Source organism: Kitasatospora sp. NPDC056800 (assembly GCF_042789775.1).
In the GTDB taxonomy this organism is placed as follows: Bacteria; Actinomycetota; Actinomycetes; order Streptomycetales; family Streptomycetaceae; genus Kitasatospora.
On sequence record NZ_JBHUAL010000002.1, the window covers coordinates 56882 to 104232 of the forward strand.

The following is a 47351-nucleotide window of genomic DNA, read 5'->3' on the forward strand; positions in this document are numbered from 1 at the left end:
TCCAGGCCCGGGAGAGCCGGCGGCTGCTGGAGGAGGCCGTCGGCGGCCCGGTCACCGGATTCTGCTACCCGTACGGCGCCGTCGACCTGCCCGCCGCCCTGGCCGTGCGCGACGCCGGGTACGACCACGCCTGCGCCATCGCGCACTCCCCGCTCACCGGCCGCTTCGCCCTGCCCCGCTGCTACGTCGGCGACCGCGACGGCGCCTGGCGGCTGCGCGCCAAGCAGGGCCGGCACCGGTTGCGGGACGCCGTCACCGGGCTGCGCCACGCCCGCCGGGAGCCCCGGCCATGAGGGTGCTGCACATCGTCACCGGCCTGGCCGCCGGCGGCGCCGAGCGCCAACTGCACCTGCTGCTGCGGCACCTGCCGGCGCACCAGCAGTGCGAGGTGCTCGCCCTGACCAACCCCGGCACGGTCGCCGAGGCGCTGCGCGCCGACGGCGTCACCGTCCACCACCTCGGCATGCGCGGCAACCGGGACCTCGGCGCGCTGCCCCGGCTGGTCCGGCTGGTCCGGGCCGGCCGCTACGACCTGGTGCACACCCACCTGTACCGGGCCCAGCTGTACGGCCGGACGGCCGCCCGGCTGGCCGGGGTGCGCGCGGTGGTCTCCACCGAGCACTCGCTGCACGCCGGGGTGATCGAGGGCCGCCCGGTCACCCGGGGCGTCAAGGGCCTCTACCTGGCGGCCGAACGGCTCGGCAGCACCACCGTCGCGGTCTCCCGCCAGGTCGCCCAGACGCTGCGTTCCTGGGGCGTCCCACCGGCCCGGATCGAGCTGATCCCGAACGGCATCGACACCTCCCGCTACCGCCTCCCGCCCGCCGAACGGGCCGCCGTCCGCCGCCGGCTGCGGGCCGAGCTCGGGCTGCCGTACGGGGGCTGGGTGGTCGGCGGGGTGGGCCGGCTGGTGCCCGGCAAGCGCTTCGAGGTGCTGGTCGAGGCGCTCGCCGAGCTCGACCCGGCCACCCGGCTGGTGCTGGTCGGCGAGGGTCCGGAGCGCGCCGCGCTGGAGCGCCGGGCCGCCGAACTCGGCGTGCGGGACCGGCTGGTGCTCACCGGGGAGCGCGACGACGTCCCCGAACTGCTGGCCGCCCTGGACGTGCTGGCCGCCCCCTCCACCGCGGAGACCTTCGGCCTCGGCGTCCTGGAGGGCCTCGCGGCCGGGCTGCCGGTGCGCTACAGCGCCTGCCCGGCGCTCGACGAACTGCCGCCCAGGGCCGCCCCGCAGGCCCGCCGCGTCCCCTCCGAGCCCGCCGCCTACGCCGCCGCGCTGCGCGACCTGCGGCCGCTCAGCGGGCACACCGCCGACCCGCTGCCGCACCCCCCGGCCGTCGGCCACTACGACATCGTCCGGGTCGCCGCCGACCTGGGCGCCCTCTACGACCGGCTGGCCCGCGTCTGACCGCCCGCCACCGCCGGAACCGCCGTACCAGACCCAAGGAGCAACACCCATGACCACACCGCGCCGAAGCGCCCGCCGCCTGGTCCGCCGCTGGTGGCCGGTGGTGCTCGCGGTTCCGCTGGGCGCCGCGGTCGGCGCCGGGTACGCCGTCGCCGCGGACCCGTCGTACGCCGCGAACGCCTACGTCCTCGTGGTCGCGCAGAACCCCGGGGAGGCCGCGATCGCGACCAACTTCGCCCAGGCGTACGGCCGGCTGGCCGGGCAGCCGCAGGTGCTCGGGGCGGCGGCCGCCGAGACCGGCCACACCCGGTCCGAGCTGGAGGCCCTGGTGCACGGGACGACCTCCCCGGACGCCCCGATGATCGAGATCACCGGGACCGGGGAGCGCCCCCAGGAGGCTGCCCGGACGGCCGACGCGGTGGCCCGCTCGCTGGTCGCCTTCGCCAACACCAGCAGCAAGGACACCAACGTCCGGCTGGTGACGCTCTCCCCGGCCGCCGCGCCGGACAGGCCGACCACGCCGTCCGGGAAGCTGGACGTCGCGGTCGGCGGCGCGACCGGGCTGCTGCTGGGCGCGCTGGTGATGATGACCCGCCGCCGGGGTGCCCCGGCGGCGCCGGAGGCCGTCGGGAGCCCCGCGACGCCGCAGGAGCCGCAGGTGCCGCGGGCCGCGCGGGTGCCGCAGGCCCCCGCCGCGTCCGCGCCGGTGGCCGTCCCGGCGACCCCGCGCCCGCGCCGCGAGGAGCCGGCCGGGGCCGGGACCGAGCCCAAGCCCGACGCCGGCCCCAAGGCCGCGCCCAAGACCGAGGTCGAGCCCAAGGCCGAGCCCAAGGCCGGGACCAAGAGCGTGAAGGCCCCGGAGAAGGCCGAGAAGAAGCCCGCCGGGAAGCCCGCCGCGAAGGCCGACACGCAGCCCGCCGCCGAGCCCCCGGCGGCGGCGCAGCCCCCGGCCGAGGCGCCGGCCCCCGCCACCGCGGAGCAGGCCCCCGCCCGGCAGCAGGCCCCGGTCGGGGGCGGTCGATGAGCACCGAGACCCGCAGAGGCGGCCTGCCCGCCCAGGCGACGGCGCCGGCCTGGACCACCGAGCTGCGCTGCGAGGACGACGCCCTGGACGCCCTCGCCGAGGAGTGGGACGACCTGGCCGCCCGCTGCCGGACCGCCACCTTCTTCCAGGCCGCGGACTGGCAGCGCTCCTGGTGGCGCCACTACGGCCGCCCCGGCGGCCTGCTCGTGGTGCTGGTCCGCCGGGACGGCCGGCTGGTCGGCGCGGGCGCCTTCGTGCGCCGCGGCGGGCCGCTCGGCGGCCTGACCGGCCTCGGCGGTGGGCTGGTCGACTACACCGACGTCCTGCTCGACGACGAGTGCGCCGACCGGGCCGCCGCCGAGTTCGCCGCCGCGCTCCCGCTCACCCGCCCCTGGCACTGGCTGGAGCTGCGCGAGGTGCACCCCGAGGCGGCGGTGCACCGGGTGTACGGGCACTGGCGCGGCAGCCGCCGCCGCTACCAGGACTCGCTCTGCCAGTACCTGCCGGCCGTCCCGATGGACCGGCTGCTCAAGCGGGTGCCCGGCAAGACCGCCCAGCGCAGCCGGGTGAAGCTCCGCAAGATCGCCGAGGCCGGGGTGGAGGTCCGCTCGACCCCGGTGGCGGAGGTGCCGCAGGCGCTGGACGCGATGCTGCGGCTGCACTTCCTGCAGTGGCAGGCGCGCGGCGTCACGCCCGAGCACCGCACCGAGCGGTTCGCCCGGCACCTGGCCGAGTCCAGCACCGGACTGGTCGCCGCCGGCCGGGCCGCCGTCCACCAGTTCCACCTGGACGGCCAGCTGGTCGCGGTCAACCTGCTGCTGCTCTGCCCGTCCTTCGGCGGGCTGTACATGTACGGGGCGCACCCGGTGCTGCGCGAGCGGCTGGACATCGCCGGACTGCTGTTCAGCGCGGCGCTGGACGAGACGGTCGGCGCCGGCGTCCCGCTGCTCGGCCTGCTGCGCGGCCAGGAGCCGTACAAGCAGCGCTGGCGGCCGGACCAGCTGGCCAACCAGCGGCTGCTGCTCGGCCCGGCGGGGGCGGCACCGGCGGCCGCCGTCCGGGCCGGGGCGGTGCGCGCCCGGCAGGCGGCGGCGCACCAGCTGCGCACCCGCTTCCCCCGCCTCAAGGAGGCGCTGCTGGCCCGCCGCCGCAGCTGACCGCTCAGTGCCGGGCGTGCCGCGCGCCGCCCGTCGGCTTGTGCGTCGGCTTGGGGGCCGTCGGACGGGTCGACGGGCTCGCCGCCCGGCTCGGGGTGGCGCCACCTCCGGGTACGGCGGGGGCGGCGGGTACGGCGGGCGCGTCCGGCGGGTCCTCCGGAGCCGGTGCCGGGGCGGTGGGCGGCGCCGGCACCCCTTCCGGCGCCGGGGCCCCCTTCGAACCGGACATCAGCTGCTTGAACGTCGTCGCCGAGCGGGGATTGCGGTCGCACTCGAAGAAGCCGTGCGGACAGTAGTCGGTGACGGTCTGGTAGGCGGTGTCGTGGGTGCGGATCCAGTCGACCATCCGGCGCACGTACTCGGGGTTGTCGCCGTTGCGGAACAGCCCCCACTCCGGGTAGGAGACCGGCTTGCCGCGCTTGGCGGCGAACTCCACCTGGTCCTGGAGGCCGTACGGCTCGCGCACGTAGTCGTCGAAGGTGCCGCCGGCGGGCTGGTCGTAGCTGTCCATGCCGATGATGTCGACCACGTCGTCGCCGGGGTAGCACTTGGTCCACGGGACGGCGTCCAGGCCCCGGCTGGGGGCGAAGTCGAAGCGGAAGCGCTGGCCGGGCACCGAGCGCATCACCCCGACGATCCGCCGCCAGTACGCCTTCCACGCGGACGGGTCGGGCTTGCAGCGGTGGGTGTAGGTGGTGCCGTTCATCTCCCAGCCGAGGGTGAGCACGGTGTCCGCGCCGCCCAGCGCGACCAGTCGGCGCGCGAGCTTGAGGAAGTGCGCGTCGAAGTCCCCGCGCTCCCCCTGGGCGAGCAGCCTGGCGACCTCGCCGTCCGGCACGTTCGCCTCGTTGGGCACCAGCATCGGCACGCCGAGCACCAGCAGCCGGGACGGGTCGGCCTGCCGCCACTGCGACCAGAGGCCGAGCACCATCGCCTCGCCCTCGATGTCGCTCCAGTCGTTGCCCGCCAGATAGGTGTGGCCGACCTGCATGTTCGCGTCGCCGAGCCACTGCGCGTACTGGCGGATCTGCGGGATGTGGTTGTCCCAGGAGCCGACGAAGGCGCCGAACGGCGGCTCGTGGTTCGGCCGCTGGACCGGAGGGCGGGGGGCCGCGCCGCGCGGCTCGACGGCGTCCGAGGAGAGGGTGTGCCGTTCGGTCTGGCTGAACGGCGTCCCCGCCGGGACGCTGGCCGTGGCCATCAGCAGCAGGGTGGCGGCGGCCAGCGTCAGGCGGCCGATTCGCATGGTGCTCTCCTCCGGACGTCGCGTGGGCGGGGCGCACGGTCTCGGCGTGGACGGACCGTGACGCCCCGCTGGCCGACAGTAGGCCCGAAGGGGGACGAAAAAGCCGAATGTCACCCTAAAGTGGGCGCCATTCGAACGCCGTCTGCCGCAACGACCGGTGGCCGGTGCTCAGGTATCAGATCTGTAACGGTCCGGCCGGGCCCGTCCGGCCCGCTCCGGCGGACCCGTCGGAGCGGCCACGGCCCCGACGGCGCAGGTGGGCGGGCGGGCGCGCGGGGAGGGCGCGCGGGGCCCGGTGGACGCCCGGCGGGGCCCGGCGGCGGCGGAACCGGGCTGACTCGCGTACCCGGTGAAAGGTACGCTCCGGCCGTGTCCTGGAAGCCTCTGCGTGTACTGACCCCCCGCTCGATCCTGCCTGCCTCGGCGGTGGTGCTGGTCCTTGCGGCCGGGGCGGCGGCGCACGCGAACAAGCCGGTGCCGTTCGGCGACCGGGTCGCGGGACCGGGCGACGCGGGGGCGACGCCGGTGAACTCCGAGTCGCTCGGCTCGGCCGACCTCGACCTGCGGGTGGGCCCGGGCCTGGAGGCCTTCCACCAGCAGACCGGCGAGCAGGCCTGGTCCTACCGCCGCGAGGGCGTCGAGGCGCTCTACCTGGCGATGGCCGGCGACAACGCGATCGTGGTCTGGGACGACGGCATGGTCACCTCGGTGCGCCCCGGCGACCACGAGGTGCGCTGGCACCGGGTGGTGCCCGGCCTGGCCGACTGGCTGCACGGCGACGGCGAGCCCGGCGCCGACAAGCGGACCGACGCCCAGCGCAAGGCGCTCGCCAAGCAGCGGGCCGCGGCCGCGCTGCACACCGTCCAGCGGGACGGCTCGCCCTGGCTGGCCCTGGTCACCCCGAACCTCACCATGGGCCTGCGCGACGCCGACGGCGACCTGCGCTACAACGACAAGCCCTCCGGCGGCTGCGTCTACGACCCGCTGCGCGCCGTCCACACCGACTACGCCGTGCTGATCCCGCGCACCTGCACCAACAGCGCCGGGCAGGCCGTCTCCGGCGGCATCACCGGCTACCGGCTGGACAGCAACGGCTGGTCGACGAGCACCGGCCCGACGGCCACGGTCAAGGTGCTGGACCGCAGCCGGGTGGAGATCACCGACGGCCCGGTCGTCCCGCCCCGGGTGTTCGACACCAAGGCGGCCGCGCCCGAGACGGCCTGCGGCAGTGTGGGGGCGCCGTTCGCGGCGGTCCGGCCGCAGGGCGGCTGCGCGGCGGACCCGACCGGGAACCCGGCCCCGGACGCCCCGGCGGCCGCCGGAGCCCCCGCGGGGGACCAACCGACCGGGCAGCCCCAGTAGTCGGGACGGCCTCCGGTCGGTGGGCCGGCGGGCCGGTGGATACCCCTGGGCGGTACTTCCCCGGGGGTGGTACGGGGCCCGGTAGACTTGCCGCCATGGCTATCTTCTCCGGGCAATAGCGGGCGGCGGCGCCGCGAGGGCCGCGCCGACCGCCGATGAAGCCCCCCTCATGCCAACCCGGCCCCGGGTCCGTCGCACCCGGCCGCCCGCCCACGTCCCAGGAGTAGTCCCCAGCCATGATTTCCGCCAACGCCCTCGAACTGCGTGCCGGTGCCCGGATCCTGATCGAGTCCGCGAGCTTCAAGGTCGCCGCCGGTGACCGGATCGGCCTGGTCGGCCGCAACGGCGCCGGCAAGACGACGCTCACCAAGGTGCTGGCCGGCGAGGGCCTGCCGGCCGCCGGAACCGTCACCCGTTCGGGCGAGGTCGGCTACCTCCCGCAGGACCCGCGCACCGGCGACCTGGACGTCCTCGCCAAGGACCGCATCCTGTCTGCCCGCGGCCTCGACACCGTGCTGAAGAAGATGCGCGAGAACGAGGACCGGATGGCCAACGGCCAGGGCGCCACCCGGGACAACGCGATGAAGAAGTACGCCCGGCTGGAGACCGAGTTCCTCACCAAGGGCGGGTACGCCGCCGAGGCCGAGGCCGCCACCATCGCCGCCGCGCTGGGCCTGCCGGACCGCATCCTCGCCCAGCCGCTGCACACCCTCTCCGGTGGCCAGCGCCGCCGCGTCGAGCTCGCCCGGATCCTCTTCTCGGACTCCGACGTGCTGCTGCTCGACGAGCCCACCAACCACCTGGACGCGGACTCGATCGTCTGGCTGCGGGACTTCCTGAAGACGTACAAGGGCGGCTTCATCGTCATCTCGCACGATGTCGACCTGGTCGAGACGGTCGTCAACAAGGTCTTCTACCTGGACGCCAACCGCTCCGCCATCGACGTCTACAACATGGGCTGGAAGCAGTACCAGCAGCAGCGCGAGGACGACGAGAAGCGCCGCAAGCGCGAGCGCGCCAACGCCGAGAAGAAGGCCGCGACCCTGAACGCGCAGGCCGACAAGATGCGCGCCAAGGCGACCAAGACGGTGGCCGCGCAGAACATGGCCCGCCGCGCCGACAAGCTGCTCTCCGGCCTGGAGCAGGTCCGGGTGAACGACAAGGTCGCCAAGCTGCGCTTCCCCGACCCGGCCCCCTGCGGCAAGACCCCGCTGACCGCCAGCGGCCTGTCCAAGTCCTACGGCTCGCTGGAGATCTTCACCGACGTCGACCTGGCGATCGACCGGGGCTCCCGGGTCGTCGTGCTGGGCTTCAACGGCGCCGGCAAGACCACCCTGCTGCGGATGCTGGCCGGGGTGGAGGCGCCGGACACCGGCGAGGTGATCCCGGGCCACGGCCTGAAGATCGGCTACTACGCCCAGGAGCACGAGACGCTCGACCCGGACCGCAGCGTCCTGGAGAACATGCGCTCGGCCGCGCCGGACACCGACCTGGTGCAGATCCGCAAGATCCTCGGCTCCTTCCTGTTCTCCGGGGACGACGTGGACAAGCCGGCCGGGGTGCTCTTCGGTGGTGAGAAGACCCGTCTGGCGCTGGCCACCCTGGTGGTCTCCTCCGCCAACGTGCTGCTGCTCGACGAGCCCACCAACAACCTCGACCCGGCCAGCCGCGAGGAGATCCTGGGCGCGCTGCGCGAGTTCTCCGGCGCGGTCGTGCTGGTCACCCACGACGAGGGCGCGGTCGAGGCGCTCGACCCGGAGCGGATCATCCTGCTGCCGGACGGCGTGGAGGACCTGTGGAACCCGGGCTACGCCGATCTGGTCTCGCTGGCCTGACCGGAAGTAGACGCGAGATCCGCTTTTTGGATGAGAATATCTAGTCCTTTCGGCGTGTCCGGGAATGAAGTAGACCTGGATTCCGTTTAAGGACTTTCCGTCGGCCCGCCACTCGATCGTGGTCGGGCCGACGCTGCTGATCAGCTCTTTTTCGGCAAACGGCGACATCAGTCCGGGGGCGCGCACTCTGTGTGAGCGCCCTGCTGCGCTCGGATCACCACCGGTGGACCACGCAATTCCGACATCGACCTTGTCGAATGGGTGGCCAGGACGCGGTGGATGGGTGATCATGGGAATCTGACCGAGCAACGCTACGAGGAGGCACGGGTGGCCGAGACTCTGAAAAAGGGCAGCCGGGTGACCGGTGCCGCGCGTGAGAAGCTCGCGGCCGATCTCAAGAAGAAGTACGACTCCGGGGCGAGCATTCGCGCTCTCGCGGAGGAGACCGGTCGTTCGTACGGCTTCGTGCACCGGATGCTGAGCGAATCCGGAGTCATTCTCCGGGGCCGCGGCGGTGCCACGCGGGGCAAGAACAAAGCGACTGCCGGGGCCAGTTCCTGACGGTTCGTCAGCCATTGGCTGGATGACGCGGCGGCAGGACGCCGACCGAGGAGACGACGGTTGACCATTCAGCCGGGCGTCCGCCCTCGGGTCGTGTGGACCGGCCGCCGATCGTCATGTCCGGGGTGTCGTCCGTCCCCCGTTTTCCGAAGTCCGTTCATTTCTCCCGGGGCCGTCTCCTTCGTTCCCCCGCCGAGTGCCCCGGGCCCCGTCGATCCTTCCCGGTCGGGGCCCCTGCCCTTGCGCGTCGAGGTTTGTTACTCTCCGGTAGCCACGTCCCTCGCCACCGGAGGTTCCCCGCATGACCGCTCCCGCCACCGACCCGCAGGCCCCGAGCTGGGAGCGGGACGGCGTCCGCCTGGAGATCCACGGTGAACTCGCCGTCGTGACCCTGTGCCGACCCAAGCGGCGCAACGCCCAGTCGCCGGCGCTCTGGCGCGTCCTCGCCGCCGCCGGGAGCGACCTTCCCGGCAGCGTCCGGGTGGTGCTGCTGCGCGCGGAGGGGGTCTCCTTCTCCGCCGGGCTGGACCGGGCCATGTTCACCCCCGAGGGCATCCCGGGCGAGCCCACCTTCCTCCAGCTCGCCGCCTCCACCGACCAGGAGCTGGACGCCGCCATCGCCTCGTACCAGGAGGCCTTCACCTGGTGGCGCCGCCCGGACCTGGTCTCCATCGCGGCGGTCCAGGGCCACGCCGTCGGCGCGGGCTTCCAGCTGGCCCTCGGCTGCGACCTGCGGGTGGTCGCCGAGGATGTCCAGTTCGCGATGAAGGAGACCTCGCTGGGCCTCGTCCCGGACCTGGCCGGCACCAAGCCGCTCACCGAACTCGTCGGCTACGCGCGGGCGCTGGAGATCTGCGCGACCGGCCGCTGGGTGGGGGCCGAGGAGGCCGCCGCGATCGGACTGGCCAACCTGGTGGTGCCGGGCGAGGAACTGGACGCCGCCGCCCGGGACCTCGCGGCGGCGCTGCTGGCCGCTCCGCGCGGCGCGGTGATCGAGACCAAGGCGCTGCTGCAGGGCGCCGCCGGGCGCTCCTTCGACGAGCAGCGTTCGGCCGAACGGGCGGCGCAGGCCCGTCGGCTGCGGGAGCTCGCCGGGATCGGCGACTGACCGCACGGTGATGACGCGGGGCCCGGCCCGGGGAGATTCCCCCGGGCCGGGCCCTTTCCCGTGCCCCCGGCGGGCCGCCGGTGCTCGCCGGGCGGGGATCGTGGCGAAATGCCAGAGTTGGGGAGGTTTGCGATATAGCTGGTGCCGTACGACGGGAGAAGCACCCATGCCTGACACTCCGACGCCCGCGACCATGCCCAAGCACACCGGCAGCGGCAGCGCCCCGAACCCCGGTCCGCCGGGGGCCGGCGGCGGTGCCAAGCCGGTGGGGGAGCGTGGCCGCACCGCGCTGGCCGTCGGCGTGGTGGAGAAGATCGCCGGGATGGCGGCCCGCGAGGTCGCCGGGATCCACGCGCTCGGCTCCGGGCTCGCCCGCACCTTCGGCGCGATGCGGGACCGGGTGCCCGGCGGCAAACCCAGCGTCGGGCGGGGCATCAAGGCGGAGGTCGGCGAGAAGCAGACCGCGATCGACATCGCCCTGGTGGTCGAGTACGGCGTGGTCATTCCCGAACTCGCCCGCCAGGTGCGGGAGAACATCATCAACGCGGTGGAGCGGATGACCGGCCTGGAGGTCGTCGAGGTCAACATCGCGGTCAACGACGTCCACCTCCCGGACGAACCGGAGTTCGAGGAGGAAGAGGAGCCGGTGGCGCCCTCCGGGCAGCGGCCGAAGCTCAAGTAGCGCGTTCGGCGGCGGGCCGACGGCGGACCCGACGAGGCAGCGGGACACGAGGGAGTAGCGGATGAACCTGGCCATCGTCGGCCTGGTGGTGGGCATGGCCCTCGGCTTCGCCGGGTACTTCGGCGGGTTCGCGGCCTTCCTGCTGGTGGCCGCGCTCGGGCTGGTCGGATTCGTGCTCGGGCGCCTGCTGGAGGGCGACATCGAGCTGGGCGAACTCGGGGACCTGCTCCGCGGCCGCGACCGGCGCCGCTGATGGCGGGCCCCGCGTCGGCTCCGGCCGCGCTCTCCGGGTCGGGTTCCGTGCCGGGCCCCGGCCCGGGTTCTGGTTCCGGTTCCGGTTCCGTGCCGGGGCGCCGGGGGCGGCTCCGGGTCGCCGACCGGGTGTACGCGCGGATCGCGGCCCGGGCCGTCCGGGAGGTGCTGACCGAGGCCTGGCCCGCCGGGCGGGCGAAGGGGGCGCCGCCGCACGTCTCGGTGACCGTACCGGGGAGCACGGTGACGGTCCGGGTGGCGGTCGAGCTGCCGTTCCCCTCGGACATCGCGGCGCTGGCCGGCGCCGTGCGGAAGCGGATCGCGGAGCGGGTGGTGGGGCTGACCGGGACGAAGGTGTCGGAAGTCGTCGTCGTGGTCGAGAAGTTGGTGACGGGGGGCACCTCGTGACCGAGGAGGTGCCCGGAACGGCGGCGGTGCCGGGGGCCCGGCCGGAGAAGGTCAGGCGGCTGCGGGCGCCCCGTACGGCCGCGGCGGCCCTGGTGGCGACGGCGGTGCTGGTGGTGGCGGGGGCGCTGCTGTACGACGTGGTCGCCGTACGGGTGGGGCAGCCGGCGCGGCGGTGGCGGGCGCAGATCGCGGACGAGCTGGCGACCCGCCACCTCGACGACCTGGCGGTGCTGGTGGGGGCCGGAGCGGCGACCGCGCTCGGCGGGTGGCTGCTGTGGCTCGCCGTCGCGCCCGGGCTGCGGCGGTGGCTCGTGCTGCGGCCCTACGGGGGGACGACCGCGGCCGTCGACCGGGCCGGGGTCGGACACCTGCTCGCGGACCGGGCGGCGGGCCTGGACGGGATCGACCGCCTGCGGATCCGGGTCGGGCGGCGGCGGGTCCGGATCTCGCTGGAGGGGGTGGCGGACCCGGCGCTGGTGCAGCGGCAGTTGCGGGACGAGCTGGAGCGGGTGGGGCTGGGGCGGCCGCTGCGGCTGGACGTGCGGACGGGGCGGGGGGCCGGGGGCGTGGTGGGGGAGGACCCGGGGGCGGGGACCACCGGGTCCGGGACGGGGGCCGGGGCGGCCGGCGGCGAGGGGGCGGCCGGGTGAGGAGGACCGTCGTCAACCGGGTGGTGCTGGGGGCGGTGGGGGCGGTGCTGCTGGCGGCCGGGGTGCTGGTGCTGGCGGGCGGGCTCGACCTGTACCGGCGGCTGGGCGTCCACCCGCCGCAGTGGTGGCCGCTCACCTCACCCGACCAGCCGGTGGTGAGCGCGCGTTCCCGGGGGCGGTGGGTGGCGTCGTCGTGGTGGTGGCCGACGGTGATCGGCGGACTGACCGCCCTGGTGGCGGGGATGGCGTGGTGGCTGGTGGCGCAGCTGCGGCGCAGCGGGCTGTCGAGCATCGCGGTGCCGACGCCGGGGGTGAGCGGGCTGCGGCTGCGGGTCGGTGCGCGGGCGCTGGAGGAGGCGCTGGAGAACGGGACGGCGGTGCTGCCGGACGTCGAACGGGCCGGGGTGCGGCTGGTGCGGGCGCCGGGGCACCCGAGGCTGCGCGGGGCGGTGCGGCTGCGGCCGGGTGGGGATCCGGCCGCGCTGGTGGAGCACTTCGAGGACGGGCCCCGGACGGACGCGTGCGGGAGCCTGCGGCTGGCGGAGCTGCCGGCCGACCTGCGGATCCGGGTCCTCCAGGCGGCCCACGCCGAGCCGCGGCCCGGGCGGGGGCGGCGCGGTCGGCGGGGGCGCGGGCAGGCGCGGGTGGAGTAGGCGGGTCGGGCTCAGAGGCCGCGGAGGGCGCCGCCGTCGACGGGGACCATGATGCCGGTCAGGTAGGAGGCGGCGGGGGAGAGCAGGAAGGCGGCGACCTTGCCGAACTCCTCGGGGGTGCCGTAGCGGCCCAGCGGGATCGAGGCGGTGGCCTGGGCGCGGGCCGCGTCGGGGTCGGCGGCGAGGCCGTCGAGCTCGCGGACCCGGTCGGTGTCGATCCGGGCCGGGAGCAGGCCGAGCACCCGAATGCCGCGGGGGCCGAGCTCGTCGGCGAGGGCCTTGGCGGCCATGGCGAGACCCGGGCGCAGACCGTTGGAGATGCCCAGGCCGGGGATCGGCTGGCGGACCGAGCTGGAGAGCACGAAGGCGATCACCCCGCCGTCGGGGAGCGCGGCGGCGGTGGCGCGGGCGAGGCGCAGGGCGCCGAGGAAGACGGACTCGAAGGCGTCCCGCCAGGCCTCCTCGGGGGTGGTCTCCACGGGGCCGGCCTGGGGGCCGCCGACGCTGATCAGGATGCCGTCGAGCCGGCCGAAGCGGTGCCGGGCCTCGGCGATGAGGCGCTCGGGGGTGTCGGGGTCGGCGTTGTCGGCGACGAGGCCGTGGGCGGTGCCGAGGGTCTCGAGTCCGGCGACGGCGGTGTCGACGGCTTGCCGGGTGCGGCCGCTGACGAGCACGCGGGCGCCGTCGGCGACGAGTTCGCGGGCGCTCGCGAGGCCGAGGCCCCGGGTGGCGCCGGTGACGATGTAGGCCTTGTCCTTCAGTCCGAGATCCATGGGGACATAGTGCCCGGTGTGGAGGGTGGGGAGCGGGTCGAGGGGGCTGGCGTTGACGCCGGGGGGAAGGTTTACGGTCGTCGTCGGAAGTGCGGGAGGAGTGGTTCGGCATGCGGATCGGGGAGTTGGCGGAGCGGGCGGGGACGACCACGCGGGCGTTGCGGTACTACGAGCAGTTGGGGTTGTTGCCGGCCCGGCGGGCGGGCAACGGGTACCGGGCGTACGACGAGGCGGACCTCAGGCTGCTGCGCGAGATCCGGATGCTGCAGGACTTCGGGTTCGGGCTGGAGGAGACCAGGCCGTTCGTGGAGTGCCTGCGGGCGGGGCACCCGGAAGGGGACTCCTGTCCGGCCTCGTTGGAGGTGTACCGGCGGAAGCTGGGGGAGCTGGACGAGTGCATCGCCCGGCTCCAGGACGTAAGGGCGCAGGTGGCGGGGCAGTTCGACCGGGCCGTACGGGCGCGGGACGAGCTGGCCGCCGTCGAGGAACCGCCCCATTGTGAACTGGCGAAGGAGTAGACGGTGGTGGAGATCGCGGGTGTGCCGGCGGTGACGGACGAGACGTTCGCCGCGGAGGTGCTGGCGGCCGAGGGGCCGGTGCTGGTGGACTTCACGGCGGACTGGTGCCCGCCCTGCCGGATGATGGCGCCGGTGCTGGCGGACATCGCGCGGGAGGAGGCGCACCGGGTGCGGGTGGTGAGCCTGGACGTGGACCACAACTCGCGGACCCAGGCGGCGTACGGGGTGCTGTCGATGCCGACGCTGATGGTGTTCCGGGGCGGGCAGCCGGTGCGGTCGGTGGTGGGGGCGCGGGCGAAGGCGCGACTGCTGCGGGAGCTGGAGGACGTCCTCTAGGCGGGGACGGCGTCGAGCGGGATCTCGGCCTCGGCGGCCTGCTTGGCACGGTCCTTGGCCTCGCGGCGGGCGAGGACCCAGACGCCGACCGGGATCATCGCGGTGAACAGCCACCACTGGATGGCGTAGGCCATGTGCGGGCCGATGTCGGAGTGGTTGGGCTCGGGGACCAGCTGGGGCTGGTCGGCCGGGGCCGGGGTGGTGCCGGCGAGTTCGAGGTAGCCGCCGAGGAGGGGGGCGCCGGTCCGCTTGGCCTGCTCGTCGGTGTTGATCAGGTTGAACTGGCGGTCGGGCAGGCCGGTGCGGTCCTTGATGCCGCTGGCGCCGTAGGTCTCCTCGGCGCGCAGGCGGCCGGTGAGGGCGACCTCGCCGGCGGGGGTGGCCGGGACGGGCGGGTACTCGGTGGCGCCGTTGCCGGAGGCGACCCAGCCGCGGTTGACCAGGAGGGTGCCCTTGCCGTCGGCGAGCCGGAACGGGGTCACGACGAAGTAGCCGATGGTCCCGCTGGAGTCGGTCCGCTTGCGGACCACGAACTCGTGTGCCGGGTCGTACTGTCCGGTGGCGGTCACCGTGCGCCAGGTGAGGTCCTTGGGGACCGCGAAGCCGGGGGTCGGCGACAGGGTGTCGAAGGGGACCGGCGCGGCCGTGAGGGCCTGGCCGATCAGCTCGTTCCGGGCCACCCGTGCCTCGTGGCGGTGAAGCTGCCAGAAGCCCAGCTTGATCGTCGCGGGGATCAGCAGCAGCGCGACCAGCATGGTGATCAGCCACTGTCGGGTCAGCAGAAAACGGTACACATGGGAACGGTACGCCGACCTCACAACGGGCTCACGCACCGGGGTGCGGGGCGACCTCGCGCAGCAGTTGGAGGAAGGCGTCCTCGCCGACGACGGGGGTGCCGACCTCGCGGGCCTTGCGGGCCTTGCCGCTCCAGCTGTCCGGCTCGTTGGTGACCAGCAGGCTGGTGAGGCGGCTCACCGAGGTGGCGATGTGCAGGCCGGCCTCGACCGCGCGGTCCTCCAGGACCTCGCGGTCGGTGGCGGTGTCGCCGGTGATGGCCACCCGCATGCCCTGGACCAGCGGCTTGCCGTCCTGCCAGCGCCCCGGGTTGGGGTACGGGCAGGGCGGGCGCTTCTTGGCCTGGCGGTACGAGGCGCCGGTCCAGTTGCCGCGGCCGGGGGCGGCGGGCTCCTCCTCGCCGAGGTCGGTGACCGCGACGCAGTTCTGCAGCGGCAGCGGCACGCCGCCGTCGCGGGCGAGGTGCAGGCTGGGGCGGAAGGCCTCGGCGAGCACCCGGGCGTCGTCCAGGGCGTTGTGGGCGTGGCGCTGCCGGACGCCGAAGTGGGCGGCGAGCGAGGACAGCTTGCCGTTGGGCAGCGGCAGGCGCAGGTCGCGGGAGAGGACCATGGTGCACAGCCGCTGCTCGACCGGGGCGCGCAGGCCGGCCCGGGAGAACTCGCGGGAGATCATGTTCCAGTCGAAGAGCGCGTTGTGCGCGACCAGGACGCGGTCGTGCAGGCGCGCGGCGAACTCCTCGGCGATCTGCGGGAAGGTCGGGGCGGTGGCGAGCAGCTCGGCGGTGAGGCCGTGGATCCAGACCGGGCCGGGGTCCCGCTCGGGGTTGACCAGGGTGTACCAGTGGTCGACGACCTCGCCGTCCGGGTCCAGCTGGTAGACGCCCGCCGAGATGACGCGGTCCGAGCGGCCGAGACCGGTGGTCTCGACGTCGACGACCGCGAAGCCCCCGGCGGGGGCGGCGGAGCGCTGCGCGGGGACCGGGGCGGTCCGCGGCGCTCCGTACGTCTCGGGCTGGATCGGTTGCATGGTCCAACAGGATAAGGGGCCGGGCGGGGGGCTCCGGCCGGAATGTTCCGACCGACCGGCCGGAATAGAGTGGTCAGCGGGGGTGTCGTACACCTGGTCGAGACCGTTCAGCTAAGGAACAGCGCATGCGTGCCACCGTGATTCACGGCCCCAACGACATCCGGATCGAAGAAGTCCCGGACCCGGTGATCCAGTACCCGACGGACGTGGTGCTCCGGGTGGTGAACGCCTGTATCTGCGGCAGCGACCTGTGGGCGTACCGCGGGGTCGCGCAGCGGGTGGCCGGGCAGCGGATCGGGCACGAGTTCCTCGGCGTGGTCGAGGAGGTCGGCGCCGAGGTGCGCGGCTTCGCCAAGGGCGACTTCGTGGTGGCGCCGTTCGTCTGGTCGGACGGCGTGTGTGACTTCTGTCTCGAAGGCCTCCAGACCTCCTGCCCGCACGGCGGGTTCTGGGGGCAGGTCGGTTCGGACGGCGGCCAGGGCGAGGCGGTGCGGGTGCCGTTCGCGGACGGGACGCTGGTGAAGCTGCCGAAGGAGGCGGCGGGCGACGAGAAGCTGCTGCCCGGGCTGCTGGCGCTGTCCGACGTGATGTCCACCGGGCACCACGCGGCGGTCTCGGCGCGGGTGCGGCCCGGGGCGACGGTCGCGGTGGTCGGCGACGGCGCGGTGGGCCTGTGCGGCGTCCTGGCGGCGCACCGGCTGGGCGCGGGCCGGATCATCGCGCTGGGCCGGCACACGGCCCGCACCGAGCTGGCCCGCCGCTTCGGTGCGACGGACGTGGTGGCGGAGCGCGGCGAGGCCGCGGTCGAGGCGGTGAAGGAGCTGACCGGCGGGCAGGGCGCGCACGCGGTGCTGGAGGCGGTCGGCACCGAGGAGTCGATGCGGACGGCCGTCTCGATAGCCCGGGACGGCGGCGCGGTGGGCTACGTCGGGGTGCCGCACGGCGGCAGCGCGGGCGTCGACATCGGTCAGATGTTCGGCCGGAACGTTTCGCTGAACGGCGGCGTCGCCCCGGCCCGCGCGTACATCCCCGAGCTGCTGCCGGACGTCCTCTCGGGCGCCATCGAGCCGGGCCTGGTCTTCGACCGGACCGTCGGCCTGGACGGCGTTCCGGACGGCTACCGCGCGATGGACGACCGCTCGGCCCTGAAGGTGCGGATCGCCTTCTGAGGCGTCGGCCTCCCGGCTCCGGCCCGTGCCGCCCCGTTCGGGGTGCGGCACGGGCCGGAGCCGTTCTCCGGGGAGGTTCCGGGGGCCGATCGTGGGCGGTGCGGTCGCTGGGATGGGCTGTTTTTCGGCCAATCGGATGGTGCGAGGGGGTGAACGGTCGACTGATCGCGGTCAACCCCTTCCGGGGCGGGCAGGACGCTCCTAGCATTGCGCGGCGCACACCAGACATGTGACGCCCCTCACGTTCGATCGTTCCCCCCGTGTGACAAATACGCCGAAGGAGTGAGACAGCGTGGATTCGCCGCCGCTCACCACCACCGCCGCCACGGAAGCCCAACTCATCGACGACAGCGAGGAGTTCCGTACGCTGCGGCGCTCGTTCCGGAGCTTCGCCTTCCCGGTCACCATCGGCTTCGTGCTCTGGTACCTGTTCTACGTCCTGCTCTCCTGCTACGCCCCGGGACTGATGCGCACCAAGGTCCTCGGGCACGTCAACGTGGCCCTGGTCCTCGGGCTGCTGCAGTTCGTGACCACCTTCGCCATCGCCGCCTGGTACGCCCGCTACGCGGACCGGCGGATCGACCCGCCCGCCGCGGCGATCCGCGAGGCGCACGGCGCCGTCGTCCACGCTCCCCGGGAGTCCGCCGAATGAGCCTGCTCGCCAGCTCCGCCACCGAGCACCGCGGCCTGACGATGGCCCTGTTCGGCGTGTTCGTCCTCGCCACCCTCGGCATCACCGTCTGGGCCGGGCGGCAGACCAGGAGTGCCTCCGACTTCTACGCCGGCGGCCGCGGCTTCACCGGCTTCCAGAACGGCCTGGCCATCTCCGGCGACTACATGTCCGCCGCCTCCTTCCTCGGCATCGCCGGGACCATCGCGCTCAGCGGCTACGACGGCTTCCTCTACTCGATCGGCTTCCTGGTCGCCTGGCTGGTCGCCCTGCTGCTGATCGCCGAACCGCTGCGCAACTCCGGCCGCTTCACGATGGCGGACGTGCTCGCGTTCCGGATGCGCCAGCGCCCGGTGCGCACCGCGGCGGGCGTCTCCACCATCGTGGTGTCGATCTTCTACCTGCTCGCCCAGATGGTCGGCGCCGGCACCCTGGTGGCCCTGCTGCTGGGGGCCGAGGGGGGCGCCGCCAAGCGCTGGACCATCGTCGGGGTCGGCGCGCTGATGATCGTCTACGTGGTGATAGGAGGGATGAAGGGCACCACCTGGGTGCAGATCGTCAAGGCGGTGCTGCTGATCGCCGGCGCCGCGCTGATGACCGTCCTGGTGCTGGCCAAGTACCACTTCAACCCCTCCGAACTGCTCGGCGCGGCGGCGAGCGCGAGCGGCAAGGGCGAGGCCTTCCTCCAACCGGGGCAGAAGTACGGCAGCGGCACCGCCAAGCTCGACTTCATCAGCCTCGGCATCGCGCTGGTGCTCGGCACCGCGGGCCTGCCGCACATCCTGGTCCGCTTCTACACCGTGCCCACCGCCAAGGCGGCCCGGAAGTCGGTGCTCTGGGCGATCGGCATCATCGGCGTCTTCTACCTGATGACCCTGGCGCTCGGCTTCGGCGCGGCCGCGCTGGTCGGCTCCAAGGCGATCAAGGCGGCGAACGCGGCGGGCAACACCGCGGCCCCGCAGCTGGCCGAGGCGCTCGGCGGGGGCGCCGGGAGCACCGGCGGCGCGATCCTGCTCGCGGTGATCTCGGCGGTCGCCTTCGCCACCATCCTGGCCGTGGTCGCCGGGCTCACGCTCGCCTCCTCGGCCTCCTTCGCCCACGACCTCTACGCCAACGTGATCCGGCGCGGGAAGGCGAGCGAGAAGGAGGAGGTGCGGTCGGCGAAGTGGGCCGCGGTCGCGATCGGGGCGGTGGCGATCGTGCTCAGCCTCTTCGCGGACAAGCTCAACACCGCCGCCCTGGTCGCGCTGGCCTTCGCCGTCGCCGCCTCGGCGAACCTGCCCACCCTGCTCTACTCGCTGTTCTGGAAGCGCTTCACCACCGTCGGCGCGGTCAGCTCGGTCTACGCCGGACTGCTCACCTCGGTGACGCTGGTGGTCTTCTCCCCGGTGGTCTCCGGCGCGAAGACCTCGCTCTTCCCGCACTCCGACTTCCACTGGTTCCCGCTGGAGAACCCCGGCCTGGTCTCCATCCCGGTCGGCTTCCTGGCCGGCTGGCTCGGCACGCTGCTGTCCAGGGAACGCCCCGACGCGGCGAAGTACGCTGAACTGGAGGTCCGCTCGCTGACCGGGCTGGGCGCCCACTGATCGTCCCGCGATGACTATGCTGGCCCGGCCCGCCGTGACGGTGGCCGGGCCGGCCGCATCTCGGGGAAGGACGAACGTGCTGCTCGACACCTTCGGACGCCAGGCCGTCGACCTGAGGGTCTCCCTCACGGACCGCTGCAACCTGCGCTGCACCTACTGCATGCCCGAGGAGGGCCTGCGGTGGCTGGCCAAGCCCGAGCTGCTGACCGACGAGGAGATCGTCCGGCTGGTCACCGTGGCCGTGCGCGACCTGGGCGTGCGCGAGGTCCGCTTCACCGGCGGCGAGCCGCTGCTGCGTCCCGGACTGATCGCCGTCGTCGCCGCCTGTTCGGAGCTGGAGCCGCGCCCGGAGCTCTCGCTGACCACCAACGGCATCGGACTGGCCCGCACCGCGACGGCGCTGCGCGAGGCCGGCCTGGACCGGGTCAACGTCTCGCTGGACACCCTCGACCCCGAGGTGTTCCACACCCTCACCCGCCGCCACCGCCACCAGGACGTCCTGGACGGGCTGGCCGCCGCCGAGGCCGCCGGGCTGGCACCGGTGAAGCTGAACGCGGTGCTGATGCGCGGGGTCAACGACCACGAGGCGGCCGACCTGCTGGCCTGGTGCCTGGAGCGGGGCTACGAGCTGCGCTTCATCGAGCAGATGCCGCTGGACGCCCAGCACGGCTGGGACCGTACGTCGATGGTCACCGCGACGGAGATCCTGGACCTGCTGCGCACCCGCTTCACGCTCACCCCGGAGCCGTCCGCGAGCCGGGGCGCGGCACCCGCCGAGCGCTGGCTGGTGGACGGCGGCCCGGGCCGGGTGGGCGTGATCGCCTCGGTCACCCGGCCGTTCTGCCGGGCCTGCGACCGCACCCGGCTGACCGCCGACGGCCAGGTGCGCAACTGCCTGTTCGCGACCGGCGAGACCGACCTGCGCACCGCGCTGCGCTCCGGCGCGGACGACGCCGAACTGGCCGCGCTGTGGCGGGCGGCGATGTGGGGCAAGAAGGCCGGGGCCGGGATCGACGACCCGGAGTTCCTCCAGCCCGAGCGGCCGATGTCCGCGATCGGCGGCTGAGCGGGCTGAGCGGGCTGGGCCGGTCGGGCAGGCGCTAGGCCGGCTTCCCGGAGCCCTCGGCGGGCTCGGGGGTCCAGTCGGCGAAGGCGACGACCTCCTTGAGGAAGCCGCGCACCGAGAGGAACTGGGACAGGTGCTCGCGGTGCCCGTCGCAGGCGAGCCAGGTCTTGCGGCGGTCCGGGGTGTGCAGCTTGGGGTTGTTCCACACCAGCACCCAGCCGGCGTCCGTCCGGCAGCCCTTGGCGGAGCAGATCGGCGTCTGCGGGGTGTCCATCGGGCCGTCCTCAACGATTGGCGGGTGGGTCTGCACCGCCAGTCTGTCACGCCCGTCCGGGCCGACCGGATCCGGGCATGGCGACGCCGGGCAGCCACGGGGGGAGCCGCCCGGCGTCGGTCCGTCGCTCCGACGGGGGATGCGGAGCGCGTACGCAGTATGTCACGCCAAGACCCTCGGATGGGGAGGTCTTGCATGATTAATCTGAGCTTCTTTTGAGCTTTCGCTGAGCCGGACGGGGGTGAAGCGGCATGAAACGGACGGTCAGTCCACGTCCTGTGAAGGATCGGTGGGAACGGCCTTTGCCTCTCCTGTACCAGCCTTCGCACCAGCCCCACCCGTCCCACCGGGGCCGAGCATCAGCGGGGTGTCCAGCGGGATGTCGAAGGTGCTCGGCAGCCCCGGGGCCCGCTCCCGGCCCGCGTTGGCGATCAGCACCGCGAAGTACGGCAGCAGGACGGCGCCCGCCAGCGCCGCGAACGCCAGCCAGCGCTGGACGTCCCACAGCACCACCGCGAGCAGCACGCAGACCGTGCGGAGCAGCATCGAGATGACGTAGCGGCGCTGGCGTCCCCGGACGTCCTCGGTGAGGCTGCTGCGCGCCCCCGTGATCCGGAAGACCTGCCCGTCGTCGGCGCTCTTGCCCATGTGTCCTACCGCCCTCGTCGCGCACCCGCGCGCCTGGCCGCGCGGCCTCCTCACGGTACGCCCGGGCGCACCCGGCGACGAGACCGGGTGGGCCGCACCCACCCGGTCGGGTACGCGAAGGGCCTGTCCGGCGGAGCGGACAGGCCCTCGGCGGTGCGGTGCGGCTCGGCGCTAGGAGCGGCGGGAGAGGTACCGCGGGGGAACGGCGTCGGTGAGCCAGACGCCGTTCTCGCTGAGCCGGAACTCGTGGCCGGCCGCCGTCATCGCCGCCGCGTTCACGGTCAGCACCACCGGACGGCCGTGCCGGGCGCCGACCCCGGTGGCCGTCCCGGTGTCCGCCGAGAGGTGGACGTCCTGGCGGGCCATCGGGCGCAGGCCCTCGCGGAAGATCGCCGCCAGGTGCCGGTCGGCGGTGCCGTGGTAGAGCACGGGCGGCGGCACGGTGGCGGTCAGGCCGAGGTCGACCGCCACCGTGTGGCCCTGGTTGGCGCGGATCGAGAGACCGTCCGGCGAGTAGCCGAAGCGGCGCTTGTTGTTGGTCGCCACGACGTGGTCCAGCTCGGCGCGGGTGAGCGGCCGGCCCCGGGCGGCGAGCCCGGCGAGCAGCTCGTCGACCCGGACCCAGCCGGACGCGTCCAGCGCGACCCCCGCCAGCCCGGGCTCGTGCCGCAGGATCCGCGACAGCAATTTGCTCGACCTGACCAGGCGCTTCTCGTCCATCATGTCTCTCGTATCCCCCGTCGGTCAGCGGCTAAGAGGCCTGGCTGACCGAACTCATGTTGAAGTCCGTGACACGCACGGGTGGCATCGCGGTGCGGGTGACGTTGTCGCTCCACTCGCGGGGCAGGCAGCGTTCGGTGCGGCCCACCTCGGTGATCCGGTTCAGCAGGTCCACCGGGGACTCGTTGAACCGGAAGTTGTTGACCTCGCCGACGACCTCGCCGTTCTCCACCAGGTAGACGCCGTCCCGGGTGAGCCCGGTGAGCAGCAGCGTCGCCGGGTCCACCTCGCGGATGTACCAGAGGCAGGTGAGCAGCAGGCCGCGCTCGGTGCGGGCGATCATCTCGTCCAGCGTCGGCGCGGACTCCTGGTCGGCCGTCTCCAGTACGAGGTTGTCGATCGCCGGGCGCAGCGGCAGGCCGGTGAGGGCGGCCGCGTGGCGGGTGGTGACCAGGTCGTTCAGCACGCCCTCGCGGATCCACTCGGTGGCGGCGATCGGCTGGCCGTTGTCGAAGACCGAGTAGTCCCCGCCGGAGGAGTGGGTGAGCACGAACGGCGCGGCCTCCAGGCCGGGTTCGCGCGGGTCGGAGCGCAGGGTCAGCGGCAGGGCGCTGAGCTTGTCGCCGATCCGGGTGCCTCCGCCGGGCTTGGAGAAGACCGTCCGGCCCTCCTGGGCGTCCCGGCCGCCGGAGGACCAGTTGAGGACGATCAGCAGGTCGGCGACGGCCGAGGGCGGCAGCAGCGCCTCGTACCGCCCGGCGGGCAGGTCCACCTTGCGGGCGCCCCAGCCGAGCCGCCTGGTCAGCTCGGTGTGCAGGCCGGCGACGTCGACGTCGGCGAAGTCCCGGGTGGAGGCGCCCACCCAGGCGGAGCTGGAGAGGTCGGCGGTCTTGGCGTTGATCTCGACCATGCCGGTGGGCTGGTCGTGGCGCAGCCGCAGGCCGGTGGAGCTGCCCAGGTAGCTGGAGGTCATCTCGTGCCGGGCGAAGCCGTACAGGAGCTGGCCCTGGGCCGCGGCGCGGGCGAAGGCCTCGCCGAGGGCCGGGCCGAAGGCGTCGAACACCTCGATGGAGGTCAGTGCGGGCGGCTCGGTGAAGTCCGGCGAGGAGGGCCCGCCGGCGATCAGCGGCTGGGCGTCCTCGGCCGGGCCGGCCGCGCGGGCGGCCTCCTCGGCGGCCCGTACCAGGCCCTCCACCTCCGCCGCGGTGACGGCCTCGCGGGAGACCACGCCGGAGGCGGTGCCCTCGGCGCCGGCCACGGTGGCGATCACGGTGAGGCGGCGGCCGCGGGTGACGCCGTTGGTGGTCAGGGCGTTGCCGGCCCAGCGCAGGTTGGCGGTGGACTCCTCGTCGGCGATCACCACGCAGCCGTCGGCGCGGGAGAGGCCGAGCGCCAGCTCGACGAGTTCGTGGGGCTGCTTCGCGGTCATCAGTGACCCGCCTCCTGCTGGGTGTTGAGCACGTTGACGTTGCGGAACAGCGCCGACGGGCAGCCGTGGCTGACCGCCGCGATCTGACCGGGCTGCGCCTTGCCGCAGTTGAAGGCGCCGCCGAGGAAGTAGGTCTGCGGGCCGCCGACCGCCGCCATCGAGCCCCAGAAGTCGGTGGTGGTGGCCTGGTAGGCGAAGTCCTTGACCTGGCCCGCGAGTTCGCCGTCCTTGATGGCGTAGGCGCGCTGCCCGGTGAACTGGAAGTTGTACCTCTGCTGGTCGATCGACCAGGAACGGTCGCCGACGATGTAGAGGCCGTTCTCGACCTGGCCGACCAGGCCCGCGGTGTCCGGGCCGTCGGCGGCCGGCCGGAGCGAGACGTTGGCCATCCGCTGCACCGGGACGTGCGCGGGGGAGTCGGCGAAGGCGCAGCCGTTGGAGCGCTCGAAGCCCTTCAGCGCGGCGATGCGGCGGTCGAGCTGGTAGCCGACCAGGACGCCGTCCCTGACCAGGTCCCAGGACTGGGTGGCCACGCCCTCGTCGTCGTAGCCGATGGTGGACAGGCCGTGCTCGGCGGTGCGGTCGCCGGTGACGTGCATCAGCTCGGAGCCGTACTTGAGCGAGCCGAGCTGGTCGAAGGTGGCGAAGGAGGTGCCGGCGTAGGCGGCCTCGTAGCCGAGCGCGCGGTCCAGTTCGGTGGCGTGGCCGATCGACTCGTGGATGGTCAGCCAGAGGTTGGTCGGGTCGATCACCAGGTCGTAGCGGCCGGCCTCGACGCTCGGGGCCCGCATCTTCTCGGCCAGCAGGACGGGCAGTTCGGCGAGTTCGGCGTCCCAGTCCCAGCCGGTGCCGGTGACGTACTCGTAGCCGCGGCCGACCGGCGGGGCCAGGGTCGTCATCGAGTCGAAGGCGCCGGTGCGCTCGTCGACCGAGGTGGCCTCCAGGTCGGAGTGCACCCGGATCCGCTGCTGGGTGGTCACCGTGCCGGCGGTGTCCGCGTAGAACTTGTTCTCCTGGACGGTCCGCAGGGCCGCCTGGACGTGCGAGACGCCCTCGGCGGCCAGCAGCCGGGAGCTGCGCTCGGCGAGCAGCGCGGTCTTCTCGGCGTCCGGCACCTCGAAGGGGTTGACCTCGTACGCGGAGACCCAGGTGACGTCCCGGTGGACCGGCTCGTCGGCCAGCTCGACCCGCTCGGTGGAGCCGGCCGCCCGGCTGATCCCGCCGGAGAGGCGGGCCACCGCGACGGCCTGCTCGGCGACCCGGGCCGCCGCGTCGGGGGTGAGGTCGACACCGGCGGCGAAGCCCCAGGCGCCGTCCAGCACCACCCGGACGGCGAAACCGAGCTGCACGCTGTCGGAGGTGCCGGCCGGGCGCGCGTCGCGCAGCCGCCAGGAGGCGCTGCGGATCCGCTCCAGGCGGAAGTCGGCGTGGCTCGCGCCCAGTTCGCGGGCGCGGGCGAGGGCGGCGTCGGCGAGGGGCCGCAGCGGCAGGGCGAGGAACGCCGGGTCGACGGCGCGCCCGTGCGGGGCACCGGAGCGATCGGCCGGAGGGATCGGAGGCAATCGGGCTCCCAGGTCGCGGAGGGTGGCGGTGCGGCGCCACAGGGGCGCCCGCACCGCATCATTTCCCGTCCACCGGGTTTCCGGCCAGCGCATTTCGACCGGTGCGCCGCAGTGAGGGACCGTCCGGTCGGGCCTCCGGTGCCCGGCTCCGCGGCCCTCGGGCGCGGGCCGTCAGCCGACGGTCTCCCACCAGCCGTCCAGCTCCGGCGGGTTGTCGACGTCGACCCGCTCGCCGGGGCGCGGCACGGCCAGCGGGACGGCCTGCTCCTTGGCGGCCTTCACCAGTCGTTCGATCGGCTCGGCCCACGGGTGCAGGCCCAGGTTGAAGGTGCACCAGTGGACCGGCACCAGCAGGCCGGCGGTCAGGTCCCGGTGCGCGAGGACGGCGTCCTCGGGGGTCATGTGGATGTCCGCCCAGGCCGCGTCGTAGGCGCCGATCTGGACCAGCGCGGCGTCGAAGGGGCCGTGCTGCGCGCCGATCCGGGCGTAGCCCTCGAAGTAGCCGGAGTCGCCGGTGTAGAAGACCTTGCGCTTCGGGCCGGCGATCACCCAGGAGCCCCACAGGGTGGTGTTGCGGGTCAGCCCGCGGCCGGAGAAGTGGTGCGCCGCGGTCAGGGTGAGCACCAGGTCGCCCAGGGTGCAGGTCTCGTCCCAGTCCAGTTCGATGATCCGGTGCTCGGGGACGCCCCAGCGGCGCAGGTGGGCGCCGATGCCGAGCGGCACCGCGAAGGGCGCGGACTGGCTGCGCACCAGGCGCTTGACCGTCGCCATGTCCAGGTGGTCGTAGTGGTCGTGCGAGATCAGCACCGCGTCGACCTGGGGCAGCTCCTCCAGCCCGACCGGCACCGGGTGCAGCCGCTTGGGGCCGACGTGCGCGGCGGGGGAGCAGCGGTCGCTCCAGACCGGGTCGAGCAGCACCCGGAAGCCCTCGATCTCCACCAGCGCGGAGGCGTGCCCGTACCAGGTGACCTCCACGCCCTCGGCGGCCGGCCCGGGCGGGGTGGCGGGGCGGACGGTCGGCACCGGGTGGGCGGGGACGCGGCCGGCCCGCTCGAACAGCATCCGGCGGGCGGTGGCGCCGTCGAAGCCGGGGGCGCCGGTGGCGCGGGCGAGCGCGGAGGGCGCGTTGTGGAAGACGCCGTCGCGGTACTGCGGGGAGTTGCGCACCCGCTCCTCGCGCTCGCCGTCCGGCCGTCGCCCGAACGCCGCCGGCAGGTCGCGCAGCGACCAGGCGGTCGCGCCCAGGCCGGCCGCCAGGGCGGTGAGGGCCAGCAGTCGTCCGCGTCGGTGGGTGCTCCCGGGCCGTGCCTTGGTCATCCGCTCTGCCTTCGTCGCTCGCCGGGATGGTCGGGGATCGGTACGGCCGGTCCCGGGCCGGCCCTGCACCACGGGGGCAACGGGTGCGCCCGCCCGTGTTGTTCCCGTACAGTCGCCCCGATCCGGGCAGCGCCCGGGCCTGGGCGGTCTCCGTCGCCGGGACGGCACGGACGGGTACGGATTGTCGGATTGCGACAGATCCGCCGGGGCGGCGCTGTGGGAGACCGATGCGCCGCCGTCGCCGACCGCCCGATAGCGTCACACTGCGTACGCATTCCGACGTACGCGCTCACTCACGGAGAGAGGTGGATCGTTGAGCCGCTCGGTTCTCGTCACCGGAGGAAACCGGGGCATCGGCCTCGCGATCGCCCAGGCCTTCGCCGAAGCGGGCGACAAGGTGGCCATCACCAGCCGCTCGGGCGAGGTGCCCGAGGCGCTGGCCAAGTACGACGTCCTCGCGGTGCGCTGCGACATCACGGACGCTGGGCAGGTCGACGCCGCCTTCACCGAGATCGAGCAGAAGCACGGTGCGGTCGAGGTGCTGGTCGCCAACGCGGGCATCACCAAGGACACGCTGATGCTGCGCATGTCCGAGGAGGACTTCACCTCCGTCGTGGACACCAACCTGACCGGCACCTTCCGGGTGGTCAAGCGCGCGTCCAAGCTGATGATGCGCGCCAGGAAGGGCCGCGTCGTGCTGATCTCGTCCGTGGTGGGCCTGTCCGGCTCCCCGGGCCAGGCCAACTACGCCGCCTCCAAGGCCGGCCTGGTCGGCTTCGCCCGGTCGCTGGCGCGCGAGCTCGGCCCGCGCAACATCACCGTCAACGTGGTCGCCCCCGGCTTCGTCGACACCGACATGACCGCCGTGCTCAGTGACGAGCGCCGCGCGGAGATCGTCGCGGGCGTGCCGCTGGGCCGCTACGCGGCGCCCGCAGAGGTCGCCTCCACCGTGCGGTTCCTCGGGTCGGACGAGGCCGCGTACATCACTGGAGCCGTCATTCCCGTCGACGGCGGATTGGGCATGGGTCACTGATCATGAGTGGAATCCTCGAAGGCAAGCGGATCCTGATCACCGGTGTGCTGATGGAGTCCTCCATCGCCTTCCACACCGCCAAGCTCGCGCAGGAGCAGGGCGCGGAGATCATCCTCACCGCCTTCCCGCGCCCGAGCCTGACCGAGCGGATCGCCCGGAAGCTGCCGAAGCCGGTCAAGGTGCTGGAGCTGGACGTCTCCAACCCGGAGCAGCTGGCCGGCATCGCCGACCAGGTCCGCGAGCACCTGCCGACCCTGGACGGCATCGTCCACTCGATCGGCTTCGCCCCGCAGGACGCGCTGGGCGGCAACTTCCTGGACACCCCGTGGGAGTCCGTGGCCACCGCGATGCACGTCTCGGCGTACTCGCTGAAGTCGCTGACCACGGCGCTGCTGCCGCTGATGCAGGACGGCGGTTCGGTGGTCGGCCTGACCTTCGACGCGCAGTACGCCTGGCCGCAGTACGACTGGATGGGCCCGGCCAAGGCCGCCCTGGAGTCGACCAACCGCTACCTGGCGCGCTACCTGGGCGACCGGGACATCCGCTGCAACCTGATCTCGGCCGGTCCGATCGGCTCGATGGCCGCCAAGTCCATCCCGGGCTTCGGCGACCTGGCCGACACCTGGAACCACCGCTCCCCGCTGAAGTGGGACCTGAGCGACCCGGAGCCGGCCGGCCGCGGCATCGTCGCGCTGCTGTCGGACTGGTTCCCGAAGACCACCGGCGAGATCATCCACGTCGACGGCGGGCTGCACGCCATCGGCGCCTGACGCTCCGCCCGTACGCCGCTGCCCGGCCCTCCCTCGCGGGGGTGCCGGGCAGCGGCGTTCCGGGTGGACGCCGGCGCGGTCAGACGTCCGCGGTGCCGCAGGCGCCGATGGCGCGGCCGGCCTCGACGGAGGCGCGCTGGGCGTCGCCGTCCCGGATGGCCTCCAGGATGGTGTGGTGGCCGATGTAGCGCTCGGCGATCAGCTCGGGGCCGACGTCGTGCCGCAGGTGCTCGCGGGTGACCTCGCCGAGGTCGGCGTAGACGGCGAGCAGGACGTCGTTGTGGGCGGCGGCCACCACGGCCTGGTGGAAGGCGGCGTCGGCCTGGACGAAGTCCTCGGCGTCGCCGGAGTGCCAGGCGGCCTCCCGGCGGGCCAGGGCGCCGTCCAGGAGCTCCAGGTCGCGCGGGGTGCGGCGGTGGGCGGCGAGGCCGGCGGCCGAGGTCTCCAGGGCCGCCCGCAGCTCGGCGACCTGGTCCTGGCCGGCGTCGGCGAAGCGGCGGTGCATCACGCCGGCCAGCTCGCTGGTGGCCAGCACGTACGTGCCGGAGCCCTGGCGGATGTCGAGCAGCCCGTTGTGGGCGAGGGCGCGGACGGCCTCGCGGACGGTGTTGCGGGCGACGCCGAGCTGTTCGACCAGGGCGGCCTCGGTGGGGATGCGCGAGCCGACCGGCCACTCCCCGGAAGTGATCTGGGCACGCAGCTGTGCGATCACCTGGTCGGACAGCGGGGTGCGCCTCGGCGAGGACAGCGCCACGGGGGACTCCTTGCGGCTACGGCTCGGGTGGGGCCTGGGTGGGAGGTGGCCGGTGGATGAACGGTCGGCACATCATGCCAATTCCAAGGTGCATCAATTCATCCCATCATTCTATGATGCTCTCTATGCCCGCAGCAGACACCACCGCTTCCTCCCGGACCGAGAGCCGGCCGCCGACCGAAGAGCGGCCCGCCGCCTCCGGCTCCGCCAAGTACCTCGGCGTGCTGTTCGCCGTCGCGATCGCCGCCGCCGCCTTCAACCTGCGCCCCGTGGTCACCAGCCTCGGGCCGCTGCTCAAGCAGGTCCGCGACGACCTCGGGATGAACCCGACGCTCGCCGGGCTGCTCACCGCCGTCCCGTCGCTCTGCTTCGGGCTGTTCGGCTTCGCCGCGCCCGCGGCGGCCCGTCGGATCGGTCCGATCGCGGTCGTCACGGCGGGCATGGGCGCCATCACGGCGGGCGTGCTGGCCCGCTCGTTCGCCGGCGGCACCGCCGTGTTCCTGCTGCTCACCGCCCTCGCCCTGGCCGGGGTGGCGGTCTCCAACGTGCTGCTGCCGGTGGTGATCAAGCGGTACTTCCCGGACCGGGTCGGGCCGATGATCGGCCTCTACTCGATGGCGCTGTCCGCCGGCACCGCGCTGGCCGCCGCCGTCACCGTGCCGCTGACCAAGTCGCTCGGCGGCGACTGGCGCTACGGCCTGGGCGTCTGGGCCGTCCTGGGGGCGCTCGCCCTGGTGCTCTGGCTGTTCGTGCTGATCGCCAAGCGGGAGCGCGGCGAGCGGGCCGGCGGCGCCACCGCCCCCGTCCGGCTGCCGATCACCCGCAGCCGGACCGCCTGGGCGCTGGCCGGGTACTTCGGCCTCCAGGCCACCGGCGCGTACGTGGTCATGGGCTGGATGTCGCAGATCTTCCAGGACGCCGGCATCGGCGAGGGCACCACCGGCGTGCTGCTCGCGGTCACCATGGTGATCGGCGTGCCGGTCTCCTTCGTGCTGCCCAACCTGGCCGCCCGCCGCGGCGACCAGCGGCTGTTCGTGGTGCTGCTGGCCTGCTGCGGCATCGCCGGGTACGCCGGCCTGGCGATCGCCCCGGCCGGGGGCGCCTGGCTCTGGGCGGTCCTGCTGGGCCTGTCCAACTGCGCCTTCCCGCTGGTGCTGACCATGATCGGACTGCGGGCCCGGTCCGCGGGCGGGGTCGCGCAGCTCTCCGCCTTCGCCCAGGGCATCGGCTACCTGGTGTCCATCCCGGGCCCGATCCTGGTCGGCTGGCTCTACGGGGCCACCGGCGAGTGGTACTGGCCGCTGGGCTTCCTGTCGCTGCTGCTGGTGCCGCAGATGCTGTTCGGCCTGCGCGCGGCGCGGGCCCGGCATATCGAGGACGAGGCGGTGCACCCGGTGGAGCGGGCCGCGGCGTGACGCCCCCGCCGGGGGTGTGAGGACGCGCGGGGAGGGCCGGGCCCCGACGGGCGGGTCAAGACCCGGCCAAGGGGGCGGGGTCGGCGGACGGCGGGCGTGTTCGGAGTGGGAGACTTCCGGACATGCCCGTTCTCGATCCCAACCCCACCGACGGCCGCAAGCAGCTCGGCCGCATCGCCCTCGCCTTCGCCGCCATCGCGGTGCTGGTGTCGATCATCGCCACCGTCGCCGCCACGATGGGCTGACGGACGGCCGTACGCCGGCTGACGCCCCGGTGAACGGGGCATGGTGACACGGGTCGTCCCTCGGAGTGGCGGCATCCCGGGGCATCGCGCCGCCGGGCCGCTTTTCTGCCAAGCTTGCTGGGTATGAGCGCCGACACGCCCCGCAGGATCATCGTTCTCCGCCATGCCAAGGCCGACTGGCCGAACGGCGTGGACGACCACGACCGGCCGCTGGCCGACCGGGGCCGTCACCAGGCCCCGGACGCCGGCCGCTGGCTGGTCGACTCCGGCATCAGCCCCGACTACGTGCTCTGCTCGACCGCGCTGCGCGCCCGCGAGACGTGGAAGCTGGCGGTGCACGAGCTGCCGCAGCGGCCGCTCCGGACGGTGTACGAGGAGCGGGTCTACGAAGCCAGCCCCGGGGAGATCATCGCCGTCCTCCAGGAGACCCCGGAGGAGTACGCGGACGTGGTGCTGGTCGGCCACAACCCGGGCGTGCTGGGGCTGACCCAGGTGCTGGCCGGGGACGCGGGCGATCCGGACGCGCTGGAGCGGCTGCGCCTCGGGGGCTTCCCGACGGCGGCGGTCGCGGTGCTCAGCTTCAGCGGCTCCTGGAAGGGCGTCGAGCCGGGCGTGGCCCAGCTGGTCTCGTACCACACGCCGCAGGACTGACCGCGGGACCACACGAGGGGCGCGCGGATCGAATCCGCGCGCCCCTCTGGTACGTCCACAGGCCTTCTCCGGGCGGCCGCCTCACTCCATCGGCCGCCGGGCGGGCCCTACTCGGTCGGGGTGCCGTGCAGCGCGTCGGCGGCCTCGACCTCCTCGCGGGTGATGCCCAGCAGGTACAGCACGGTGTCCAGGAACGGCACGTTCACCGCGGTGTCGGCGGCCTCCCGCACCACCGGCTTGGCGTTGAACGCCACCCCGAGGCCGGCCGCGTTCAGCATGTCCAGGTCGTTGGCGCCGTCGCCGATCGCCACCGTCTGCTCCAGCGGCACCTTCGCCTGCTCGGCGAAGCGGGCCAGCCAGCGGGCCTTGCCCGCCCGGTCCACGATCTCGCCGACCACCCGGCCGGTGAACCGGCCGTCCACCACCTCCAGGGTGTTCGCGGCCGCGAAGTCCAGCCCCAGCTGCTCCACCAGGTGGTCGGTGACCTGGGTGAAGCCGCCGGACACCACCGCGACCTGGTAGCCGAGGCGCTGGAGCGTACGGATCAGGGTGCGCGCGCCCGGCGTGAAGCGGACCTCGGCGCGGACCTTCTCGGTCACCGAGGCGTCCAGCCCGGCCAGCAGCGCCACCCGGGCCCGCAGCGACTCGGCGAAGTCCAGCTCCCCGCGCATCGCCGCCGCCGTCACCGCGGCGACCTCCTCCTCGCAGCCCGCGTGGGCGGCGAACAGCTCGATCACCTCGTCCTGGATGAGCGTGGAGTCCACGTCCATGACCACCAGGCGCTTGGCCCGGCGCTCCAGACCGGCGGCGACCACCGCGACGTCCACCCGCTGGGTGGCCGCCTCCTGGGCCAGCGCGGCCCGCAGCTCGTCGGTGGCCACACCGGAGACGGCCAGCTCGACCGCCGTCACCGGGTACTTGGCGAGCCGGAAGACACGGTCGATGTTGCCGTCCGAGGCGGTGATCCGGGAGGTGAGCGCGGAGACGGCGGCGGCGGTCAGCGGGTTGCCGAGCACCGTGACGTGCGAACGGCCCTCACGGCGCGGCCGGTTGTCACCGATGCCGGAGAGGATCTCGGCCTGGAGCTTCTGCTCGTCGGCCCAGCGGTGGACGGTGGCCCGCAGCCCGCCCTCGGCGCCGGGTGCGGTGGGCGGGGTGACCAGGGCGCACAGCGTGATGCGCCCACGGGTGACGACCTGCTCGATGTCGATGACGTCGACGCCGAAACCGGCCAGCGTCGTGAAGAGGCCGGCGGTGATGCCGGGACGGTCCTTGCCGAACACCTTGACGAGCAGGGTGCGCTCGTCCGCGGTCCGGTGCTGGGCGGCGGGGAGGGGCTCAGCGGCCAGGGGCGATGCGTTCATGGTGCCTCCCACGCTACCGGGCGCCCGAGGGCCCGGGAGCACCCGTCCCACCTCGCGGGACGCCGCAGGTCCGGGCTCGGTAGCAGCCTGGTCACAGTCGCCCGGGCCGACTTTCACCGGCGGTCGGCGGGCTGGAATGATTCCCCCGGCAGTCACAGGAACATCGCGGCCCCGGCCGGGGCCACAATTCGGGGGAACCGAGAGAGCGGGGCAGGCGAGCAGTGCCGCAACTCGTCATCGAGATCAACGGACAGCAGCGGACTCTGGAGCCCGGGCGGTCCTACACCATCGGGCGAAACCCGCAGTCGGACTTCACGTTCGACGACGCGAGGGTCTCCTGGCAGCACGGGACCATCGGCTTCAACGGCAGCGGTTGGCAGCTGGACGACCACGGCAGCACCAACGGAACGTACGTGGCCGGCGCCCGCACCCTCCAGGCCCAGCTGTTCCCCGGTGCGGTGGTGAACCTGGGCAACCCGGAGAACGGCCCCCGGCTCGGCTTCTCCGCGCCCGCGCAGGCCGCCGCCCCGCACGCCGCGGCCCCGCAGGCCACCCCGATGCACGAGGCCGCCACCAGCCGCGGCCCGGTGCCCACGCCCCAGCAGCCCGCCCCGCAGCAGGGCTGGCCGCAGCACGACCCGTACCAACAGCAGCAGCAGGCCTGGCCCGGCCAGCAGCAGGCCCAGCCGCCGTTCCCGCAGCAGCAGTACGCGCCGCCGCAGGACCGGCCGGCCCCGCAGCAGCAGCCCCAGCCCCAGCACGGCGGCTTCCCGCAGCAGGGCTTCCCGCCCCCGCCGCACGACGGCGGGCCGCAGCCGACCATCATCCGCAACCTGACCTCGGCGATGCGCACCGTCCGGATCGGCCGCGCGCTCGACAACGACATCGTGGTGTCCGACCTCCAGGTCTCCCGCCACCACGCCGAGCTGCGCCAGCTCCCGGACGGCCGCTACGAGATCGTCGACCTCGGCAGCCACAACGGCATCTTCCTCAACGGCCAGCGGGTGCAGCGTCAGCTGATGGGCCCGCAGGACCGGCTGACGGTCGGCCACTCCGGCTTCGTCCTGGTCGGCGACCAGCTGCAGGAGTTCGTCGACACCGGCGCCGTCTCCTTCTCCGCCCGCCACCTGACCGTCGAGGTCGACCACAAGGGCGGCAAGAAGGTCCTGCTCGACGACGTCAGCTTCGGCGTCCCGGAGAAGTCCCTGGTGGCCGTCATCGGCCCGTCCGGCTCCGGCAAGTCGACCCTGCTGCGCGCCCTCACCGGCTACCGCCCGGCCGACCGCGGCGAGGTGCTGTACGACGGCCGCAACCTCTACAAGCAGTTCGCCGAACTCCGCTCGCGCATCGGCCTGGTGCCGCAGTCCGAGATCCTGCACCGCGAGCTCACCGTCCGGAAGGGCCTCAAGTACGCGGCCCGGCTGCGCTTCCCCGGGGACACCGAGGCGAAGGAGCGCGAGGCCCGGATCGACGAGGTGCTGTACGAGCTGCGTCTCGACAAGCGCGCCGACAACAAGATCACCGCGCTCTCCGGCGGCCAGCAGAAGCGCGTCTCGGTCGCCCTGGAACTGCTCACCAAGCCCTCGCTGATCTTCCTGGACGAGCCCACCTCGGGCCTCGACCCGGGCATGGACCGCGAGGTCATGCAGATGCTGCGCGGCCTGGCCGACGACGGCCGCACGATCCTGGTCGTCACCCACTCGGTGGCCGAACTCGCGCTCTGCGACCGGCTGCTGGTGATGGCGCCGGGCGGCTCGGTGGCCTACTTCGGCCCGCCGGACGAGGCGCTGCACTTCTTCGGGTACGAGACCTGGGCGGACGTCTTCCAGGCCTTCGAGAACTACCCGGACCACGACTGGGCCGGCCGCTACCGCGGTTCGGTGCACTACCAGCAGTACTCCGCCCCGACCGTCGAGGCGGGCGAGGTGCAGCACGTCCAGGTCGCCCAGGAGGCCGTCAAGCCGCCCAAGCCGCAGAGCTGGGGCTCGCAGCTGTGGACCCTGATGCGCCGCTACATGTCGGTGCTCGCCTCGGACCGCGGCTTCCTGGCCCTGTCGGTGCTGCTGCCCGCGGTGATCGGCGCGGTCAGCGTGCTGATCCCCAACGAACCGGGGCTCGCGCCCAACCCGAACACCCAGCTCCACCTCAACAACGGGGCCGCGACGATCCTGCTGATCCTGGCGATCGGCGCCTGCTTCTCCGGAGCGGCCAACTCGGTCCGCGAGCTGATCAAGGAACGGGCGATCTACGAACGGGAACGGGCCACCGGGCTCTCCCGCTCGGCGTACATGATGTCCAAGATCATCGTGCTGGGCTTCTTCAGCGTGATCCAGGGCGCGATCATCTCCGCCGTCGGCTTCCTGCCGCGCAAGCTCCCCGAGCACGGCCTGCTCGTCAAGAACCTGCCGATCGTCGAGATGACCGTCGGCATGATCCTGCTCAGCTTCGCCGCGATGATGTTCGGCCTGATGATCTCCGCGCTGGTGAAGACCGCCGAGAAGACCATGCCGCTGCTGGTCATGTTCGCCATCGTCCAGGTCGTCTTCACCGGCTGCCTCTTCCAGATCTTCAGCAAGCCCGGCCTGGAGCAGGTCGCCTGGCTGATGCCGGCCCGCTGGGGCACCGGCATCGTGTCCACCACGCTGGACCTGTCCACGCTCATGGGCCCCTGGAACAAGGACTTCCAGAACCCCAACTACGACCCGCTCTGGAAGCACAGCGTCGCCCAGTGGGCGATCGACGCGGGCGTGCTGGTGGCCATCTCGGTCGTCATCGGCGTCCTCGTCACCCGGCTCCAGCGCCGGCACGAGCCCGAGGTCATGCAGAAGGGCTGACCCCTTCCCCGACGTCGCGGGGACGGCAGTCCGAGGGGCGGTCCTCCCACCCGGGAGGGCCGCCCCTCCGCGTTTCCGGACGGGCCCTCCCGGGGCGCGGGTCCTAGGTCCCCGGACCCGGGCCCGGGGCGGCCGGGGACGGACGCGGCGGCCGTCACGGCGGCGGTAGTTTGACCGTATGCCCAGCACCACCGGAGACCACGCGGCCCACCACGGCCCGCTGCCCGCCTGCGAACCGTGCCTGGCCGGGATCGAGGCCGTCAGCCAGGCACTGCTCGCCATGAGCCGGCACCTGGAGGTCCGCGAGGTGCTGCGCCGCATCACCGCCTCCGCCCGCGGCCTGCTCGGCGCCGAGTACGCCGCCCTCGGCGTGCCCGACGACCACGGCGGCTTCGCCCAGTTCGTCGTCGACGGCGTCACCGACGAGCAGTGGCGGGCGATCGGCCCGCTGCCCCGGCAGCACGGCGTGCTCGCCGCGATGCTGCACGAGACCGGCCCCACTCGGCTGGTGGACGTCCGCAAGGCGCCCGCCTTCGAGGGGTGGCCCGAGGCCCACCCCGACATGGACGCCTTCCTCGGCATGCCGATCCTGGACACCGACGCGGCCGAGGACGAGCCGCAGGTGATGGGCGTCATCTTCCTCGCCAACAAGCGCGGCGGCGGCCAGTTCACCGACCACGACGAGGAGCTGCTGCGGATCCTCGCCGCGCACGCCGGCCTCGCCCTGTCCAACGCCCGGCTGTACGAGCGCAGCCGCGAGCTCACGCTGGCCGGCGAGCGGGCCCGGATCGCCCACGACCTGCACGACGCCGTCTCGCAGAAGCTCTTCTCGCTCCGCCTCACGGCCAAGGCGGCCGCCAAGCTCGTCGACCGCGACCCGGCCCGGGCCCGCGCCGAACTCGCCGAGGTCGCCCGGCTGGCCGCCGAGGCCGCCGACGAACTGCGCGCCGTCGTCGTGGAACTGCGCCCCGCCGCCCTGGAGGAGGACGGGCTCAGCGCCACCCTCGCCTCCCAGGTGCAGGTCCTCGACCGGGCGCACACCGCCGACGTCGCCTTCGCCGCCGACGGCGTCCGGGCGCTGCCGCCCGCCCAGGAGGCCGCGCTGCTGAGGGTCGCCCAGGAGGCGCTGCACAACGCGCTGCGCCACTCCGGCGCCCGCCGGGTCACCGTCACCCTGGCCGGGACGCCCGCGCGCGGCGCCGTGCTGCGGGTGCACGACGACGGGCGCGGCTTCGACCCGGAGTCCGTCCGACGGGCCGGCCGCCACCTCGGCCTGGCCTCGATGCGCGACCGCGCGGCCGCCGTCGGCGGCACGCTCACCCTGGAGTCGGCCCCCGGTCGGGGGACGCTCGTCGAGATGGAGGTCCCCGGTGCCTGAGAGCACACCGTCGATCCGCGTCCTGCTGGTCGACGACCACCAGGTCGTCCGGCGCGGGCTGCGCACCTTCCTGGAGGTCCAGGACGACATCGAGGTGGTCGGGGAGGCCGCCGACGGGGCGGAGGGCGTCGAACGGGCCCGTGAACTCGACCCCGACGTCGTCCTGATGGACCTCAAGATGCCCGGCGTCGACGGCATCGAGGCGCTGCGCACCCTCAAGGGGGAGGGCAGCCGGGCCCGGATCCTGATCGTCACCAGCTTCACCGAGCACCGCACGATGGTCCCCGCGCTGCGGGCCGGCGCCGCCGGGTACGTCTACAAGGACGTCGACCCGGAGGCGCTGGCCGGCGCGATCCGCTCGGTGCACGCCGGCCACGTCCTGCTCCAGCCCGAACTGGCCGCCGCCCTGCTCTCCGACGACAGCCCGCGCGCCCCCCAGGGCCGCGGCGGCACGCTCACCGAGCGCGAGCGCGAGGTGCTCGGCCACATCGCCGACGGCCGCTCCAACCGGGAGATCGCCCGCAGCCTCCACCTGTCGGAGAAGACCGTGAAGACCCACGTGTCCAACATCCTCATGAAGCTGGACCTGGCCGACCGCACCCAGGCGGCACTCTGGGCCGTCCGCCACGGCGAGACCCGCGAGGCGTAGCGCGCCGGGGGTGCCCCTCCGCTCAGCGGTCGTCCCGCTCGTCGACGAGGGCGTTGTAGGCGGCCACCTGGGCGCGCCGGGCGGTGCGCCGCAGCGGGGCCAGGGCGGACTGCCGGGCCGCCATCTCGGAGGCGCTGACAGCGGCGCCGTGCCCGCCCGAGGCGATGGCGAGCAGGGCGGACACCTGACGGGCCGACTCCAGGACCCGGACGGCCCGGGGCGGGTAGCCGGGGGCCAGCGGCTCGCTGTGGCCGCGCCGGCGGTAGGCGTCGAGGGCGCGCAGGGCCTCGGGCCCGGCACCGGCCACGTCGAGGCGGGTGAGCAGGACGGTCGCCTCCCGCAGCCCCTCGGCCAGCTCGCGCTCGGCCTCGTGGAGCGACGGGACGTCCGCCGGAGGTGTGTCGTTGACCTCATGGCAGCGCCACAGCACGGTGGCCGAGCGGTCGCCGGCCGGCCCGTACTCCTCCACCTCCGGCACCAGCCCGAGCGGTGCGCCGACGGCCAGGACGGCCTCGCCGGCCCGCATGGCCCGCTCGTTGAAGGCCTTCGGGCCGGTCAGTCCGAGCGGGTGCCCGGCCGAGGGCAGCGCGAGGCGCAGGCCCTTCACGCCGAGCACCCGCAGCCGCCCCAGCGCCCAGGTCAGCCCGTGCTGCTCGCCGGGCCCGTCGCCGGGCAGGCCGGTGACCCGGTGGCGCTCGTCGGCGCCCAGGACGGCCGCGGCGGCGTCGTCCGGCGGCACCAGGCCCGCCAGCTGGGCGTTGCCCCATGCGGTGAGCCGCCCCGAACGGGGCTCTTCGTACGGATTGTCGGCTGGAGTCACGAGCATCCGGCCAGCCTACGGAATCGCCGGTCATCCGCGTGGCGTAGGTTTGCCCATGCGTGTGCGGCGCACCCACCCCGTGCCCACCGGCTGCCGGAGTAGGCTCGCCGCCCGCACCGACGGCCGAGAATCTTGTTTTTTGGGGAAGGCATAGGCATGAGCGACGTGCTGGAGCTGGTTGACGTATCCGTGGTCCGGGAGGGGCGCGCGCTGGTCGACCAGGTCTCGTGGTCCATCTCCGAGGGCGAGCGCTGGGTCATCCTGGGACCGAACGGCGCCGGCAAGACCACGCTGTTGCAGATCGCCTCCTCGTACCTGTTCCCGACCTCGGGCAAGGTCACGGTGCTGGGCGAGAAGCTCGGCGAGATCGACGTCTTCGAGCTGCGCTCCCGGATCGGTCTGGCCGGCGCCGCCATGTTCGACAAGCTGCCGGCCGAGCAGACCGTGCTGCAGACCGTCCTCACCGCCGCGTACGGCATGACGGTCACCTGGCAGGAGACCTACGAGCAGTCGGACGAGTCCCGCGCCCTGGCCCTGCTCGACCGCCTCGGCATGGCCAACCTCACCGACCGGAAGTTCGGCACCCTCTCCGAGGGCGAGCGCAAGCGCACCCTGATCGCCCGCGCCCTGATGACCGACCCCGAGCTGCTGCTGCTCGACGAGCCCGCCGCCGGCCTGGACCTCGGCGGCCGCGAGGACCTGGTCCGCCGGCTCGGCGCGCTCGCCCAGGACGAGTTCGCCCCGGCGATGGCGATGGTCACCCACCACGTCGAGGAGATCGCGCCCGGCTTCACCCACGTCCTGATGATCCGTCAGGGCAAGGTGCTCACGGCCGGCCCGATCGACACCGAGCTGACCGCCCGCAACCTCTCCAAGTGCTTCGGCCTGCCGCTGACCCTGGAGCGGCACGGAGACCGCTGGTCGGCGCAGGGTCTGCCGCTGGGCTGAGGCCCCGTCCGCCCGTTCCTGTCGTTCATCCGGACGGCCGTCGGGAACCGGTCGCACGCGCGACCGGTTTCCGCCCCTCGACCTGCGGGAACTGTCCGCTTCGAAGGCCTTCGCTCCCTAGGATGGACATGTGGACAGCTGGATCTGGTGGCTCCTGGCCGCCGCAGGGCTCGGCATACCGCTGGTGCTCACCGCGATGCCGGAGTTCGCCATGTTCGCGGTCGGGGCGCTGGCCGCCTCCGGCGTGGCCGCGCTGGGCGGGGGAGTGGTCCTCGAGACCGTGACCTTCGTCGCCGTCTCGGTCGCCCTGGTGGTCTTCGTCCGCCCGATCGCCTACCGGCAGCTCCGTAGCGGGCCGCAGGTCAAGATGGGCATCGAGGCGCTCCAGGGCGCCACCGCGGTCGTCGCGGAAACCGTCGACGGGGAGGGCGGGAGGATCAAGCTGAACGGCGAGATCTGGTCGGCCCGCGCGCTCCACCCGGGCCAGGTGTACCAGCCTGGACAACAGGTCGACGTCGTCGAAATCCAGGGCGCGACCGCCCTGGTCGTCTAGGGGAGAGTCCGTGGAACCCGTCCTTATCGTTTTGGTCGTCCTGGTCGTGGTGGCCTTCATCGCGCTGATCAAGACGATCCAGGTCATCCCGCAGGCCAGCGCCGCGATCGTGGAGCGCTTCGGCCGCTACACCCGGACGCTCAACGCAGGGCTGAACATCGTCGTCCCGTTCATCGACCGGGTCCGCAACCGGATCGACCTGCGCGAGCAGGTCGTGCCGTTCCCGCCGCAGCCGGTGATCACCCAGGACAACCTGGTCGTCAACATCGACACCGTCATCTACTACCAGGTGACCGACCCCCGGGCCGCGACGTACGAGGTCGCCAGCTACATCCAGGCGATCGAGCAGCTGACCGTCACCACGCTGCGCAACATCATCGGCTCGATGGACCTGGAGTCCACCCTGACCTCGCGCGAGGTCATCAACGCCGGTCTGCGCGGCGTCCTGGACGAGGCCACCGGCAAGTGGGGCATCCGGGTCAACCGCGTCGAGCTGAAGGCGATCGAGCCGCCGACCTCCATCCAGGACTCGATGGAGAAGCAGATGCGCGCCGACCGTGACAAGCGCGCCGCGATCCTCACCGCCGAAGGCCAGCGCCAGGCCCAGATCCTCAAGGCCGAGGGTGAGAAGCAGGCCGACGTGCTCCGCGCCGAGGGTGAGGCGCAGGCCGCGGTCCTGCGCGCCGACGGTGAGGCGGCCGCGATCCGGACGGTCTTCGAGGCCATCCACGACGGCGACGCCGACCAGAAGCTGCTCGCCTACCAGTACCTCCAGACGCTGCCCGAGCTGGCCAAGGGCGACTCCAACAAGCTCTGGATCATCCCCAGCGAGGTCGGCGACGCGCTCAAGGGCCTCGGCGGCGCCTTCGGCGGCCTGACCGGGGGGATGAACGGCGGCGCGGTCGCGGCGCCCACCGTTCCGCAGGCGGCCCCGGCGGTCCCGGCGGCCACCCAGGTGCCGCTGGACCCGGCCTCCGGCCCGCGGCCGGTGGACACCGAGAAGGGCGCCGCCCGTCCCCGGGTGGACCCGGCCCGGGAGTACCCGAAGATCGACCCGGAATGACCGGATCGGAGTGACCGAGCCGGAGTGGCCGGTCGGACCGAGTTCCGTCGAGGGCCCGCTGCCGAGAGGCGGCGGGCCCTCGGCCTTGTGCGGCGGCGGTGGAGCGCGCGCACGTTGTGAGGTGCGTCCCGAATCGTGGGCGGGTCTGGTAGAGCCGCGGGGCCGTCCGGCATGATCCCCTCGGACAGGACCGAGAGGAGAGGTGACCCATGACGCTCTGGGAGTCGATCGCCGTCCTGGTGGCCGGCGTCGGCGCCGGGATGATCAACGTCATCGTCGGCTCCGGCACCCTGATCACCTTCCCGGTCCTGCTCGCCGTGGGCCTCCCGCCGGTCACCGCCAACGTCTCCAACACCTTCGGCCTGGTCCCCGGCTCGCTCAGCGGCGTGATCGGGTACCGCCGCGAACTGGCCGACCAGGGCCGCCGGGTGCTGCGCCTGGGCACCGCCTCGCTGCTCGGCGGGCTGGTCGGCGCGCTGCTGCTGACCAGGCTGCCGAGCGGGGCCTTCGACGCGATCGTCCCGGTGCTGATCCTGCTCGCGCTCGTGCTGGTGGTGATCCAGCCCCGGGTGGCCAAGGCCGTCGCCGCCCGCCGCCGCCCCGGCGGCGATCCGGACGGCAGCCCGGTCCTGCTGGTCGGGGTGTTCCTGACCGGCATCTACGGCGGCTACTTCGGCGCCGCGCAGGGCGTGCTGCTGATGGCCCTGATGGGCATGCTGCTCCAGGAGGACCTCCAGCGGATCAACGCGGTGAAGAACGCCCTGGCGATGATCGTCAACGCCGTCGCCGCGCTCTTCTTCCTCTTCACCTCGACGGTGAACTGGACCGCCGCCGGTCTGATCGCGGCGGGCTCGCTGGTCGGCGGCCTGGTCGGCGCCAAGGTCGGCCGCCGCCTCCCGCCGACGGCGCTGCGCGGGGTCATCGTGGTGGTCGGCCTCGTGGCCGTCGCCAAGCTGCTGTTGAGCTGAGGGGCCGTCAGGCCGTCGGGTCCGGCAGGGTGTCGGAGCATCGAAACGTCGGAACATCGGAACGTCGGAGGAGTACGCCATGGCCCTGGAGATGCGTGAGAGCTGCGAGCGCTGCGCGGTGTCGCTGACCGCGGACGGCGGCGCCTCGATATGTTCCTACGAGTGCACCTTCTGCCCGGACTGCACCGAGGCCATGGCCGGCGGCTGCCCCAACTGCGGCGGCGAGCTGGTGACCCGTCCGCGCCGGAAGGCCGCCTGACACCGGAACCCCGGACGTCCCGGAAACCCGGACGTGCCGGAACTCCGGCACCCCGGACCGACCATCCAGCAGGAGCGCGGCGATGAGCAGCAGGGCACGGCTGAACGAGGACGAGATCACGGCGGCCCTGGCGGCGCTGCCCCGGTGGACGCGGGAGGGCGACGGCATCGCCCGTACCGCCGACGCCCCGGACTTCCCGGCGGCGGTCCGGGTGGTCGTCGCCGTCGCCGAGCAGGCCGAGGCGCTCGACCACCACCCCGACATCGACATCCGCTGGCGCACCCTGCGCTTCGTCCTGTCCACCCACAGCGCCGGCGGCCTCACCGGTCTGGACTTCACCCTCGCCGCCCGGATCGACGAGGCCCTGCGCGCCGAGTCGGCCTCCTGACGCCGCCGCAGGACCGGCCGGCCCGGGACGGTACGGGCGAGGGCCCGGGCCGCGCCCCCGGGCGGGCGTGAGATGCTGACTGCCGCATCGGCAGGCGGGCGGGGCTCGGGAGGGACGGAACGGATGGCGCAGGAGCCCTTCGGAGACGCCCACGACCGGCAGCCGTGGCCGCCCCAGAGCCACCCGGACTGGCAGAGCGGTGGGTACGGCGGGTACGCCGAGCAGCAGCAGACAGCTCAGCAGGTGCCGCAGCAGCCGTCGCAGTGGCCGCCGCAGCAGGGCTACGGCTCGGCCGAGTACGGGCAGCAGCAGCCGCAGTCCGGCCAGGGCGGTTACGGGCCCACCGGCTACGACCAGAGCGGGTACGACCAGGCCGGCTACGGCCGGAGCGGGTACGACCAGGCCGGTTACGAGCAGAGCGGTGTCGGCCCGACCGGCTACGTCCAGGGCGGCTACGTCGAGGGCGGTTACGTCCAGGGCCCGTACGGCGGCCAGGAGCAGTACCAGCCGTACCCGCAGTACCCGGACCGCGCGCAGCCGCACCAGCCCTACGCGCCGTACGCCACCCCGCAGCAGCCCGCCGACGAGGGGCTGTACGTCCCGGCGGGGGCGGAGTACTCGGCGGACGGCTACGTGCACATCGAGGAGGCCGGGCCGGCGCCCGTCCCCGAGGAGCCCGCGGTGACCACTCCGGTGCGGGCCCCCGAGCCGCAGGCCGAGCCGGCCCCGCGGTCGAGGGCCGCGGCCCGTCGAGGGGGCGGCGGCGGTTCCGGCGCGGGTGAGGGTTCCGGCTCCTCGCTCTCCGCCAAGGCCCGGAAGGCCGCCGACGCGGTGCTGACCGGGGAACACATGCCCAGCCGCAAGGCCCTGCTGGTGCGGACCGGCGCCGGGGTGGCCGCGCTGGGAGTGCTGGTGGCGGCCGGGCTGATGGTCGGCGCCGAGGGCGGCGGCAGCGCGGCGGCGAGCAGCGGCGGCGAGCCGGGCTTCGCGGTGGCGCACGACCGGGTGTGGGCCGCGCAGCCGGCCGCGGCCGGTCCGTCCGGGGGCGACGACACGCTGATCGGCGGCTGGCTGCTGGCCGACGCGGTGGTCCGGGCCGACGGCTCCGGGGTGCACGCGTACGACCGGGCGGGCGGCAAGGCGACCTGGTCGGTGGAGCCGCCGGCCGCCGGGGCCGTCCCGTGCGGGCTGTCGGCGGGGGTGAACCCGGCGGGCCTGGGCGCGGCCCTGTTCCGTCCGCAGGCCGATCCGAAGAGCCCCTGCACGCTGGTGGCCGCCGTGGACACCAAGACCGGCAAGACCGTCTGGACCAAGAGCCTCTCGGACGCCAAGGGCGCCTACTCGGCCCGGGTCGGCGTCACCGAGGACAAGGTGATCGCCGTCGGCGACGACCGGGTGCTGGCCTGGGAGTCCGCCGACGGGAAGGACGTCTGGCAGTACACCGGGCAGGGCAAGTTCTGCACCCTGTCCGGCGGCGTCAGCGGCAAGACCGTGCTCGTCGCCTCCTCCTGCGCCGACTCGACCCCCGCCGACCAGGCCGTCGCGCTGAACACCGCGGACGGCAAGGTCGGCTGGTGGCGGGGCCTGAACAACCAGCCGAAGACGGTGACCGTGCTGTCGGCCGAGCCGTCCGTGGTCCTCACCACCGGCGGGAAGCCCGAGGACGACCGGGTGTTCGCCTGGGGCACGGGCGGCGACCCGGCCGCCGAGATCCCGGTGGCCGTCGACGGCGGCCGGCTGGACGTCGCCCACGGTACGTTTTCGGCCACTCCCGAGGTGTACTTCGAGGGCCGCACGATGGTCACCACCCTGGCCCCGCCGAACGGCGGCGGGCCGGTGGCCGCGGTCGGCTACGACCTGGACACCGGCAAGCAGCGCTGGAAGACGCCGACCGCCGCCAAGGGCGCCGTCCGGGCGGTCGGCATCGACGGCGGGTCGCTGGTGCTCGCCGCCGACGAACGCCGCGACCAGCCCGCCCGCCTCAGCCGGTTCCCGCTGGCGGGCGGCCGGGAGGCGACCGGGGGCAACTTCCCGGCCGGCACCGGCTCGCTGCTGATCTCCGGACGGGTGCTCATCGGCGGTGGGCAGGTGGTCGTGGTGCCCGAGCACTCGACCAACTACGGCACGGCGGCGGGGTACCGGGCGAAGGACTGAGGCCCTCCGCCCGGGTTTCCGGCCTCCTTGCGCCTCCTCGCGCCGCCTTACGCCGCCTTACGCCGCGGAGACGGGCCGGCCCGGTACGGCCGGCAGCCAGTCGGCGAGGTCCCGGACCTCCGAGCCGCGCAGACCGAGCGCCAGCATCAGGCTGGCCTGCGGCGTCGGCTCGAACGGGCGGCGCAGCAGCTTCATCCCGGCCTGCTCCGGCGTGCGGTCCGCCTTGTGCTGGTTGTCCTCCGCGCACGCGGCCACGGTGTTCATCCAGCTGTCGGCACCACCGCGCGACCTGGGCTGGAGGTGGTCCACCGTGGTGGCCCGCCGGCCGCAGTACGCGCACAGGTGCCGGTCCCGCGCCAGGACGCCGCGCCGCGACCACGGAGCCTGTTGTCGGAACGGCACCCGTACGTACCGTTGCAGTCTGATCACCCGCGGCACCGGGACGGCAATGCCCGTCCCCCGGATCGAGCGCAGCGGATGCGCCTGCTCCACCACGGCCTTGTCCTGGAGCACCAGGACGACGGCGCGCTGGAGCGACACCGTCGTCAGGGGCTCGTAGCTCGCGTTCAGAACCAGCGTGTTGCGCACTCGGCACACCCTTCCCGCGGGCGTGCCACGGCGGCACGACCGTCTCCACACACGTCACTGCCGCCGCACGGCGGTGGAACCACTCTGAATGGGCCCTTAGCCGTCGAACAACGGAATTTCCGGTATCGGGGAGGGGCCCGGGACGGCGGACCGGCCGACCGGGAGGGGTGCCTCGGGGAAACTCGCTGGCCGGAACCGCGTAGGCTCTATCAGGCTGGAGTCGTACCGACCCGGAGCCCGACCGAACCGGGCCAGCACTGGTCGGACGCCCGATCGAAGGAGAAGCGTGACCGTGACGGACATCGTCGACGAGCTGCAGTGGCGCGGGCTGATCGCCCTTTCCACTGACGAGGACGCACTGCGCAAGGCGTTCGCGGACGGCCCGGTCACGTTCTATTGCGGCTTCGACCCGACGGCCCCCAGCCTGCACCTCGGCAACCTGGTGCAGATCCTCACCATGCGCCGCATCCAGCAGGCGGGGAACCTCCCGCTCGGGCTGGTCGGCGGCGCCACGGGCCTGATCGGCGACCCGAAGCCCACCGCCGAGCGCGTGCTCAACGACCCCGAGACGGTGGCCGGCTGGGTCGAGCGCCTGCGCGGCCAGATCTCGCGCTTCCTCGACTTCGAGGGCCCGTACGCGGCGCGCATGGTCAACAACCTGGACTGGACGTCCGGGATGTCGGCGATCAGCCTGCTGCGTGACGTGGGCAAGTACTTCCGGGTCAACAACATGATCGCCAAGGAGGCCGTCGCCCGACGGCTCAACTCCGACGCGGGCATCAGCTACACCGAGTTCAGCTACCAGATCCTCCAGGGCATGGACTACCTGGAGCTGAACCGCCGCTACGGCTGCGCCCTGCAGACCGGCGGCAGCGACCAGTGGGGCAACCTGACCGCCGGCACGGACCTGATCCGCAAGGCCGACGGCAAGTCCGTCCACGCGCTGGCCACGCCGCTGATCGTCAAGGCCGACGGCACCAAGTTCGGCAAGACGGAGTCCGGCACGGTCTGGCTCGACCCCGAGCTGACCACCCCGTACGCCTTCTACCAGTTCTGGCTGAACGCGGACGACCGGGACGTCCCCACCTTCCTGCGGATCTTCAGCTTCCGCTCGAAGGAGGAGGTCGAGGAGCTGGAGCGCGAGACCACCGAGCGCCCGGCCGCCCGCCTCGCCCAGCGCGCCCTCGCCGAGGAGCTCACCACGCTGGTGCACGGCGCGGAGCAGTACGAGCGCGCGGTCGCCGCGTCCAAGGCGCTGTTCGGCCAGGGCGACCTCGCCGACCTGGAGGCCCCGACCCTGGCGGCCGCCCTGGCCGAGGTCCCGAAGGCCGAGGTGTCCGAACTGCAGACGGTGGTCGACCTGCTGGTCGCCGTCGGGCTGTCGCCCAGCCGTTCGGCCGCCCGCCGGACGATCAAGGAGGGTGGTGCCTACCTCAACAACGTCAAGGTGACGGACGAGGAGGCGGTGCCGACCGAGGCCGACCTGCTGCACGGCCGCTGGCTGGTGCTGCGGCGCGGCAAGCGGAACCTGGCGGCGGCGGAGCTGGTCGCGGCCGGCTGACCGCCGCCGGCTGACCGCCGGTCGACGGCCGGGCCGGTGGAGGCTGCCGGTTGAGGCTTGGCTGAAAGCACACCTGCTCTGAGCTGCGGCTTCGAGCCCCGAGGGCCGGATCTGGACAGATCCGGCCCTCGACGTTTGACGATGTCGTCCAGGTGGCCTAGTGTTGAACGAGTCGCTGGAGCGGCCACCCCACTCAGCAAGACCCACTCCCACTCTGATTCCCATGAAAATGGGTTCGTCGGCATTGCCGTCTACGGGTGAGTGTGAATTTCGAGTGACACTCGGAATGCGGTAATGTGGTGGACGTCGCGAAAAGCGGACCCGGCCAGTTCGGGAAATCGGATGAATGAAACTCCGGAAAACGGAGCGGAAAACATCTGATAAGCTGGAAACACGAAAGAACGAAGCCCGGAGGGTCCGCTGGAAGGCGGTCCGAAGGAAGCGTCCGTTCCTTGAGAACTCAACAGCGTGCCAAAAGTCAACGCCAGATATGTTGACATCCCCGGCCTCAGGGTTTCCTGGGGTTGGAGATTCCTTTTGAAACAAACACTAGCGAGGACGCAGTGCGCGGGGCCGCCCTATTCCGGTGGTTGCCGTGCCGCTCAACGCGGGTGTCGACCCGATTACGGGTAAACATTCACGGAGAGTTTGATCCTGGCTCAGGACGAACGCTGGCGGCGTGCTTAACACATGCAAGTCGAACGGTGAAGCCCTTCGGGGTGGA

The 47351-nt window shown here is 73.5% G+C and carries 49 protein-coding genes and 1 rRNA gene (1 of these 50 cut by a window edge); 36 read left to right on the forward strand and 14 right to left on the reverse strand.

What is annotated here, in order from left to right; genetic code table 11:
• The 4 genes in view from ACFRQN_RS00845 to ACFRQN_RS00860 are tightly spaced (at most 49 nt apart) and all read left to right on the forward strand, a layout consistent with a single transcriptional unit that may run on beyond the window.
• A protein-coding gene (locus ACFRQN_RS00845; RefSeq protein ID WP_079271934.1) for a polysaccharide deacetylase family protein crosses the window boundary here: on the forward strand, nt 1-293 show its final stretch. 559 nt of this gene lie to the left of the window's left edge; the window shows 293 of its 852 coding nt (coding positions 560-852); its start codon lies beyond the left edge, outside the window; its stop codon occupies nt 291-293.
• Nucleotides 290-1405, forward strand: a complete 1116-nt coding sequence (locus ACFRQN_RS00850) for a glycosyltransferase (protein WP_049660228.1) — start codon at nt 290-292, stop codon at nt 1403-1405. Before ACFRQN_RS00845 ends, ACFRQN_RS00850 begins: the two co-directional genes overlap by 4 nt.
• 49 nt (nt 1406-1454) lie before the next feature.
• The gene (locus ACFRQN_RS00855; RefSeq protein ID WP_380737350.1) at nt 1455-2429 is read left to right on the forward strand and encodes a Wzz/FepE/Etk N-terminal domain-containing protein; all 975 of its coding nucleotides are present in this window, start codon (nt 1455-1457) and stop codon (nt 2427-2429) included.
• Nucleotides 2426-3586, forward strand: a complete 1161-nt coding sequence (locus ACFRQN_RS00860; RefSeq protein ID WP_079271932.1) for a GNAT family N-acetyltransferase — start codon at nt 2426-2428, stop codon at nt 3584-3586. The genes ACFRQN_RS00855 and ACFRQN_RS00860 overlap by 4 nt, the downstream gene beginning before the upstream one ends.
• Before the next feature lie 4 nt (nt 3587-3590).
• On the opposite strand, the gene ACFRQN_RS00865 is transcribed toward ACFRQN_RS00860, so the two are convergent.
• Entirely contained in the window at nt 3591-4832 is a 1242-nt protein-coding gene (locus tag ACFRQN_RS00865) for a glycoside hydrolase family 26 protein (RefSeq protein WP_375873298.1), read from the reverse strand.
• Between the two features lie 369 nt (nt 4833-5201).
• Here ACFRQN_RS00865 and ACFRQN_RS00870 point away from each other — a divergent pair, with 369 nt between their 5' ends.
• The 9 genes from ACFRQN_RS00870 to ACFRQN_RS00910 all read left to right on the forward strand — a co-directional run bounded on the left by ACFRQN_RS00870 (nt 5202) and on the right by ACFRQN_RS00910 (nt 12343).
• On the forward strand, nt 5202-6194 hold the full coding sequence (locus tag ACFRQN_RS00870) for a hypothetical protein (RefSeq protein WP_380737353.1): 993 nt from the start codon (nt 5202-5204) through the stop codon (nt 6192-6194).
• Nucleotides 6195-6430: 236 nt separating this feature from the next.
• Entirely contained in the window at nt 6431-8029 is a 1599-nt protein-coding gene (locus ACFRQN_RS00875; RefSeq protein WP_380737355.1) for an ABC-F family ATP-binding cassette domain-containing protein, read from the forward strand.
• A 327-nt stretch (nt 8030-8356) separates the two neighbouring features.
• Nucleotides 8357-8590: a helix-turn-helix domain-containing protein gene (locus tag ACFRQN_RS00880; RefSeq protein WP_049658450.1), complete on the forward strand. Its 234-nt coding sequence runs from the start codon at nt 8357-8359 to the stop codon at nt 8588-8590.
• A 301-nt stretch (nt 8591-8891) separates the two neighbouring features.
• Nucleotides 8892-9698: an enoyl-CoA hydratase/isomerase family protein gene (locus tag ACFRQN_RS00885; protein WP_074001608.1), complete on the forward strand. Its 807-nt coding sequence runs from the start codon at nt 8892-8894 to the stop codon at nt 9696-9698.
• A gap of 193 nt (nt 9699-9891) precedes the next feature.
• The gene (locus ACFRQN_RS00890) at nt 9892-10380 is read left to right on the forward strand and encodes an Asp23/Gls24 family envelope stress response protein (RefSeq protein WP_074001607.1); all 489 of its coding nucleotides are present in this window, start codon (nt 9892-9894) and stop codon (nt 10378-10380) included.
• A 61-nt stretch (nt 10381-10441) separates the two neighbouring features.
• On the forward strand, nt 10442-10633 hold the full coding sequence (locus ACFRQN_RS00895) for a hypothetical protein (protein WP_049658455.1): 192 nt from the start codon (nt 10442-10444) through the stop codon (nt 10631-10633).
• 89 nt (nt 10634-10722) lie between these two features.
• Nucleotides 10723-11040: a hypothetical protein gene (locus ACFRQN_RS00900; RefSeq protein WP_380737357.1), complete on the forward strand. Its 318-nt coding sequence runs from the start codon at nt 10723-10725 to the stop codon at nt 11038-11040.
• A complete protein-coding gene (locus tag ACFRQN_RS00905) occupies nt 11037-11690 on the forward strand; it encodes a DUF6286 domain-containing protein (RefSeq protein WP_380737359.1) in 654 nt (217 codons plus the stop codon). The genes ACFRQN_RS00900 and ACFRQN_RS00905 overlap by 4 nt, the downstream gene beginning before the upstream one ends.
• Complete coding sequence (locus ACFRQN_RS00910; protein WP_380737361.1) at nt 11687-12343, forward strand: alkaline shock response membrane anchor protein AmaP; 657 nt, start codon at nt 11687-11689, stop codon at nt 12341-12343. The genes ACFRQN_RS00905 and ACFRQN_RS00910 overlap by 4 nt, the downstream gene beginning before the upstream one ends.
• A gap of 11 nt (nt 12344-12354) precedes the next feature.
• On the opposite strand, the gene ACFRQN_RS00915 is transcribed toward ACFRQN_RS00910, so the two are convergent.
• A complete protein-coding gene (locus ACFRQN_RS00915) occupies nt 12355-13116 on the reverse strand; it encodes an SDR family oxidoreductase (RefSeq protein ID WP_049653500.1) in 762 nt (253 codons plus the stop codon).
• A gap of 110 nt (nt 13117-13226) precedes the next feature.
• Here ACFRQN_RS00915 and ACFRQN_RS00920 point away from each other — a divergent pair, with 110 nt between their 5' ends.
• The gene (locus ACFRQN_RS00920) at nt 13227-13634 is read left to right on the forward strand and encodes a MerR family transcriptional regulator (protein ID WP_049653502.1); all 408 of its coding nucleotides are present in this window, start codon (nt 13227-13229) and stop codon (nt 13632-13634) included.
• Between the two features lie 3 nt (nt 13635-13637).
• Nucleotides 13638-13970 (forward strand): thioredoxin, encoded by a 333-nt coding sequence (gene trxA, locus ACFRQN_RS00925; RefSeq protein WP_380737363.1) that lies wholly within the window; start codon nt 13638-13640, stop codon nt 13968-13970.
• On the opposite strand, the gene ACFRQN_RS00930 is transcribed toward trxA, so the two are convergent.
• Together ACFRQN_RS00930 and ACFRQN_RS00935 are read right to left on the reverse strand one after the other, a co-directional pair.
• The gene (locus tag ACFRQN_RS00930) at nt 13967-14764 is read right to left on the reverse strand and encodes an SURF1 family protein (protein ID WP_380737365.1); all 798 of its coding nucleotides are present in this window, start codon (nt 14762-14764) and stop codon (nt 13967-13969) included. The two genes, trxA and ACFRQN_RS00930, sit on opposite strands and share 4 nt — an antisense overlap.
• Nucleotides 14765-14795: 31 nt before the next feature.
• Nucleotides 14796-15791, reverse strand: coding sequence for a DEDDh family exonuclease (locus tag ACFRQN_RS00935; RefSeq protein ID WP_074001603.1), 996 nt, complete (start codon nt 15789-15791; stop codon nt 14796-14798).
• Nucleotides 15792-15916: 125 nt separating this feature from the next.
• Here ACFRQN_RS00935 and ACFRQN_RS00940 point away from each other — a divergent pair, with 125 nt between their 5' ends.
• The 4 genes from ACFRQN_RS00940 (at nt 15917) to moaA (ending at nt 20282) form a co-directional block, all read left to right on the forward strand.
• Nucleotides 15917-16960 (forward strand): zinc-dependent alcohol dehydrogenase family protein, encoded by a 1044-nt coding sequence (locus tag ACFRQN_RS00940; RefSeq protein WP_049653512.1) that lies wholly within the window; start codon nt 15917-15919, stop codon nt 16958-16960.
• Nucleotides 16961-17252: 292 nt separating this feature from the next.
• Nucleotides 17253-17612, forward strand: coding sequence for a DUF485 domain-containing protein (locus ACFRQN_RS00945; RefSeq protein ID WP_049653515.1), 360 nt, complete (start codon nt 17253-17255; stop codon nt 17610-17612).
• Nucleotides 17609-19216 carry a cation acetate symporter gene (locus tag ACFRQN_RS00950; RefSeq protein WP_380737368.1) on the forward strand — a complete coding sequence of 536 codons (1608 nt, stop codon included), beginning with the start codon at nt 17609-17611 and terminating at the stop codon, nt 19214-19216. The genes ACFRQN_RS00945 and ACFRQN_RS00950 overlap by 4 nt, the downstream gene beginning before the upstream one ends.
• 76 nt (nt 19217-19292) lie before the next feature.
• Nucleotides 19293-20282, forward strand: a complete 990-nt coding sequence (gene moaA / locus ACFRQN_RS00955) for a GTP 3',8-cyclase MoaA (protein WP_380737380.1) — start codon at nt 19293-19295, stop codon at nt 20280-20282.
• Nucleotides 20283-20316: 34 nt separating this feature from the next.
• Here moaA and ACFRQN_RS00960 read toward each other — a convergent pair whose 3' ends face one another.
• The 6 genes from ACFRQN_RS00960 to ACFRQN_RS00985 all read right to left on the reverse strand — a co-directional run bounded on the left by ACFRQN_RS00960 (nt 20317) and on the right by ACFRQN_RS00985 (nt 26232).
• Entirely contained in the window at nt 20317-20556 is a 240-nt protein-coding gene (locus ACFRQN_RS00960; RefSeq protein ID WP_049653520.1) for a hypothetical protein, read from the reverse strand.
• Nucleotides 20557-20820: 264 nt separating this feature from the next.
• On the reverse strand, nt 20821-21204 hold the full coding sequence (locus tag ACFRQN_RS00965) for a DUF3099 domain-containing protein (protein ID WP_049653522.1): 384 nt from the start codon (nt 21202-21204) through the stop codon (nt 20821-20823).
• Between the two features lie 171 nt (nt 21205-21375).
• On the reverse strand, nt 21376-21924 hold the full coding sequence (locus tag ACFRQN_RS00970; RefSeq protein ID WP_380737382.1) for an RNA 2'-phosphotransferase: 549 nt from the start codon (nt 21922-21924) through the stop codon (nt 21376-21378).
• A gap of 31 nt (nt 21925-21955) precedes the next feature.
• Entirely contained in the window at nt 21956-23353 is a 1398-nt protein-coding gene (locus ACFRQN_RS00975) for a metallopeptidase TldD-related protein (protein WP_380737370.1), read from the reverse strand.
• On the reverse strand, nt 23353-24906 hold the full coding sequence (locus ACFRQN_RS00980) for a TldD/PmbA family protein (RefSeq protein ID WP_380737384.1): 1554 nt from the start codon (nt 24904-24906) through the stop codon (nt 23353-23355). The genes ACFRQN_RS00975 and ACFRQN_RS00980 overlap by 1 nt, the downstream gene beginning before the upstream one ends.
• Before the next feature lie 180 nt (nt 24907-25086).
• A complete protein-coding gene (locus tag ACFRQN_RS00985; RefSeq protein ID WP_380737372.1) occupies nt 25087-26232 on the reverse strand; it encodes an MBL fold metallo-hydrolase in 1146 nt (381 codons plus the stop codon).
• 313 nt (nt 26233-26545) lie between these two features.
• Between ACFRQN_RS00985 and fabG the strand changes: the two genes are divergently transcribed.
• Complete coding sequence (gene fabG / locus ACFRQN_RS00990; RefSeq protein WP_049652094.1) at nt 26546-27265, forward strand: 3-oxoacyl-[acyl-carrier-protein] reductase; 720 nt, start codon at nt 26546-26548, stop codon at nt 27263-27265.
• A 2-nt stretch (nt 27266-27267) separates the two neighbouring features.
• The gene (gene fabI / locus ACFRQN_RS00995; protein WP_049652095.1) at nt 27268-28035 is read left to right on the forward strand and encodes an enoyl-ACP reductase FabI; all 768 of its coding nucleotides are present in this window, start codon (nt 27268-27270) and stop codon (nt 28033-28035) included.
• Nucleotides 28036-28114: 79 nt separating this feature from the next.
• Here fabI and ACFRQN_RS01000 read toward each other — a convergent pair whose 3' ends face one another.
• Nucleotides 28115-28789 carry a FadR/GntR family transcriptional regulator gene (locus tag ACFRQN_RS01000; RefSeq protein WP_074001597.1) on the reverse strand — a complete coding sequence of 225 codons (675 nt, stop codon included), beginning with the start codon at nt 28787-28789 and terminating at the stop codon, nt 28115-28117.
• A 116-nt stretch (nt 28790-28905) separates the two neighbouring features.
• Here ACFRQN_RS01000 and ACFRQN_RS01005 point away from each other — a divergent pair, with 116 nt between their 5' ends.
• From ACFRQN_RS01005 to ACFRQN_RS01015, 3 genes are all read left to right on the forward strand, one after another.
• Complete coding sequence (locus tag ACFRQN_RS01005) at nt 28906-30204, forward strand: CynX/NimT family MFS transporter (protein WP_380737386.1); 1299 nt, start codon at nt 28906-28908, stop codon at nt 30202-30204.
• Between the two features lie 122 nt (nt 30205-30326).
• On the forward strand, nt 30327-30449 hold the full coding sequence (locus ACFRQN_RS01010) for an SGM_5486 family transporter-associated protein (protein WP_255357429.1): 123 nt from the start codon (nt 30327-30329) through the stop codon (nt 30447-30449).
• 123 nt (nt 30450-30572) lie between these two features.
• Nucleotides 30573-31100: a histidine phosphatase family protein gene (locus tag ACFRQN_RS01015; protein WP_049652098.1), complete on the forward strand. Its 528-nt coding sequence runs from the start codon at nt 30573-30575 to the stop codon at nt 31098-31100.
• A gap of 107 nt (nt 31101-31207) precedes the next feature.
• Here ACFRQN_RS01015 and serB read toward each other — a convergent pair whose 3' ends face one another.
• Nucleotides 31208-32464 (reverse strand): phosphoserine phosphatase SerB, encoded by a 1257-nt coding sequence (gene serB, locus ACFRQN_RS01020; RefSeq protein WP_049652099.1) that lies wholly within the window; start codon nt 32462-32464, stop codon nt 31208-31210.
• Nucleotides 32465-32685: 221 nt separating this feature from the next.
• Here serB and ACFRQN_RS01025 point away from each other — a divergent pair, with 221 nt between their 5' ends.
• The 3 genes from ACFRQN_RS01025 (at nt 32686) to ACFRQN_RS01035 (ending at nt 37325) form a co-directional block, all read left to right on the forward strand.
• Nucleotides 32686-35298 carry an FHA domain-containing protein gene (locus ACFRQN_RS01025; RefSeq protein WP_380737374.1) on the forward strand — a complete coding sequence of 871 codons (2613 nt, stop codon included), beginning with the start codon at nt 32686-32688 and terminating at the stop codon, nt 35296-35298.
• A 280-nt stretch (nt 35299-35578) separates the two neighbouring features.
• Entirely contained in the window at nt 35579-36676 is a 1098-nt protein-coding gene (locus ACFRQN_RS01030; protein WP_049652110.1) for a GAF domain-containing sensor histidine kinase, read from the forward strand.
• Nucleotides 36669-37325 (forward strand): response regulator transcription factor, encoded by a 657-nt coding sequence (locus ACFRQN_RS01035; protein ID WP_049652101.1) that lies wholly within the window; start codon nt 36669-36671, stop codon nt 37323-37325. The genes ACFRQN_RS01030 and ACFRQN_RS01035 overlap by 8 nt, the downstream gene beginning before the upstream one ends.
• A gap of 22 nt (nt 37326-37347) precedes the next feature.
• Here the strand turns inward: ACFRQN_RS01035 and ACFRQN_RS01040 are convergent, their stop codons facing one another.
• Nucleotides 37348-38151, reverse strand: a complete 804-nt coding sequence (locus ACFRQN_RS01040; RefSeq protein WP_074001594.1) for a hypothetical protein — start codon at nt 38149-38151, stop codon at nt 37348-37350.
• Nucleotides 38152-38301: 150 nt separating this feature from the next.
• On the opposite strand from ACFRQN_RS01040, the gene ACFRQN_RS01045 reads away from it, so the two are divergent.
• From ACFRQN_RS01045 to ACFRQN_RS01075, 7 genes are all read left to right on the forward strand, one after another.
• Nucleotides 38302-39093: an ABC transporter ATP-binding protein gene (locus tag ACFRQN_RS01045; protein ID WP_049652103.1), complete on the forward strand. Its 792-nt coding sequence runs from the start codon at nt 38302-38304 to the stop codon at nt 39091-39093.
• 130 nt (nt 39094-39223) lie between these two features.
• Nucleotides 39224-39646 (forward strand): NfeD family protein, encoded by a 423-nt coding sequence (locus tag ACFRQN_RS01050; protein WP_049652104.1) that lies wholly within the window; start codon nt 39224-39226, stop codon nt 39644-39646.
• A gap of 10 nt (nt 39647-39656) precedes the next feature.
• Complete coding sequence (locus tag ACFRQN_RS01055; protein WP_049652105.1) at nt 39657-40709, forward strand: SPFH domain-containing protein; 1053 nt, start codon at nt 39657-39659, stop codon at nt 40707-40709.
• Between the two features lie 209 nt (nt 40710-40918).
• The gene (locus tag ACFRQN_RS01060; RefSeq protein ID WP_049652106.1) at nt 40919-41677 is read left to right on the forward strand and encodes a sulfite exporter TauE/SafE family protein; all 759 of its coding nucleotides are present in this window, start codon (nt 40919-40921) and stop codon (nt 41675-41677) included.
• A gap of 79 nt (nt 41678-41756) precedes the next feature.
• On the forward strand, nt 41757-41936 hold the full coding sequence (locus ACFRQN_RS01065; RefSeq protein WP_049652107.1) for a DUF1272 domain-containing protein: 180 nt from the start codon (nt 41757-41759) through the stop codon (nt 41934-41936).
• Nucleotides 41937-42018: 82 nt separating this feature from the next.
• The gene (locus ACFRQN_RS01070; RefSeq protein WP_049652108.1) at nt 42019-42324 is read left to right on the forward strand and encodes a 4a-hydroxytetrahydrobiopterin dehydratase; all 306 of its coding nucleotides are present in this window, start codon (nt 42019-42021) and stop codon (nt 42322-42324) included.
• A 123-nt stretch (nt 42325-42447) separates the two neighbouring features.
• Complete coding sequence (locus ACFRQN_RS01075) at nt 42448-44478, forward strand: PQQ-binding-like beta-propeller repeat protein (protein WP_380737377.1); 2031 nt, start codon at nt 42448-42450, stop codon at nt 44476-44478.
• 57 nt (nt 44479-44535) lie between these two features.
• Here the strand turns inward: ACFRQN_RS01075 and ACFRQN_RS01080 are convergent, their stop codons facing one another.
• Nucleotides 44536-45066, reverse strand: coding sequence for an HNH endonuclease (locus ACFRQN_RS01080; protein ID WP_049659779.1), 531 nt, complete (start codon nt 45064-45066; stop codon nt 44536-44538).
• A 292-nt stretch (nt 45067-45358) separates the two neighbouring features.
• Here ACFRQN_RS01080 and tyrS point away from each other — a divergent pair, with 292 nt between their 5' ends.
• Together tyrS and ACFRQN_RS01090 are read left to right on the forward strand one after the other, a co-directional pair.
• On the forward strand, nt 45359-46627 hold the full coding sequence (gene tyrS, locus ACFRQN_RS01085) for a tyrosine--tRNA ligase (RefSeq protein WP_074002093.1): 1269 nt from the start codon (nt 45359-45361) through the stop codon (nt 46625-46627).
• 636 nt (nt 46628-47263) lie between these two features.
• Nucleotides 47264-47351 (forward strand): 16S ribosomal RNA (locus ACFRQN_RS01090); the annotation flags it as partial.

What these genes read in the sequence shown, in the direction of transcription:
- ACFRQN_RS00850 (WP_049660228.1), top strand. Translation starts at nt 290, where the DNA reads ATGAGGGTGCTGCACATCGTCACCGGCCTGGCCGCCGGCGGCGCCGAG.
- ACFRQN_RS00855 (WP_380737350.1), top strand. Translation starts at nt 1,455, where the DNA reads ATGACCACACCGCGCCGAAGCGCCCGCCGCCTGGTCCGCCGCTGGTGG.
- ACFRQN_RS00860 (WP_079271932.1), top strand. Translation starts at nt 2,426, where the DNA reads ATGAGCACCGAGACCCGCAGAGGCGGCCTGCCCGCCCAGGCGACGGCG.
- ACFRQN_RS00865 (WP_375873298.1), bottom strand. Translation starts at nt 4,832, where the DNA reads ATGCGAATCGGCCGCCTGACGCTGGCCGCCGCCACCCTGCTGCTGATG.
- ACFRQN_RS00875 (WP_380737355.1), top strand. Translation starts at nt 6,431, where the DNA reads ATGATTTCCGCCAACGCCCTCGAACTGCGTGCCGGTGCCCGGATCCTG.
- ACFRQN_RS00885 (WP_074001608.1), top strand. Translation starts at nt 8,892, where the DNA reads ATGACCGCTCCCGCCACCGACCCGCAGGCCCCGAGCTGGGAGCGGGAC.
- ACFRQN_RS00890 (WP_074001607.1), top strand. Translation starts at nt 9,892, where the DNA reads ATGCCCAAGCACACCGGCAGCGGCAGCGCCCCGAACCCCGGTCCGCCG.
- ACFRQN_RS00895 (WP_049658455.1), top strand. Translation starts at nt 10,442, where the DNA reads ATGAACCTGGCCATCGTCGGCCTGGTGGTGGGCATGGCCCTCGGCTTC.
- ACFRQN_RS00915 (WP_049653500.1), bottom strand. Translation starts at nt 13,116, where the DNA reads ATGGATCTCGGACTGAAGGACAAGGCCTACATCGTCACCGGCGCCACC.
- ACFRQN_RS00920 (WP_049653502.1), top strand. Translation starts at nt 13,227, where the DNA reads ATGCGGATCGGGGAGTTGGCGGAGCGGGCGGGGACGACCACGCGGGCG.
- ACFRQN_RS00935 (WP_074001603.1), bottom strand. Translation starts at nt 15,791, where the DNA reads ATGCAACCGATCCAGCCCGAGACGTACGGAGCGCCGCGGACCGCCCCG.
- ACFRQN_RS00940 (WP_049653512.1), top strand. Translation starts at nt 15,917, where the DNA reads ATGCGTGCCACCGTGATTCACGGCCCCAACGACATCCGGATCGAAGAA.
- ACFRQN_RS00950 (WP_380737368.1), top strand. Translation starts at nt 17,609, where the DNA reads ATGAGCCTGCTCGCCAGCTCCGCCACCGAGCACCGCGGCCTGACGATG.
- ACFRQN_RS00960 (WP_049653520.1), bottom strand. Translation starts at nt 20,556, where the DNA reads ATGGACACCCCGCAGACGCCGATCTGCTCCGCCAAGGGCTGCCGGACG.
- ACFRQN_RS00965 (WP_049653522.1), bottom strand. Translation starts at nt 21,204, where the DNA reads ATGGGCAAGAGCGCCGACGACGGGCAGGTCTTCCGGATCACGGGGGCG.
- ACFRQN_RS00970 (WP_380737382.1), bottom strand. Translation starts at nt 21,924, where the DNA reads ATGGACGAGAAGCGCCTGGTCAGGTCGAGCAAATTGCTGTCGCGGATC.
- ACFRQN_RS00975 (WP_380737370.1), bottom strand. Translation starts at nt 23,353, where the DNA reads ATGACCGCGAAGCAGCCCCACGAACTCGTCGAGCTGGCGCTCGGCCTC.
- ACFRQN_RS00985 (WP_380737372.1), bottom strand. Translation starts at nt 26,232, where the DNA reads ATGACCAAGGCACGGCCCGGGAGCACCCACCGACGCGGACGACTGCTG.
- fabI (WP_049652095.1), top strand. Translation starts at nt 27,268, where the DNA reads ATGAGTGGAATCCTCGAAGGCAAGCGGATCCTGATCACCGGTGTGCTG.
- ACFRQN_RS01005 (WP_380737386.1), top strand. Translation starts at nt 28,906, where the DNA reads ATGCTCTCTATGCCCGCAGCAGACACCACCGCTTCCTCCCGGACCGAG.
- ACFRQN_RS01010 (WP_255357429.1), top strand. Translation starts at nt 30,327, where the DNA reads ATGCCCGTTCTCGATCCCAACCCCACCGACGGCCGCAAGCAGCTCGGC.
- ACFRQN_RS01015 (WP_049652098.1), top strand. Translation starts at nt 30,573, where the DNA reads ATGAGCGCCGACACGCCCCGCAGGATCATCGTTCTCCGCCATGCCAAG.
- serB (WP_049652099.1), bottom strand. Translation starts at nt 32,464, where the DNA reads ATGAACGCATCGCCCCTGGCCGCTGAGCCCCTCCCCGCCGCCCAGCAC.
- ACFRQN_RS01030 (WP_049652110.1), top strand. Translation starts at nt 35,579, where the DNA reads ATGAGCCGGCACCTGGAGGTCCGCGAGGTGCTGCGCCGCATCACCGCC.
- ACFRQN_RS01040 (WP_074001594.1), bottom strand. Translation starts at nt 38,151, where the DNA reads ATGCTCGTGACTCCAGCCGACAATCCGTACGAAGAGCCCCGTTCGGGG.
- ACFRQN_RS01045 (WP_049652103.1), top strand. Translation starts at nt 38,302, where the DNA reads ATGAGCGACGTGCTGGAGCTGGTTGACGTATCCGTGGTCCGGGAGGGG.
- ACFRQN_RS01060 (WP_049652106.1), top strand. Translation starts at nt 40,919, where the DNA reads ATGACGCTCTGGGAGTCGATCGCCGTCCTGGTGGCCGGCGTCGGCGCC.
- ACFRQN_RS01065 (WP_049652107.1), top strand. Translation starts at nt 41,757, where the DNA reads ATGGCCCTGGAGATGCGTGAGAGCTGCGAGCGCTGCGCGGTGTCGCTG.
- ACFRQN_RS01070 (WP_049652108.1), top strand. Translation starts at nt 42,019, where the DNA reads ATGAGCAGCAGGGCACGGCTGAACGAGGACGAGATCACGGCGGCCCTG.
- ACFRQN_RS01075 (WP_380737377.1), top strand. Translation starts at nt 42,448, where the DNA reads ATGGCGCAGGAGCCCTTCGGAGACGCCCACGACCGGCAGCCGTGGCCG.